Below are 40,467 nucleotides of genomic sequence, written 5' to 3' on the forward strand. Positions count from 1 at the left end.
TAGAACGGTTTCGTTTACGTGTATTTCTGGAGTGTACAGGGAACACTACAGGTAGTCAGGCTGCTTAAGCGCTCCCTTCTTCCGCTATCGGTATGATAGTTGGTAGAATGGAACCCGTCAAGGAAAGCACTTGACTGTTTCCATTCTACCAACTTCGTGGTCTGTATGCGGAAGAAGGATCCTGACTGATGAACCTATTTCATCCAGCTAACATGTATCTAGGATTGAGTAGAAATCACAGAAAATGGTGAAGACCCTTTTTTTTTTTGCATTTAAGTAAAACTTTGAAGCGGGCGAAGAACATTTGCCCATTGCTGTTGGGTGATCTCAGCTCCGCTTTTCCTAAAGTCTGCCATTTCGTGTCGATATTCCGCCAAAAATGGCGGTGTTCCGACATAAGTTGGCGATGAAAGAACAAGGGATCATAAATAGATTTTTATTTTAAATTTCGATTAGTTTGAAGAAGGAATTTCACGAATTTTGTTGTAATTTATCTATTGTGTAATCAACGGTGATAAAATCCCCAATAACAGCGGTTTAAAATTCCCCGAAAATAACAGATAATCGTTTCAAAACAACATCTTAGATGGAGTGGAGAAACGATGCTGAAGATAGGGGAGTTTTTTATGATTCGAGAGTTATATCAGAAAGGCTGGACTCAAACAGCGATTGCCAAAGAAACAGGATTTGATCGGAAAACCATTCGTAAGTATCTAAAGGGGGACAAGCTTCCAGAACGTAAAGCCAATGGGAAAAAGAAAGCTAGTAAGCTAGATCCTTATAAAAACTATCTACTTCAACGAATACAAGAAGGTACAACGAATTGTGTTGTTCTCTTTGAGGAGATTCAAGCGATGGGATACACCGGCAAGATGACGATATTAAGAGATTTTGTTCGGCCGTATCGAGAACAGCCAAAGAAACAAGCCACCTTACGGTATGAAACACCACCGGGCAAACAAGCACAAATGGACTGGGCCTATGTTGGGAAGTATTTGGTGGATGGTCAATATCAAGATATTTATGCTTTCGTTATGGTACTTGGTTATTCTCGGATGAAATATGTGGAGTTTACGACCAATATGAATGTAGAAACATTAATGAAATGTCATATGAACGCATTTGCTTACTTTAACGGCATTCCCGAACAGATACTCTATGACAATATGAAAACCGTTGTTCTGAAACATAGTCCAATCGAAATTCGATTTAATCGGGTGTTTGAGGATTTTCTAGCATATTACGGTATTGTTCCAAAAGCATGTCGGCCGAAACGTCCACAAACAAAGGGAAAAGTAGAAAGAGTGGTAAAGTATTTGAAAGATAATTTCTTTCAGCGAAAACATGAACCTACTCTCTATGCATTAAATGAAGACGTTCGTACGTGGCTGGATCAAGTCGCCAATCAAAAACCGAATCAAACAACGAATGAACCACCAATTCAACGTTTTGAACAGGAACAGAAGTTCCTTCAAGCATGGGGAATCAAACCATTATTCCCTACATGTCGCTGGGAGACACGAGAGGTAAGTCGAGATTGTTTTGTTTCATACAGAGGAAAAAAATATTCCGTTCCGTATCGCTATGCAGGACAGGTTGTAAAAGTGAAAGAAACTCTTGACCATCATATCGAGATTTATGATGAACATGAGTGTATTGCCAAACATCCGATTTTGACAGGAAAAGCAACTGCCCATATTCAAATGGAACATTATGAGGGCTTACATACAAAAGAAAAAGGACAGAGAATAAAAGACGTTCAAGTTTTGGCGACCAACGATCTTTATTCTTCTGCCCCATCTCCTAAAGTAGAACAACGCCCTCTCGCTGCTTACGCAGCATTGGAAGAAGGTGAGACTGTATGATGAACGAGCTGTTAATCGAACGTTTAAAAAAGCTTGGTTGGCACCACACAGCCCACCAACTAGATAGTTTATTAGAAGACGCTTCTAGAGATAATGTATCATATTCTGCATTTTTAAACACTATTGTTTTACAAGAAATTGAATATCAAGAGTCCCAGCAACTAGCCAAACGAATGAAAAGAGCGAAATTGCCTTATATCAAAACGATCCATGACTTTGACTTTTCCTTTCAACCAAGCATCAGTGAAAGAAGAGTGAAAGAAACACTTACCTGTCGATTTATTGCCAACGGGGAAAATCGAATCTTACTAGGCCCTCCGGGCGTTGGGAAAACTCATTTAGCGATTTCTTTTGCGGTAGAAGCCATTACCCAAGGATATACAGCTTTATTTTTAACGGCAGACGATTTAGTAGTCGAATGCCGAAAGGCAAACGAAAAAGGGACGCTCCAGCGATTAGTGAATCGTTGGAGTCGTCCAGATGTACTCATTATTGATGAAGTAGGTTATTTTCCTTTTGATGAGCTAACTGCCAATGTCTTTTTTCAAGTCGTATCGAAACGGTATGAACATGGCTCTATGATTCTCACATCGAATAAATCCTATCTCGAATGGGGAAAAGTATTCGGCGACGATGTATTAGCAACAGCGATTTTAGATCGTTTATTACATCACGCCATTACCTTTAATATCAAAGGCGATTCTTACCGACTACGGGAAAAGAAAAAAGCAGGGGTTTATCCTGCCCAGCTATCGAATTAACCGTTCATAATGGGGAATTTCATTTCGTTGAAATTGGGGAATTTTAAATCGTTGTTGACAGTGTGAGATGTTGGTGAAATGACGGAAAAAGAGATAAGGTGAATTTTAAATGACTACTTTATTTGTAAACGAAGTCAAAAATCAAAGTATCGATATAGGGGATATGGACCGCTATCATTTTGAGTTTCTTCAGCCGATTTTGGAACATAAACGCTTTGTCTTCCTTGGGGAGAGCAGCCATTGCGTCAAAGAATACAGTCTAGCAAAAGTAAGCCTGATTAAATATCTTCATGAAGAATTGGGATTTCATGTACTCGCCTTTGAAAGCGAATTGGGGCCATGTATGATCGGCGATTATCTGTCTGATCAACTTGATTCTAAACGTTTTATGGCGGGTACCATTGGGCGTGTGTGGCAAAATGAATTTGTCCTTGGATTATTTGACTATATGAAAAAAATGAAGCAGGAGCGGCCGCTGTATTTTACTGGTGTGGATGTTTATCAAGGAAAAAAGGAGAATTTGTTTTCGGAATTCCTCGAGTCTTATTTAACGGGTCCGACCAAACAGAAGTTTGTCGATTTTGAAAAGCGGGCGATCGAGGTTTTGATTGCAGCCGATAAACGGAAAATCAAGCGTTCGATGCGCCAAAATATAAGGGAAGAGATGGAAAGTAAGGGCATGGAATTGATTGAGGAACTCAAACAGCATTGTTTTCCGGACAGCAAGATTTATAAAATTGTCCTCCGTACGATGGAAAATAGAGTAAATTATTTGAAAGCAACTTTAGAAAAAAGTTTCTCGAAACTTTTTGAGTATCGGGATGCATTAATGGCAAAAAACCTAGAATTTTTAGTACGGGAAATATACCCAAATGAAAAATTTATCATTTGGGCACATAACATGCATATTAGCAAAAATACTTCCGCCAAGCGCCTGTCTGCCTATAAATCGTTTGTGGAAAACCTCTCCCAAACGATTAAGGAGAAAAGTTTTGTATTGGGGTTGTATGCAAAGGAAGGCAAAATGTTGGATTATACAGGTAAGGAATATCCAATAAAAAAAACGAATAAAAAACATTTGGAAAGCCTTCTTGACCATTCCCCTTATCAAAATAGTTTTATTCAGTGCAATGGAAACTGGGCACAGAAAAAGTGGCGGGCCTATGAGGGCGGAGGAATGCCTACTTCCTTTGTACCTGCACAACAATATGATGGGATTTTATTTTTTAAATATGTTTCCCCGGCTTACTTTGATGTTTCGGAGAGGAACAGAGAAGAGTAATTTAACATTTTTCCCGAGAAGTCTCCCTTCCTCTAAACAGAATGAAGGTGGGAGAGGTTCATTTTTTCCGTTAGATATTTTTATTTCTATAACGGGTCTTTACAGCATATATCAATATAATAAAAATAATCCAGCGTGGATGAACTATGCTTTGATTTCCCTTGTTTTGACTTTTTGTTCCGGATTGCAAGCCATTGCATTTTGGGTTTTCCGCAAAGATTTTGACATCACTTGGTGGGCTGCCAATTTGTATTTGATGATTTACCCGTTGTTTTTTATTAAAGATTTTATTGCCGAAAAGAATAAGGACCGTCTGTGAAGGTATGATGGATCAAAATCGTTGGTGAAATGCGGTTATGACTTATTTAAGAAAAAGGTGAAAGAAAATGTTTTTTCCTTCAAAAAAGGATTTATGGATGACTATAATCATTTGGTCAGTCATATTGGCGTGTATCATACCTCCTATCTTATCTATCGAACCTATAGGAGTCATCATGCTACCATCAATTTTGGATACTAAACCGGTTACAACAGTCATAATGGTTGTTCCTGCTATATTATTAGCATGGATATGGTTTGGAACTGGTTATAAAATTGAAAACTCAAAACTAGAGATTCAAAGCGGTCCCTATAAAAAAACTATTAATATAGATGAAATCAATAAAGTACGTAACACCAAAAATCCCTTTACAGCACCTGCTTTATCTATGGACAGGATTGAGATTAGTTACGGAAAATATGAATTTATCACCATATCTCCGAAAAACAAAGAAGAATTTATTCGTCAGCTTCTAAAGGTAAACCCTCGAATACAATTGGATAATCAAGATGGTGTTGCAAAACTAGAGTAAAAGCTCAAAATTATGTATAAGAACCCGTGGTGCTAGTTGAGTCTTAACGCTCAACTAGCCCAAGAACAACAAGCGAGTAAGCCAGTAAAATACCATCCAGCGCCGTTTCAAATCCAGAAACCGAGTTCGCTCGAATCTCGGTGATCCGATACGAATCGACTAAAATCGAAAATTTAATTGCACTTTCATTTTAAGGAGATCCTCATGCAAGGGCTATTTTTATGCTTGTCTGATTTTATCTAGCACCACGGGTATATATGACTTATTAAAAAGGAGATGAACGCATGTTTTACCGTAAAAGTAATATTTCTTCTGAAATCGATTGGCTAAAAGATCATACATACAGTATACAATTGCATGAATTAGATGATCATTCCGATTTGTATTTTTTAAAACCTTTATTGCAAAATAAGCGGATCGTTTTTTTGGGAGAGAATGGCCACGGCGTGGCAGAGCATAGCCTGATTAAAACAAAGATGATTAAGTACTTGCATAAAGAATTGGGGTTTCGAGTTTTAGCATTCGAAAGCAGTTTTAGTGACTGCAGCATATGCTTTTATCAACAAGATCAACTGGATATAAGGCAATGGATGAAACATTCTTTGTTTAAAGTCTGGCATACGGAGGAAGTCGAGACTCTCTTTCATTATGTGAAGGAAACACAATTATCCAATCAGCCTCTCATCTTAACAGGATTGGATATTCAGCCTGCCTCAAACGATCATATTACTGGCAAATTTCTCTCAAAAATGTTTTCAAATATGGATAAGTCCTATGGTGAGAAAATAGTAGAGTTGGAACAAGAAATGCTTTACCAATATGTCAATTCCCGTAGTCCGTCCATTTCCAAAAAGGAACGTAAGCGAAAATGCAAAGAATGGATGGCTCTTTATCAAGAATTCCTCTTTTTATTAGATAAAAACAGTCTTGAGTTACAAAATAAGTTTGGAAAAGACGCTTTTTTGCTTGTGAACCGAATTTTGCAAAACCGAATTTTCCTTATGCAGATGATCTCTTCCCATTTCATGAAAGCGATAAAAATCCGAAATAAGGCAATGGCTGACAATATTTCGTGGCTGGCACAAGAGATGTTTCCTAATGAAAAGATAATAATATGGGCGCACAATGGGCATATAATGAAGCAATCTAGGAGATTGCTAGGGTTTCCATCGACATTTTCTTATTTACCTCCCAAAATCAAGGAATCCTCCTATACCATTGGGTTTTTTATGTATAGTGGACAAGCAGCGGAAAATAATCGCAGTGTATATGAAGTACAGCAGCCTGATCAAGATAGCATCGAGTTTCGAATCAAGCAAGTAGGACATGAAATTGGCTTTTTAGATATCTCGCGGCAAAGAAAAGTGCCTCAAAATCGTTGGCTTTTCAAGCATACTTACACGATGCATGAAGGGAAGCAATTAAATCTTATCAAGCCTATTGCTTGTTACGATGGGCTTGTCGTTTGTGCGAAAACATCTCCTCCAAAGTACATCAATCTAAATTAAAGCAGGAAGATTTTTCGCATTACATGTTATTCATTTCTTTTGTCATTTTGTCAGCAAGGTTAAAATTCCGACATGAGCAAGCTTTTTTGCCATTTCCTTGAATGAAAACGCCATCGGACAATAAATTTGTTCGCCATGCGTTTCACGGTTCAGGATCGACATGTCCAGGTCCTCAAGAAAAATATTGCTGCCTATGACAGAAAAGAGGTCTTTACTATGATCACCGATGTCGGCGTTAACTTAGTGATGTTTTCTTTTCCATCATGTTAATTCCCAGCCTCGCCAATGCAATCCAAATTCCTTCCCTTTTAGCTTGTTAATTCATTACTTTGCTAACTTGTTAAAATATGGTAAAAAATAATTGACAATAAAAGAATGGAGCCGTTACAATAATAGTAAGTTATTAGTTTGTTTAGAAAATTTTAAAAATAGGTGCTGATTTGCGTGTTGAAGCAGGCAAAAGGAAGAATTGGCCGCAATGCGGTGCTCTTAGCGCTTTTTGAAGAGGAAGAAGAAGGAAAAATCACCGCTCATTTAGACAACTTGCAATGGCGTTATTGCAAAGGTAAAGTCGGTTCAATGGAACTGCAAAAAATTGTTGCTTCCGTTGAAACGGCAGCGAAGCGAAACAATGTTGTAAACGGCGAGCTATATCGAGAAATGCACGCGCTGTATCATGCGGTAGTTGAGGCGGTGCAAGGCGTAACGAGAGGACAGGTCGAGCTAGGAGATTTAATGAGAACCGTCGGTCTTCGTTTCGCTGTTGTCCGAGGAAACCCGTATGAAAACAGCAAAGAAGGAGAATGGATCGCCGTTGCCTTATATGGTACAATTGGCGCCCCGATTCGCGGGCTCGAACATGAAACGATTGGATTAGGAATCAACCATATTTAAAATAGGAAGCCTATAGTTTTTTAGTTATGAGGAGGCTGCATTCGCAATGTGTGTATTGCGGATATAGCCTCCTTCTTTATTTCGCTAAAGCGCGATGGAGAGGGTGGGAAAACATGGTCGTTTTAACCGGTCATACGTTAACGCTAGAAGAAGTAAAACGGGTATTGTATCGTGATGAATTGGTCATCGCTTCCAAAGAGAGTATGAAGGCGGTGGAGCGAAGCAGAAAAGCGGTGGAAGAGATTGTGGCGAATAAAAATGTGGTGTATGGCATTAATACAGGATTCGGAAAGTTCAGCGACGTCTTGATTGCCGCTGGCGACGTCGAAGAGCTACAATGGAATTTAATTCATTCGCACGCATGCGGCGTGGGGGAGCCGTTTCCGGAAGAAGTGTCTCGCGCCATGCTCCTTCTTCGTGCTAATGCCCTTTTAAAAGGGTATTCCGGTGTGCGTCCAATCGTTATTGAACGGCTGTTGGATTTATTGAACGCCAAAATCCATCCGGTCATTCCACAACAAGGCTCGCTTGGGGCAAGCGGCGATCTCGCTCCGCTTTCTCATCTGGCGCTTGCCCTTTTAGGAGAAGGAGAAGTGTTTTATCGAGGCAAGCGAGTTCCCGCTATAGAAGCATTATCCGCAGAAGGCATTGCGCCGATTACGTTAAAGGCGAAAGAAGGATTGGCGCTTATTAACGGCACTCAGGCGATGACGGCGATGGGAGTGGTGGTTTATTTAGAAGCGGAACAGCTGGCGTATGAAAGCGAAGCGATTGCCGCTATGACGATCGAAGGCTTGCGCGGCATTATTGATGCATTTGATGAACATGTGCACCTCGTCCGCGGTTACAGACAACAGGTGGAAGTGGCAGCAAGAATTCGCGATTATTTAGCAGGCAGCAAATTGACGACAAGACAAGGCGAGTTGCGTGTGCAAGACGCTTACTCGCTTCGCTGTATCCCGCAAGTGCATGGAGCTTCTTGGCAAGTGCTTGATTATGTAAAAGAAAAGCTGGAAATTGAAATCAACGCAGCAACGGACAATCCGCTCATTTTTGAAGGAGGAGCGAAGGTGATTTCCGGCGGGAATTTTCATGGTCAGCCGATTGTTCATAGTGCCAGGCACCTAAGAAGTCGCCGCATCATTCGGAACCAAAACAAAAAAGCTTCCTTCTTGTCGAGAGGAAGCAACTTAAACGGTAAACTGATATACCCCGTTTTTTATATGGACGGTTTTGTTTTCCGGCATCCCCGTGATTCCGCATAAAAACGGACGGTTGATAAGAGCATAGTCGATTGGAGCGGTGAGGCTTTTTGCTTCATATAAGCGGATCGCTATGTTTCCGATAGCGAGTTCGAAATAGGCACCAAATTCATCGTTGCTTTCCATTACGGACTGGCTGGGTACATCAAATAAGTGGCAATATTTTTGCAACGACTCGTCAAGGCGGCTTACATTTATTCCAATATACGAAAGAGACGGGGTTCCGATGCTGTGCTGCATAAGCGGTGCCATTTCCGTCGCGCGGGCTTCTTCCGGTTCGCCCCACTGAATAAAAAACGGATAGCGGCATGTGTCATCTTGTTTGTCCTCGATAAACAGCATCGACCAGCTTAATACTTTACCATCTTCACGTTTTCGGCTTCCGGAAAACGGACCAATCGGCTTTAGCCCTTTTGCCTGAATGTGGGCAATGACAGAATAGATATCGTCTGTGCGGAATGCCAATTGTGAAAAGCCTTCTCCTTTATAGGAATCCGCAACGATTTGCTGGATCAATACATTGTCGGAAGTTTTTGCTTTATCAAAGTCCATAAAGCCGATCCATTCAATGTAGCGCAGTTCGGTAAAGTAGTTCAGGCAGTTATACGTCCCCCAAGAAGGATGCTTTCCACCGTTTATAGCGTGAAATCCGATAAGCTGAAATGCGGTTTTTGCTTCTTCCGGATTTTCTGTATAGTGAACGATATGATCAAATGTGACATTCATGTTTTCTTCTCCTTTTTAGCAAAAATTTTAAAACAGCCTGCTTTTTATTTTATATAGCTCTCGCTCGTTCGCAGTTGTTTTATGAACGGCAAAATCGATATCAAGCTGAATATTGTCTAGCCGTTCGTTCAGCTGTTGGTAGTGGGAATCTACTTTTTCCTCAAGTTTGTGAAGGCCTTGTTTGAGAGAAGTGATTTCACCGTGGATGTTGTGTACGTCCATTGTGAGGGCTTCAAGTTTGGCATCTGTTTCATCTTGACGGTGAAGAAGCGCTGTCATTAGTTCGTTCAGTTCCTTTAGTCCGGATTGCAAATAAGCTTGTTCTTCTTCTAATCGTTTTTGCCCTTGGAGCAGTATTTGTTGTTCCCGGCGGATCGTTTGTTGTTCTTTTCGGATAGTCAGCTGTTCTTCCTCTAACCGTTTTTGCCCTTCGACAAGATTATGCAATGTACCTTCGATATTGCCAAGCTTGTCAAGCACTTGCTGGAGAACTGTTTCGTCCATAAAAATCCCCCATTCACGCTGCTTTGGTTATTTAAAAATATTATAGCACATATGTTCGTTTCTATCAAGAATATGGTGGAAAGCCGTTTTTGTATTCTTGCACAGAACGCGCGGCAAATGTTGCTTCATTCAATGAAAGTTTGGTATCATCATAGTATTGTGGTAGGTCGAACTCATTGGAGGTGAAAAAGATGTCAAGAATTTCTATCGAACAAGTAAAACATGTGGCGCATTTGGCGCGTTTGGCGATTACGGATGAAGAAGCAGAAATGTTTACAAAGCAGTTGGACGCGATTATTACATTCGCCGAACAATTAAACGAACTCGATACTGAAAATGTTCCGCCAACATCACACGTGCTTGATATGAAAAATGTCATGCGCGAAGATGTGCCGACACCGGGGCTTCCGCTTGAAGAAGTGTTGAAAAACGCGCCGGACCACCAAGACGGTCAATTCCGCGTACCAGCCATTTTAGAGTAAGGAGGGGGAAGCAATGTCATTATTTGACTATAAAATTTCCGAATTACATACCCTTTTACAAAAAAAAGAAATTTCTGTTTCCGATTTAGTGGATGAATCATTCCGCCGCATTGGCGAAGTGGAAGAACAAGTGCAAGCGTTTTTAACACTAAATGAAGAAAACGCGCGCGCGAAAGCGAAAGAGTTAGATGACAAGCTAGCGAAAGAAGGAAACGATTTTGGCGTGCTTTTTGGCATGCCGATTGGCATTAAAGATAATATTGTAACAAAAGGGCTTCGCACGACATGTGCAAGCAAAATTTTATATAACTTTGACCCAATTTATGACGCAACGGTTATGGAGCGCTTAAACGAAGCCGGTGCGATTACGATTGGAAAATTAAACATGGACGAGTTTGCCATGGGGTCTTCCACGGAAAACTCCGGTTTTCAGCTCACGCGCAACCCGTGGGATTTAGAGCGCGTACCGGGCGGCTCTAGCGGCGGTTCCGCTGCGGCAGTAGCGGCAGGCGAAGTACCGTTTGCTTTAGGTTCTGATACGGGCGGTTCGATTCGCCAGCCGGCGGCATTTTGTGGAGTTGTCGGGCTGAAACCTACATACGGCCGTGTATCGCGCTTCGGGCTTGTCGCGTTTGCCTCTTCACTTGACCAAATCGGCCCGATTACGCGTACGGTAGAGGATAACGCCTACTTATTGCAAGTCATCGCTGGTTTAGATCCAATGGATTCGACATCGGCAAACGTAGAAGTGCCAAATTACGTAGAGGCGCTTACCGGCGACATTAAAGGCTTAAAAATCGCCGTGCCGAAAGAATATTTAGGCGAAGGTGTTGCGGAAGAGGTTCGCCAATCCGTCCTTGATGCATTAAAAGTATTGGAAAAATTAGGAGCGACATGGGAAGAAGTATCACTTCCGCACTCGAAGTATGCGCTGGCGACTTACTATTTGCTTGCTTCTTCGGAAGCATCCGCGAACCTTGCCCGCTTTGACGGTGTGCGTTACGGATACCGCACGGATAATGCGAAAAACTTGATCGATATGTACAAACAAACGCGCAGCGAAGGCTTCGGCAACGAAGTGAAACGCCGCATCATGCTTGGGACGTTCGCGTTAAGCGCCGGATATTATGACGCGTATTATAAAAAGGCGCAACAAGTGCGGACATTAATCAAACAAGATTTCGAAAAAGTATTTGAGAAATACGACGTCATTATCGGACCAACGACGCCGACACCAGCATTTAAAATCGGTGAAAAAACGCACGACCCGCTAACGATGTACGCGAACGACATTTTAACGATTCCGGTAAACCTTGCCGGCGTTCCTGGAATCTCCGTACCGTGCGGATTTGTGAACGGCTTGCCGGTCGGCTTGCAAATTATCGGCAAACATTTTGATGAAAGCACAATTTACCGCATCGCTCATGCGTTCGAGCAAGCGACCGACTATCATAAACAAAAACCAGCGTTATAAGGGGGGAAACATGATGAATTTTGAAACGGTCATTGGTCTTGAAGTTCACGTTGAGCTAAAGACAAAATCGAAAATTTTCTCCAGTAGTCCAAATGCGTTCGGAGCGCCCCCAAACACGCAAACGAACGTGATCGATTTAGGCTATCCAGGGGTTCTTCCGGTATTGAATAGACAAGCGGTAGAATTTGCGATGAAGGCAGCGATGGCGCTAAACTGCGAAATCGCGACCGAAACGAAATTTGACCGTAAAAACTATTTTTATCCGGATAACCCAAAAGCGTACCAAATTTCGCAATATGACCAGCCGCTTGGCAAAAACGGCTGGATTGAAATCGAAGTGAACGGCAAAAAGAAAAAAATCGGCATCACCCGCATTCATTTAGAAGAAGACGCAGGGAAACTGACGCATACCGGAGATGGATATTCACTTGTCGATTTCAACCGCCAAGGCACTCCATTAATTGAGATTGTGTCAGAACCGGACATTCGTTCGCCAGAAGAAGCGTATGCGTATTTGGAAAAATTAAAATCGATCATCCAATATACAGGCGTTTCCGATTGTAAAATGGAAGAAGGTTCGCTTCGCTGCGACGCGAACATTTCCCTTCGTCCAATTGGTTCAGACAAATTCGGCACGAAAACAGAGTTGAAAAACTTAAACTCATTTAACTTTGTGCGCATGGGGCTCGAATACGAAGCAAAGCGGCAAGAGAAAATTTTGCTTTCCGGCGGCGTCATCCAGCAAGAAACGCGTCGCTTTGACGAAGCAACAAAAACAACGGTGCTCATGCGCGTCAAAGAAGGTTCGGAAGACTACCGCTACTTCCCAGAACCAGACCTTGTTATGCTATATATCGACGACGAGTGGAAAGAACGCGTTCGCGCTTCGATTCCAGAGCTTCCAGACGCGCGCAAAAAACGCTATATCGAAGAGCTTGGCTTGCCGGAATACGATGCGAAAGTATTAACGCTGACGAAAGAAATGGCCGATTTCTTCGAAGCGACGGTCGCAAACGGAGCAGATCCGAAATTGGCGTCCAACTGGCTCATGGTTGAAGTATCTGGCTATTTAAACGCAGAACAAAAAGAACTGCATGAGATCGCGCTGACGCCAGAAAGCTTAGCGGGCATGATTAAGCTCATTCAAAACGGCACGATTTCGTCGAAAATCGCGAAAAAAGTGTTTAAAGAACTCGTCGAAAAAGGCGGAGACCCAGAGAAGATTGTCAAAGAAAAAGGGCTTGTGCAAATTTCCGATGAGGCGACATTGCGCAAAATCGTCATCGAAGTATTGGATGCTAATCCGCAATCCGTTGAAGACTATAAAAACGGAAAAGACCGCGCGCTTGGTTTCTTAGTCGGCCAAGTGATGAAAGCGACAAAAGGACAAGCCAACCCGCCGCTTGTCAATAAGTTGTTAGTAGAAGAAATTAACAAACGATAAACAAGTTAAAGCTGGCTGCATCAAGCCAGCTTTTATTTATGAGAAAGTGTGGAAGACATGCTATATCATGACAACAATCCAATCAAGCTAAAGATTGATGCACATTTATGTAAAATCAAGCGGTTGGCGCCTAAAAGCGTCATGCCGCTTACAATGTTTACGGGCTAACTAACCGTTGCAGCGTGCTTTCGACTTTAAAAACGCGGTTGTTGAGAACTTGCATGCCGGATTCATGGTCATGGAGGAGAGGCAGGACTTTGTCTTCGAGCACGTTGGTGAGGTGAGTGACTTTTCCTTTCAATTCGTGGACGTCAAGTGAGAGTGCGTCATATTTTGCAGTGAGGACTTCTTGGCCATGGCGGACGGCTTCGCTGATCGCTTTTGTTTCGGTGATTTTTTCATCAAGAACAATAACGGTGCTTTCGACGTTTGCTAAACGCTCCTTCACACTGGCCATGTCTTTTTCCAAGGTAGCCACTCTCTCTTCGACACGGCTCATCCGCTTTTCCAATTTGTCGACACGATTGCTTAACGTTTGGATATCGTTGCGCGTGAGTTTGACCTCTTGGAGAATTTCTTGCAGCAGCGCCTCTACCATGTACTCACCTCCTTTATATCCTTCATTATACATTAAACATTCCGACAAACGCCATGTCGAATGGAATAGATTTTTAGTGGAGTAATTGTTCGACATTTATTACAATGGAAATAGATGATCTGAAGAACGATAAGGAGAATGGACATGGATGCTTCCTGGCTAAAGCCGATTTCGGAGGTAAAGTATTTAGCGGTGGATAATGCGTATCGCTATCGCGCGATTTTGCGCTATTTTTACACACAGCACGAACGGATGCGGCAATATTTGTTTCCAGAAGAAGTGTATGCGTTTTTAAAACAGCACGATGAATTTCGGGATTATACAGAAGATGATTTGCAGCAAGATTTAGATCAACTCGTCAAATGGAAAAACTTGATTGCGAGACAAGAAACAACGCACATTCGCACGATTGAAGAGTTTAAAAAGAAACGGTTTCGCTATCAATGCAGCCCGTACACGGTCGAAATCGAGCGTATGATCCGCGCGCTCGAGCAGCTTGGCGATTCGTTTGGCGGGTCATTGGAAAAAACACGATTTGACCGCCTGTATACTTCGCTTGTCCGCATCGAAACAATTATCAAAAATGGATTTGCGGAAAAACGAGATGAGATGAACCAAGTATGGGAAGAAACATTTGACTATTTCAAAAAAATCATTCAAAATTCCGCCGACTATATCGCTTACTTGAACAGCGAAAACATGGAAGAGCAAATGATGTCAGAGGCGTTTCTCGTATATAAGGAAAAGTTCACAGCGTATTTGCGAGATTTTATCCTCGCGTTGCAAAAAACATCGATGCAAATTGAAAAACTGCTCGAAGACTTGCAGGAAGAAGAAGTACGTCAGTTTGTTCATCATGTCGTAGACTATCAAATGACGATTCCGCGTTGGGAAGATCTTTCGCTTACAAGAGAGCAGATGGTGGAAGAACGGATGGAAACATGGCGCAGCTTAAAAGAATGGTTTTTAGGCCGGAACGGGCATGACAGTGAATTGGCGTTTTTGCAGAAACAAACGAACGAGGCGATCCGCCGTATTACAAGGGTTGTGCAGCGGCTTGGCGAGCGGCACCATCATTTTCGCAGCCGAAAAAAAGATTATTTGTATCTAGCACAATGGTTTTCTAAACTCGATTCGCTAGAAGATGCGCATAAATTGTCATCAGTTGTGTTTGGCTGTTTTCACACAAAACATTTGGTGACGGACAATGATGCGACCGAAGATATGTATCGCGACATTTGGGAGGAAGCACCGAGTGAATGGACGGTGAAGCCGCGCGTCCGCCATTACCAGGAAAAGAAAAAGCCGCAGGCAATCGTAGACAATGAAAATAAAAAGAAACAAACAATGGTGGAGTTTTTACAGCAAAAACAGCGTGAAGAAGAAGAGCTCAAACAGTTGGTTCAAGACGGCAAAATTATTTTACGCGAGTTGCCGGTTGTCGCTCCCCATGTTCGCAAAACGTTATTAAGCTGGATTGCGAAAGCGATGACGCGCGAAGATCGAGTCGTGAAAACGGAAATTGGCTGGAAGGTGAAAATTGTCAAAAAAGACGATTCATTTATTGAATTACACGCGGAAGACGGAACGATGATCATGCCGAATTACGAAATTCATTTTCTTGAGAGTAGGGAGGAGCTAGTGAGTGGAGCGTGATTTTGATGAAAAGGCGAAAATAGCACTAAAAGTGTTACTGGAAAACTTTTGGATTACCCGCGAGCGTGACCCGGAATTGTTTCAGCTGATTCGCGAACGAGAAAATATCGTAAAACGTTATGTGCAAGAAAAATTCGGTTATCGCCTCATTGTTCACCGTTATTTTGCTAAACTTGAAAAAATACCGGCGGAACCTGAGGCATGGATGGGAATTGAATCATTTCAAGAACCGCTCGATTATGCGCTGTTTTGTTGTTTGATGGCATATTTAGAAGGAAAGGAAGTGGAAGAAAAATTTTTGCTGTCGGATGTCTGTGAGGAAATAAAAGCGATGTATCCAGGGGACGTTCCGCTTGATTGGACAAACTACCAGCAGCGGCGCGCGCTGGTCCGTGTATTAAAAACCGCTGAAGAACTTGGGGTCGTGAAGCGGGTGGACGGCGAAATCGAAGGATTCGCCCAGCGGGAAGACCATGAAGCGCTATATGAAGTCCCCGTGCTTTCTCGTTATTTTATGCGTTCCTATCCGAAAGATTTGACGCAGTACAAAACGATGGAAGAATTGTTAGAAGAAGAGTGGAAAACCGCTCCGCAAGATTATCGGCGCCACCGCATTTATCGGCAACTGTTTTTATCTCCAGTTGTTTATCGACAACAAAAAGACGATCCTGACTTTTATTACTTGCGCAACTTTCGCCATCGATTGCGCGAAGATATTGAAGCGCATAGCGATTTTCGCTACGAACTGTATAAAAACGCCGCTTTGCTCACCCTTCCGGAACGGGAAAACGTATATACGCTGTTTCCCAACCAAAAAGGAACGTCAGATATTATTCTTCATTTCGCTTCTATTGTCCGTGAACATCTTCTAGATTATCCACCAGACGAATACGGGAAAATCAGAATGACACAAGCGGATTTTCAGCGGCTGCTTACAATATGCAAGGAGCGCTATGGAGAAGGATGGGGAAAAACGTATCGCGACATGACTCCAGCGCAGCTAACATCGGTGCTGTTGGAGGAATTAAAACAGTGGAAAATGGCGGATGTGGAAAAAGAAACGGGAATGATCATGCTATATCCACTGCTCGGACGGATAGTTGGCCATTATCCTCCCGATTTTATGAAGAAAGGAATGGATGATGATGACGAATAAATGGGTGCTCCATCGCGCGGGACTATTAAATTTTTGGTATTACGATGAAGAATATTTCCATTTTGCGGACGGCAGGCTGTTTCTCCGCGGCAGCAACGGTTCGGGAAAATCAGTGACGATGCAAAGCTTGATTCCTGTTTTGCTTGACGGAAAGAAAACCCCTGACCGCCTTGATCCGTTTGGGTCACGGGCGCGCCGCATGGAAGATTATTTGCTTGGGGAAAAGGAATTAGTTGATCGTGATGAACGGACAGGCTATTTATTTTTGGAATATAAACGAAAACATAGCGACCATTATATCACAACCGGAATCGGTTTAAGGGCGAAACGCCAGAAAGGCATGGATTTTTGGGGATTTGTCATTTTTGACAACCGCCGCATCGGTAAAGATATTACATTGTACAAAAAGGAAAAAACGGGCGAAAAAATCCCGCTGACAAAACGAGAATTAATCACGGTGCTTGGCGACGGCGGAACGGTTGTCGATACGCAAAAAGAGTATATGGAGCTTGTCAATAAATATATTTTCCGTTTCGAATCGCTCGAAGCGTTTCAAGAATTGATCGAGCTTTTGATTCAGCTTCGCAGTCCGAAATTATCGAAAGATTTCAAGCCGACAGTCATTTACGAAATTCTCGAAAGCTCGCTGCCGGCGTTGACGGATGACGAATTGCGCCATTTATCGGAAACGATTGAAAACATGGACCAAGCAAAGCAGCAGCTGGAACAGTTGGAACGGGATGAAGCGTCGCTGCGTCGACTCTGCCAGCACTATCAGCAATATAACGAATATATGATATGGGAAAAAGCGAACGAATGGCTCAAAGCAGCAAAACAAGAGGAAAAATTAACGGAAGAGCGCGAGCAGTGCCTCCGCGATCAAGAGCGGTATGCAGCACGAAAAGAAGAGCTGGCAACGGAAATTCAGGGCTTACAAAATGAGCAAGCGGTGCTTCGCAAACGGGAGCTGGATTTAGCGAGCCACGAAGTGTTTCGGGCCGAAGAAAAATATCGGGAAACGAAACAGCGCCTTGCGAACGTGCAAGATCAAATAATGAAAAAAGAACGTTATCTTGATGATAAACAACAACAAGAGCGCAAGTTGAAACAAGAGATTGCCAAAAGCGAAGACGTTCTTCACCAGTCTGCGCAAACGATCGACGAACAACTGGAAGAATTGCGCTATGCCGCGCTTGAAAGCGCCTTTGCCTCACATGAACTAAATGAAGAAGACTTTCAGCGGCATCGAAACGAGCCGTTTGACTTTACGCTTTGGCGAAAAGAAGCGGAAGCGTATGAAAAACGGTTAGAGGAAATATTGTCGCTTTGGACGCGCCATGATGACCTCAAGCGCCGATACGAAGACGCATACCACGAGCTTGGAGAACAGCAGCGTTTACTAGACAATCTCCATAATGACGCGAAAAAATGGCATGAGCTATTGGAAATGGAAAAATCGCGCCTGCAGGAAGCGGTGTTTGCCTGGAAAGAAGCACATCCTGATATTCCGATCGATGAAGAAACAATCCAATCGTTTTTGCGTTATTTAAACGAGCTATATGAACGCTATCATTTTGAAGATGTAAAGAAACCGTTTGCCGACCGATATTATGAGGCGTTGGACCAGAAAAAAGCGGAAAAAGTGAGATGGGAACACGAAATCGAGCTAGTAAAACGAGAAATCGCAGAAACAGAAGAAGAACTGCGCCGCTGGAAAGAACAAAAAGACCCTGAATTAGAGCATGACGAACAAACCGCACAAGCCCGCGCGGCTTTACAAGCACGAGGGGTTGCGTACGTGCCATTTTACGCAAGCGTTGAGTTTTACGACCACGTGCCAGAATCGTTGCGCGAACGAATCGAGTCATCGTTATACCACGCAGGGCTATTGGACGCGTTAGTGACCGAAACAGACGTTTCCATCGTGCATGACCGTATTCTCAAACCAAATCCTGTGGAAATGGCGCATACGCTTGCCGAATATTTACGTCCTGATGTGGATGAAGATCTCGGTGTTTCCGCCGAGCGCATTGAGTCTGTTCTTCGCAGCATTCTTATTTCTGATGAGGCGCAAGAAGGGCGATTTACGATGAACGAATCGGGTCATTATTCGTTTGGACTCCTTCAAGGCCATGCGCCGAAACGAGAACAAGCGATCTTTATCGGCCGCAACGCCCGCAAGCGGTGGCGCCTTTCCCAAATCGCGCAAATCGAGGAAAAGCTTCAACAACTAGATGAACTTCTTCAGCAAAAAAAGGAACAGCTTGCGCATGTGGAAGCAACAATTGCCTCCATCCATGAAGCGTTTCAAACGTTCCCGTCTGACCGCGATGTTCGCGCGGCCTTTGACGAATGGGACCGTACAAAACGCGCCATCACAAGCAAACAACAAGAAGTGGAACGAAAAAGCGAAAAATTGAATAGCATCGCCCGCGACTGGCAACAAGTAAAACAAACGCTTCGCGAAAAAGCGGAAGGACTCGATCTTGAATTTACAAAAGAGCGGTACGAAGAGGCGCGGCGATGGATGAAATTGTATACGGGTCATTTAACGGAATTGGTTCTGGAACACCGTTCGTTTCTCCATCAATTGCAAGTCAGCCGCTATCATCAAGACCAGCTTGAAACCGTCCAAGCGGAAATCGATGAAGCAAAAGGTGAAATCAATATATTAGCCAGCGAGCAACAACGCCTCCTTTTAGAAATACAACATATGGAACAAATGTTAAAACAGATGGGAGCGGATGACATTCGCGCGGAAATCTCCCGCGTTCGCGATCGCCTTGAATGGGTAAACAAGGCGTTGCCGGAAAAGATAAACGAACAAGCTCACATCGAACAAACGATCAAATCCACTCACCGTCAACTAGAAGAGTTAGAGCGAAAACTTCAATTTGCTAGCACGCTTGCAGCAGTATGGAAGCGATCGTTTATCGCAGAAGCGGAACACGGTCTTGTCGAAGTAGCGGAGAATGTAGATCCGCATGAACAAGCAAAAGATGTTGTTCGCCGCTACGGATCAATCGGAAAAGAACAAACGCGTTCATCCGTGATTGCTAAATTGAATAGCGTATTCTTCCAAGAAAGCGCGAATTTAGTGGAATACCGCCTATCTCAAGAACCTGTCGCATTAGAAGAGGAAAATCCGTTTGCTGGTATCGATTTGGACGAAGAAATGGAGTTAAAGGTGAGCGATTGGAAAGAAAAACGGGATCGGATCATTCTTTTGCTTGATTACAAAGGACAGCGCGTCACTCCGTTCTATTTATTAAAGGAAATGGAAAAAGACATTCTCCTTCAGCGGGAATACATTAATGAACAAGACCGCGAGTTGTACGAAGATATTATTTTAAAAACGGTCGGACGTATTTTGCGCAGCCGCATTCAGCGTGCCGAACGCTGGGTGAAAGATATGAACGCGCTCATGCAACAGCGAGATGCTTCTTCCGGATTATTGTTGTCCATTCAATGGAAACCGAAAACAGCGGAAACAGAAGAAGAAATGGATACGAAAGAGCTTGTTGAATTGTTGCGGATGAATTCGCGATTGTTAAAAGAAGAAGATTTGCAGCGGGTCACGATGCACTTCCGGTCCAAAATTAACCGCGCCCGTGAAATGTTAGAGGAGAAAGGGCAAGGAAACACGCTCCATCAAGTCATTAAAGAAGTGCTCGATTACCGGAAATGGTTTACGTTTACGCTCTATTATCAAAAAACAAATGAGCCAAAACGGGAATTAACGAACCAGCGATTTTATCAGTTTAGCGGCGGAGAAAAAGCGATGGCGATGTACATTCCGCTCTTTGCGGCCGCGTATGCCCGCTATCAAGAAGCAAGTGAGGAGGCGCCATACATCATTTCCCTTGATGAAGCGTTCGCCGGTGTGGATGAAAATAATATTCGCGATATGTTCGATCTTGTTGAATCGCTCGGCTTTAATTACATCATGAACTCGCAGGCGCTGTGGGGAGATTACGACACCGTGCCGGCTCTTTCGATTTGCGAGCTTGTGCGCCCGAAAAACGCTTCGCACGTCACCGTGATCCGCTATTATTGGAACGGAACGATGAAGCGGCTTGTGACAGATTGGGACGAACAAGAAATGGTGGTGAAACAATGAAATCATTGCCGGAACTAGCGGCGGAAGCGGCGCAATTTTTTCGCGGTGAAGCTGGATTTCACCGCCTTTTTTGCGAAATGAAAAAGAAGTACGAATCGCTCGGCCGCATTGGCGGCACCATTTCCCTTGCGAATTTTACGAAAGAAGAAAAAGAAGCAATCGCGGCGTTTTTTGGGAAGGAAATGACGCGCGTTTCGCTGCAGGCGTTTGCCAAACAACTGGATAAGACAAGATTTGCAGGTGTTTCACTGGAAGAGCTGTTAGTCCATTATTTTGGAGAACCGCTCGTCGCAAACAAAGAAAGGCGTGAAGCGGAACAACAAGAAAAAGCGGCGTTTTTCCAGCGTCTGATCGCCGCTTGTCCTAGTGGAGCGGAATGGCTTACGGCAGCGCTGGAGCACCCGAACGAATACCGCCTGCTTCATCAGGCGTACGCCCAGCAGCGCGAGGAGCTGTATGCGTCCCTTTGCATGGTTTGTGAAGCGATTCGCCAGCTGCCTGAAAAAGGAACATACGAACGCCTGCCGCTATTCGCGCAAAAAGTAACCGGAGACCCGCACGCGTTTGATTTGCACACGTTTCAAGGAAAACTGCTGCTATCCGCATTGGAATTTTACTCTCGAAAAAAATATCAGCTTTCGTCTGTAGAAGAAGTCAATGAACTATTGCAATCGTTCGGCATATTGCGCGAAGACATCCTCAATTTCGTGACGTGCGCGGGAATTTTGGCAGAAACGAAAGAGGGCATTCATCCCGTATTTTCCGCCGCTTGTGAAACGAATATGGCGCTGAATGTGCCGCTGAGGGAGATAGTGTCACTAACCCGCGCGTATCCAGCGAAAGGAAATGCCGTCTTTGTCGTAGAAAACGCCGGCGTTTTTTCTGAACTGCTAGACGAAGCGATGCCGCTTGTCAGCACAAACGGCCAACTCAATTTGGCGACGCTATTGCTTCTTGACTTGCTTGTGGAGTCGGGCGCTCATCTTTATTATTCGGGCGACTTTGATCCAGAAGGTCTGAAAATGGCCGATCGGCTTGCCGGGCGATACGGCGAGAATCTTTCCCTTTGGCATTTCACGCGTGAGGACTACTTTGCCTCGATGCCGAGTGTGTCGCTTTCTGAGGAGCGGCTGGCTAAGCTCCAATCGGTTTCCTCTCCCAAACTGCAGCCAGTAAAGCAGGAGATCGAGCGGTGCAAGAAAGCGGGGTATCAGGAGGCGATTTTATTGATGCTTCGAGAAGATATAGAGAAGGAAAAGGCGGAGTTAAGTTAATCACTCCGTCTTTCTTTGCAAAGAAAGTTTACAGGCATCAAAAATGGGATATAGCTTTTAGGATGTTTAGTAACCTATAATACAGACGGATAACGATATGCGATCGTATATATAAACTATCATTCGTGGTGAAAAATGTCGTCGACCTCCAATCGTGCAAAAAGTGCGGGGGATCGACGACAGTTTCTTTTTCTCCCTCTTGCTTACATCCATCAATATTTTCTTATAAAGAATAGTTGCACGCAAGGGTTTCAGCTGACCTCGACGAAAACAGATATCAGGGGTATTATGGAAAATGAAATGGATACTGGTTGTTCCTTGAAACCAACAGGAGGAATAAAAGGATGAGAAAAAAGATTCGGGAATTAGGCATTGAAATTGGATCGCTGGAAACGGGAAAGCATAATCAGATCACTGATGTTCCTGGAGTTAAGGTAGGACATGTAACATTAAAGAAAGAGTTGGATGAAAAGACGGTCATTCGAACAGGAGTTACGGCTATTCTTCCTCATGGAGGCAATATTTTTTTGCAAAAGGTGCCTGCTTCGTGTTTTGTTTTAAATGGATTTGGGAAAACAGCGGGATTAGTGCAAGTGGAAGAGCTAGGGGTTATGGAATCACCGATTATGCTTACGAATACGTTCAGTGTGGGCACAGTCTGGCAAGGAACATTGGAATATTTAATGGAACAAAATCAAGAAATAGGGGATACGACTAGTTCAGTGAATATCGTAGTAGGTGAATGCAATGACAGCTATCTAAACACGGTTCATTTTCCTGTCATCGAAAAAGAACATGCAAAACTAGCGATAGAGCAGGCTGTTTTTGATGTCGAAGAGGGTGCGGTGGGCGCAGGCACTGGTACGATGTGTTTCGGCTATAAAGGGGGAATTGGCAGTTCTTCGCGAATCATCCATGGAGGGATTTACACCGTTGGCGCATTGGTTCTTAGCAATTTTGGCAAAAGGGAAGAGTTGTGCATTGCACAGTATCGAAAACCATCATTTGATGAAACAGAAATTCCGAATGGTTCTATTATGATTATTGTCGCAACCAACGCTCCTTTGAGCTCTCGTCAATTGAAGCGGCTGGCAAAACGTGCAGCCTTCGGGCTCGCTCGAACAGGAAGCCATATTCACCATGGAAGCGGAGATATCATCATCGCATTTTCGAACGGATACACTATCCCCCACTTTTCTGAGTCATCTTATTATCAACTTCCGCCGCTCATTCGCGATGATGATCCATTGATGAATGAGCTGTTTCAAGCAGCCATCGAGTCAACGGAGGAAGCCATCTTAAATTCGTTGACAATGGCAGAGACGACAACCGGACGGAACGGGCGAATTGGCGAGGCTATTCCGTATGACCTTTTTCAATGACAACAAAGGGTATGTCTAGATGAATCGGCAACATCGGCATGTTGGCCGGTGAACAAATCGAAATTAGTCTTTATTAGTTTAGTTAATCACCACGTCTGTTTTTGTTGCCGTCGACCTCCAATCATGCAAAAAGTGCGGGGGATCGACGACACTTTATTTTTCGCCCTCCTGCTTACAGGCATCAAGGATCAACTCTATTGACGCAATTTTATAAATGTTTTATACTGGACTTAACCTATTTTGAAAAATGTTGATTTATCAATGATTTTTTGGGGTTTTTATCTTACCTATGAGGAATTGAAACATGAAGAAGGGCGAAAATTATTCGTCAGTGAACTTGAGGTTTTTATCTTACCTATAAGGAATTGAAATCGCGGTATACAACGCCAAAATCTTTCTCATTCATCCCTGTTTTTATCTTACCTATGAGAAATGAAAACCAAGCTAAAAGAGGTTCTATTATTGTTTTTATCGTAATTATGAAATTGAACCAGCGTTCCAACGTGATATAATGAATTGGTAACTATTTATTTTTATCGCACCTACGAGTAATTGCGTAGTGTTCCGGCAGCTTTCCCTGCACCATGTCAATGTCACATTCTGACCTATATGCGCATTCTCGTTTCTCTCTAGCATAATTCTAGTGGAGAAACGAGTTTTTTTATTGCACTTTTATTGTGTGCATGTTCTAATAGTGATTGATGGGAATTAGGAATAGATTGATTTCATTGGCAGAGGATATATTCGAAGCAAGGAGTGGGGGCTGATGGAGAAAGAGGCGATCATCCGCTTTGAGCGGGTGACGAAGGAATACGATGGGTTAGTCGTGCTCGATGATGTCAGTTTTGAGATTGAGCGCGGGAAGTTTTATACCTTGCTCGGGCCGTCGGGATGCGGGAAGACGACGATTCTGCGTTTGATCGCGGGGTTTACGGAGCCGACGAAAGGAACGATTTATTTTCACGGAAAGCCGGTAAATCATGTACCTGCGAATAAGCGGCAAGTGAATACGGTGTTTCAGGATTATGCTTTGTTTCCGCATTTGAACGTGTTTGAAAACGTGGCGTTTGGGCTGCGGATTAAAAAGAAAAAGCGCTCGGAAATTGAGGAAAAAGTAAAACAGGCGCTTCGGTTTGTGAATTTAGAAGGATACGAGAATCGCAGTATTCAAGAAATGTCCGGAGGCCAGCGGCAGCGAGTGGCGATTGCGCGCGCGATTGTCAACGAACCAGAAGTGCTCCTGCTTGATGAGCCGCTGTCGGCGCTTGATTTAAAGCTGCGCACGGAAATGCAATATGAGCTTCGCGAACTGCAGCGAAGCTTAGGGATTACGTTTATTTTTGTCACCCATGACCAAGAAGAGGCGCTGGCGATGTCGGACCAAATTTTTGTGCTCAATAAGGGGAAAATCCAGCAAAGCGGCACACCGAAAGACATTTACGATGAGCCGATTAATCGGTTTGTCGCTGATTTTATCGGTGAATCGAACATCTTGCGAGGCACGATGATTGAAGATTACCTTGTCGAATTCGCTGGGAAGCGGTTTACGTGCGTGGACAAAGGATTTCGCCCGAACGAGCCAGTCGATATTGTCATCCGTCCGGAAGATTTGGACATTACGACAAAAGATCAAGGAAAGCTCCAAGTGCGCGTTGATTCGCTATTGTTCCGAGGTGTACATTACGAGTTGTGCTGCTATGACGAAGATGGGAATGAATGGCTCGTCCATTCGACGAAAAAAGCGGAAGTAGGGGAAGAAATCGGGCTTTATTTTGACCCAGAGGACATTCATGTCATGCGCATTAGCGATGATGAAGATGATGGTGAGAGATCCGATGAAAAATAGTGTACGCAATGTTTACTTATTTCCATATGTAATATGGATTGGGCTATTTGTCGTTGCGCCGATTTTATTGATTTTGTATTATTCGTTTTTTGACATTGACGGGAATTGGTCGCTTTCCAATTATAAAACGTTTTTTACGCCGATTTATTTAAAGATGGCGGTCAGTTCCGTTTGGTACGCGTTTTTGATCACGCTTTTTTCGCTGCTTGTCGCGTATCCGACCGCGTATTTTCTGACGAAAACGAAACATAAACAACTTTGGCTTTTGCTTATTATTTTGCCGACGTGGGTGAATTTGCTTTTAAAAGTGTACGCGTTTCTCGGCATTTTTGGCACGTACGGATTGGCGAATGCGATTTTGGAAACGATCGGCATCGGCACAAAGCAAATTTTATTCACCGATTTTAGTTTCGTATTTGTGTCGGTATACATTTTTATCCCGTTTATGATCCTGCCGATTTTCAACTCGCTGGAGGAGCTGAACCCAACGCTCATTGACGCAGCGCGTGATCTTGGCGCTTCGGCTTGGACGACGTTTCGTCGCGTCGTTTTTCCGCTTACGTTAGATGGGGTGAAAGCGGGATGTCAAGCGGTGTTTATTCCGTCGTTATCGCTGTTTATGATTACGCGTTTAATCGCAGGGAACCGCGTCATTACGCTCGGTACGGCGATTGAACAACATTTTCTTGTCACACAAAACTGGGGCATGGGCTCGACGATTGCGGTGTTTTTAATTATCGCGATGGCTATTGTCGTCATTGCGACAGGAAATCGGAAGTGAGGGTGAGGCGATGCGAGGCAATAAAAAGTGGGCGAACGCGTATTTAGTGTTCGTGTTTCTCATTTTGTACACCCCGATTATTTATTTAATTTACTATTCGTTTAATAGCGGCGGAACGATGCATGATTTCGAAGGGTTTACGCTGGAATGGTATAAAGAGGTGATCGGTGATACCCGTTTATGGATTATCGTGTTAAATACACTGACGATTGCCCTTTTGTCTGCGGCGATTTCCACTATTCTCGGCGTGATGGGAGCGCTTGCGATTTATTATGTGAAAAAGCGGCAAATGAAACAGCTGCTTTTAACGTTGAATAACGTCTTGATCGTCAGCCCCGATGTCATTATCGGCGCCTCATTTCTCATTTTGTTTACGATTATCGGCATTCAGCTCGGTTTTACGTCGGTGCTGCTGTCGCATATCGCCTTTAGTGTTCCGATCGTCGTGTTGATGGTGCTTCCGAAATTGCAGGAAATGAGTCCGACACTGATTGATGCGGCTCGCGATTTAGGGGCGAATCAATGGGATGTGCTGACGAAAGTGATATTGCCGTTTATTGCTCCTGGTATTTTCGCTGGTTTTTTCATGGCATTGACGTATTCGCTGGATGATTTTGCGGTGACGTTTTTTGTGACAGGCAACGGTTTTTCCACGTTATCGGTCGAAATTTATTCGCGGGCGCGTCAAGGCATTTCGCTGTCGATTAACGCATTATCGACATTGTTATTTTTGTTTACGGTTGTGCTGGTGATTGGCTACTACTTTATTAGCCAGAAAAGCAGCTCCTTATACGGAATGAGGGGGCGACGAAAATGAGAAAGCTTATATCATTTTTTGCGGCGGTGTTTCTCGCCTCGTTTGTACTGCTTTACGTGTCTTCCCAGCTGAATAAAGCGGAGGGATATTCTGGAAAGAATACATTGACAGTGTATAACTGGGGCGATTACATCGATCCTGAGCTTATTAAAAAGTTCGAAAAGCAGACGGGCATAAAAGTCATCTACCAAACGTTTGATTCCAATGAAGCGATGATGGCGAAAATTGCCCAAGGCGGCACGACGTTTGATGTTGCCGTTCCTTCTGAATATGCGATCAGTAAAATGAAAGAAGATGGGTTGCTTATTCCGCTCGACCATTCGAAACTGCCGAATTTAAAATATATCAATCCGCGCTTTTTGAATTTATCATTTGATCCAGGCAACAAGTATTCCGTCCCGTATTTTTGGGGGACGGTCGGCATCGTCTATAATCCGGAAATGCTTGGCGGAAAGAAAATCACGAGCTGGAACGATTTATGGGATAAAGATTTGCGCAATCAAATTTTGTTGGTTGACGGCGCGCGTGAAGTGATTGGCATGGGGCTCAACAGTCTGCATTATTCGCTAAATGACACGAATAAGAAACACTTGCAGGAAGCGAAGGAAAAGCTGGACCGCCTCACCCCGAACGTCAAAGCGATTGTCGGCGATGAGATTAAAATGCTTTTGGTCAATGAAGAAGCGGCGATCGGCGTCGTTTGGTCAGGTGATGCGGCGGAGATCATTGCGGAAAATGACAAGCTCGATTATGTCGTGCCGAAAGAAGGATCAAACTTGTGGTTCGATAATATGGTGATTCCGAAAACGGCGAAAAACATTGACGGGGCGCACCAATTTATTAATTTTATGCTTGATCCGAAAAACGCCGCGCAAAACGCGGAGTATGTCGGCTATTCGACGCCGAATGAGAAGGCGCTGGACTATTTGCCGAAAGAAGTAACTGAGGATAAACGGTTTTATCCAGATTTTGAGTCGGTCGGAAACTTAGAAGTGTACGAGAATTCAGGAAAACGAATGCTTGCTTATTACAACGAGCTGTTTTTGCAGTTTAAAATGCATCGGAAATAAGGAAAGGGAGACTGAGAGAATTGAAGCAGTTTAAAAAGTCGTGGCTTGCGTTTTTGACTGTTGTTTTGTTTCTAGCAGGAAAATTAAAGTGGGTGCTGGCGATTTTTAAGTTTTTAAAATTCAGTTCTCTCATTTCCTTATTTATTTCGATCGGCGCATATGCGCTTGTATACGGATGGAAGTTTGCGGTGGCGCTCGTGTATTTGCTTTATTTTAAAAAAAAGAGGAAATATGCAAGATAATGTAAGAAAAATTAATATTAATCTGAAAAGTTATGAAACAGAAACGCATGGCATTTCGTATAATTAAATAGACGATGGCGGAAAGAGGGTGCGGGGATTGTTCGGATATCCACTAGAAACAGTGTATTTGGGTGTGCTTATTGTAAGCGGCAGTTTGACGTTATTATATATTTTGCTAAGCGATATGATCGACGGCATCTTTGAGATGCCAGACCATCCATGGTTCAGCCCACAGCTTATTTTATCATTTTTTACCGTCGGAAGTGCGTCCGGTTTTTTGTTCGAACGATATACGGGGATGTCTAGCGCGCTCATCGCTTTGATTAGCGCAGGAATTGCTGTCATTGTCGTCTTGCTTTTGCACTTTTTCGTATTTATTCCGCTCCGCTCTGCGGAAACATCACTGAATTATTCGGAAACGGACTTGGAAGGGTCGCTTGCGAAAGTGATTGTAACTGTGCCGTCCGATGGGTTTGGAGAGATTTTGTTGCAGCGGAAGAGCGGAGCGATTTCGAAACCAGCAAAAAGCATGGACAACGAAGAAATCGCCTCAGGGACGGAAGTGATTATCGTGAAAATGGAAAACGGCGTCGCTGTTGTGGCGAAGCACGATCCATATTATATTTCATCATTACATAAAGGGGGATATGCTTAATGACGCCAATGTTAATTGTTATCGGCGTTGTCGTACTGCTTCTTATCGGATTAGTAGCTATTTTTATGCTTCGTTATCGCACTGTCGGACCAGATGAAGCACTCATTGTGACAGGAAGTTATTTAGGAAGCAAAAATGTGCATGTCGATGAATCAGGAAATAAAATTAAAATTGTCCGCGGCGGCGGGACGTTTGTACTGCCGATTTTCCAGCAGGCGGAGCCGCTTAGCCTTCTTTCTATTAAACTAGATGTACAGACGCCGGAAGTTTATACGGAACAAGGCGTTCCCGTCATGGCGGATGGCGTGGCGATCATTAAAGTAGGCAGTTCCATTGGCGAGATTGCTACAGCGGCGGAGCAATTTTTAGGAAAAACACGCCAAGATATGGAAAATGAAGCGCGTGAAGTATTGGAAGGCCATCTTCGCTCCATTCTCGGTTCGATGACGGTCGAGGAAATTTATAAAAACCGCGACAAGTTTTCACAAGAAGTGCAGCGTGTCGCCTCGCAAGACTTGGCGAAAATGGGGCTTGTCATCGTATCGTTTACCATTAAAGATGTGCGCGATAAAAATGGTTATTTAGATGCATTAGGAAAACCTCGCATTGCCCAAGTGAAACGCGACGCCGACATCGCGACAGCTGAAGCGGAAAAAGAAACGCGTATTAAACGCGCGGAAGCGGATAAAGAAGCGCGCAAAGCGGAGCTAGAGCGCTTGACGGAAATCGCGGAAGCAGAAAAAATTAATCAGTTGAAATTAGCGGAATTCCGTCGTGAACAAGATATCGCGAAAGCGCGAGCCGATCAGGCTTATCATTTAGAAGAAGCGAAAGCAAAACAAGAAGTTACGGAACAACAAATGCAAATTAAAATTATCGAGCGGCAAAAGCAAATCGAGCTCGAGGAAAAAGAAATTTTGCGGCGTGAGCGTCAATACGATTCCGAAGTGAAGAAAAAAGCCGACGCCGAACGTTATGCGATCGAGCAGGCGGCTGCGGCGGAAAAAACAAAATTAATGGCAGAAGCAGAAGCGCAAAAATACCGGATCGAAGCGATGGCAAAAGCGGAGGCAGAACGAATCCGGCTTGACGGGCTTGCTAAGGCAGAAGCGGAAAAAGCAAAAGGGGAAGCAGAAGCAGAAATTATCCGCTTGAAAGGATTGGCCGAAGCGGAAGCAAAACAAAAAATTGCCGAAGCGTTCGAACGGTATGGTCAAGCGGCGATTCTCGACATGATCATCAAAATGCTTCCTGAATACGCGAAACAAGTGGCAAGTCCGCTTGCGAATATCGATAAAATTACGATTGTCGATACGGGTTCTAATAGCACAAACGGCGGGGCGAACCGCATTACCGGCTATGCGACCAATTTAATGGCCAGCCTGCAGGAAACATTGAAAGCTTCCACGGGGATCGATGTGAAACAATTGCTAGAAAACTTTGCGGCGAAAGGAAATGTGGAACCGCCAAGTATCCAAGAGAGTGAAGACGCGGTGGAGCAACGGAAAACAGCAGGGCAATAATGAAAAGGGCTGAGAGATCAGCCCTTTCTTGATGGAAAGACGTCATCGTTGCAACTGCTGGGCAATTCCGCTATTATGTTAAATAGTGGAATTGACATTAATAAAGTAGGATGATGAAACGATGAAGCGTGCAAGGATCATTTACAATCCAACGTCAGGTCGAGAAATATTTAAAAAACATTTGCCAGATGTGTTAATACATTTAGAAAAAGCAGGCTATGAAACATCTTGCCATGCGACGACAGGAGCGGGAGATGCGACGGAAGCGGCGCGGAAAGCGGTCGAACGCGAATTTGATTTAGTCGTCGCCGCCGGCGGGGATGGAACGATTAATGAAGTGGTCAACGGTCTTGCCGATCAAGACTATCGACCAAAGCTTGGCATTATTCCTGTCGGCACGACGAACGATTTCGCCCGTGCGATCGGGGTGCCGCGTACTATCGAAGGAGCTTGCAACATTATTACCAACGGGGAAGCGGTTCCGATTGATATCGGCTCTGTCACCAATGAAGGAAAAACGCGCTATTTTATTAACATTGCGGGAGGCGGCCGTTTAACAGAACTAACCTATGAGGTGCCAAGCAAATTGAAAACGGTGCTTGGCCAGCTTGCCTACTACTTAAAAGGTATTGAGATGCTGCCATCGATTAAAGCGACAGAGGCGCGCATTGAATATGACGGAAAAGTGTTTGAAGGAGAAATTATGCTCTTTTTAGTATCGCTCACCAACTCTGTCGGCGGCTTTGAAAAGTTAGCGCCTGATTCTTCACTGAATGATGGCATGTTTGATTTAATTATTTTAAAGAAAACGAATTTGGCGGAATTTATCCGATTAGTGACGCTCGCGGCGCGCGGCGAACATATTAATGACCCGAATCTGATTTACACGAAGGCAAACCGCATTAAAGTAACTTCGCCAAACAATATGCAGCTAAATTTAGACGGCGAGTACGGCGGCATGCTTCCGGGCGAATTTGTTAACTTATATCGCCATATGAACGTATTTGTTCCGAAAGAAAAAGCTGAGCAAATGAGAACAGGGGAGTGAACCTGTTCTTTTTTGTTCGACTATGCTACAATCTTGACAGCATTTCGCGGAAGGGGAAAGACAAATGGAAACACCAGTAGCAAAAAACGAATATTATGACGTCGTATTTGAAGATTTAACGCACGACGGGGCAGGGGTGGCGAAAATCGATGGTTTTCCAATTTTCGTTCCAAACGGTTTGCCCGGTGAAAAAGCGAAAGTGAAAGTTATCAAAGTAAATCGATGTAGCGATTAACCTGGGAAACAGTGGCGGAGCATTGATTAATAGCGCTGGACAAGTTGTTGGAATTAATAGTCTCAAAATTTCAGAAGATGGTGTAGAGGGATTAGGTTTTGCGATTCCGAGTGAAGATGTGAAGCCTATTGTGGAAGATTTATTGCAATACGGAGAAGTGAAACGGACCTATCTTGGGGTAGGATTGCGGAATGTAAGCGATTTTTCAGCAGCGATTCTCGACTATTGGTGAATCATGTTTTTCTCTTAAAACAAGAAGGATTTTCTATGACAACATTAGAATTAAGTTTACAAACATGAATTCCATAAAATAGATGATTGTTTTCATAAATCCTTACGACGATTACATGTTTTTGTGAGGAGGGCTTCTAACTCTTATCTAAATTTGTTTATTGGAGGGATTAAATGACGGAGAATCAGTTAAAATGGACCGGTTTTTTTGTAACCGTAATAGGAGTTGTTGGATTGGTTCTCATTTTTTTTAGTGTTGATTTTGGAACGTCCTTGGCAGACTCATGGGTAGCAAAGCAAGGCGGAGCGAGTACGGAGCGTTATCATATCATATTAGAAAGTTATATTCATAGCTTTCTCATTGCTGGAAACATACTATTTGGATTCAGTCTCTTATTCGCTATTTTTACTTATTTTGCGTTTATGTTGTTACCCAAAAGGTAGAAATTTACTGAACGAACGATTGGTTTGGTTTTAAGGAGAAAAAGATGGGGCGCCTGTTTCCTAGGCGTTTTTTTATTTCACAAAAATTGACACAAAAAAAATTACAAAAAAGTGTAGGGCAAACGGCTAATGATTTCGTCTATATAAGTGAAGACAGATAGAAAGGGGGAGAGTGAGATTCAGGACGAAGCATTAATCGCGAAAGCAAGGAAAGGAGACGAGCATGCATTTCGCCTGTTAATCGAGAAATACCGCAATTATTTATTTAAAACGGTGTACTCGATTATTCGCAACGAAAAAGATGCCGAGGATGTTACGCAGGAAGTATTTGTGCGGATTTATTTTTCACTCCCCCGATATCAGTCACAAGGCTTTAAAACATGGATGACGCGCATTGCTGTGAACTACGCGATTGATGTCAAGCGGAAAATGCAGCGGCAGCGTGAAGAAGTAATGGAGTCCATTGAGGCCGAAGCCGATGAAAGGGTTGAAGTTTCGGTTATGAAAAAAGAGGAGCGAGAGCGAATCCGCCAACGTCTTGAGGAAATTCCGCTTAACTATCGAGATGTTATTTACGCTTATTACATAGATGAAAAATCGTATCAACAAATTGCGAAAGAACAAAATGTCGAAGTGAAAACGGTCGAGACAAAGCTTTACAGAGCACGCAGCTGGCTAAGAAAGCATTGGAGGGAGGAGGATTTTCAATGAGTCATTACACGAACGAAGAATGGCGGCAGTTCATTTGTGATGTACTGCCAGAGGAAAAAAGAGAGGAAATGGAGAGCCACCTTTATAGTTGTGATCAATGCTTAGCGGTATATATGGAGCTCATTGAAGAAAATGCTTCCGACTTGCCGAATCCTTCCGATGAAGCTGTTTCAGCCGATGTCATCCTTGCACAAGTTGAACAATATAAAAAGCCAAAGCGTACGAAGCAGACACAGACGAAGCAAAAATTGCTTCATTACGGAATTGCCGCTGCGATTACGATTGGGTTTATGTCTTCGGGAATTTTTCAATTAGTCACAAATGCCGGCGTTGTTGGAACAGATTTATCAGGAAACAGGCCGGCCTATACGGAACAATGGATGGATAAAACATTATCATTTCTCGATTGGCTAAAGGTAAATCAAAAGGAGGAAGTGAATAATCGATGAACAAAAATTCGTTAGTTGCGTTCTTTTTATCATTTATCCCTGGTGCTGGGCATTTTTATTTAAATAAAAAAGCAAGGGGAGTGTTTTATAGCTTTTCCTTTTTTGCGCCGATTGTGCTCGCGGTCGGTCTTGTCTTTTTGACATATAATAGTGGACCGCTGGCGATCGTCCTCTTTTCTTTATTGATTTGGTTGATCAGTATTTTAGATATGATTCTTACACTCATCAAAAGACAGCCGGAGCATACACTTGTCCAAGGAGAGGTTTTACAGGCAAATCAGGACAACGAGAAGTTTTACACGATTCTTCTTTCCTTCATTCCCGGGCTCGGGCATTTCCAGCTCGGCTTGATGAACCGAGGGTTAACGTTATTAATCAGCTTCTTTGGGCTTATGATCATGATATTTTTTGTAACGGTATTGCTGCATGAAGGCAGCTTCTTAGTTTTTTTAGGAATTTTGCCGATCGTTTGGATTTACAACATGTTTGATGTTGTTCAACAGCTCAATCGAAAACAAAACGGCGAGTCACTGGTCGATCGAACGATTTTCGAAGATTTTGAAGCGAAACGAGAGGATGGAAGGAAAAGCAAAACACTTGCGACTCTTCTTTCGATTTTTCCGGGTGCGGGTCATATGTACTTAGGATTACAGCGCAGAGGCTTGCAGTTAATGGCCGCCTTTTTGCTGGCGATTTATGTGATGGATGTGTTAAGACTGTCTGCCTTTTTCTTCCTTATTCCGCTCATTTGGTTTTACAGCTTTTTTGACGCATTGCAGAAGGCGTCGAAGTATGGCGAAGAAGAGCTTGAGGATCAGCCGATCGTTTCCTACTTTATCAATCATCAAAGATGGGTTGGATTCGGATTATTGTTGTTAGGTCTTTATTATTTGCTTGACAGCATCCTGCTTCCAGCATTTGCTTCGCATCTATCAAAGCTATTACAAATCGATATTTATTACTGGTACAATCAATTTTTCCAAACAACGATCGTTTGCATTTTGTTAATTGGCGGCGGCTTCAAGCTGCTTTTAGGCAGTAAAGAGAAGAAGGAGGGGACGAAATGAGAAAATGGCGCGTTGGGACGGTGTCAATGGGAGCCTCTCTTATTTTGCTTGGCATCGTGTTGTTTATTTCTCAATGGGAAGGAATGGGAGCTGCAGACATTTTTGCGAGCTGGTGGCCGTTTCTCTTAGTGTTGCTTGGCGTTGAAATTCTTGTGTATCTTTATTTTTCGAAGCAGGAAAATACATTGATCAAATATGATTTTTTGAGCATCATCTTTATCGGGGTGCTCGGTTCGGTAGCCGTTTTATTTGTATTGCTTTCATCAACAGGAATATGGCAAGAAATTCGCACGGTCGTTAGTGCAGAAACGAAAGTCTTTCACCTGCCGAATGTCCGGCAGTCTGTTTCGCCTGAGATGAAGAGAACTGTCTTACAAACAGGGAGCCAACCGATTGTGATTGAAGGAGGCAGCAACGGTGAAATTCAAATCTTTGGAACATACCAATCTCTTTCAGCCAACGACATCAAAAAGCAGGAAGATTATGTTGCGATGAATATTGTCGGGGATACGATGTATATTACTATAAAAGAAATGCCGCGGAAGGAAGGACTGTTTCATACGGTGAACGCGATGACCCCGACTGTCGTTATTCCGCAGCATCTTTCGCTCGAAGTACGCGGGAACTATAATTCAGTGCTTCTTTATCCGCGGAAGCTTGCCGCCAATTGGACTGTTTCAAAAGCGGAGGATGTTCAGATTAGCCTTGATAAAAATACAGATATTCTCGTAACAGCTGTGACGCGTGAGAGTTTAGAAGACGGAAATATCGCGTGGCAAAGAGAAAGCGGAGAGACAGAAAAAACGTTGCCGGAGCAAACGTTTAAAGGCAAGGTTCAATTAGGGGACGGAACTCATCATATTTATGTTTTTGATTCACAGCATGCAGCGGTGCATGTGTCAAATTAAGTAACTAAGAACCACCGAGGTGTCAGCGTATTTTTAATGAAAACTTTTGTCCGTTTTTGATATAATATTTCAGCTATAACATCTTTCCTTTTTAAAGACGAAAAAATTGCAACAGCCTTTTTTATAATGGTAAATAGTGGAAAATATGTATTTATTTAATCTTTGGGCAAATAGGATGATGGGGATATGAAAAGAGCGAAGAATTATTTACAATCCAACATCAGGACGTGAGTTGTTTAAAAAGCATTAGCCCGATGTATTAATTCAGCTGGAACAAGCCGGTTATGAAACGTCTTGTCATGCGACAACGGGAGCGGGGGATGCGACAAAGGCGGAACGGGCAGTGGTCGAGCGCAAATTTGACCTTGTTATCGCTGCCGGCGGAGATGGGACGATTAACGAAGTAGTGAATGGAATTGCCAATCAAACATATCGTCCGAAGCTTGGCATTATCCCGGTTGGCATGACGAACGATTTTGCCCGGGCGGTTGGTGTTCTGCGCACAATTGAAGGAGCATGCGATATCATTATTAACGGTGAAGCGGTGCCGATTGATATCGGCTGTGTGACGAATGAAGGAAAGACGCGTTACTTTATTAACATTGCCGGAGGCGGCCGTTTAACCGAGTTAACGTATGAAGTGCCGAGCAAATTAAAAACGATGCTCGGTCAGCTGGCGTATTATTTAAAAGGAATTGAAATGCTGCCGTCGATTAAAGCGACTGAGGTGCGCATTGAGTATGACGGCAAGGTGTATGAAGGCGAAATTATGCTGTTTTTAGCTTCGCTGACGAATTCTGTCGGCGGTTTTGAAAAGTTGGCGCCAGACTCCTCGTTGAATGACGGCATGTTTGATTTAATTATTTTAAAGAAAACAAATCTTGCGGAATTTATCCGTATTGCCACGCTTGCTGCAAGAGGTGCGCACATTAACGATCCGCATTTAATTTGTACGAAGGCGAACCGCATTAAAGTCACCTCGCCAAACAAAATCCAGCTTAATTTAGATGGCGAGTACGGCGGACTGTTGCCTGGCGAGTTCGTCAACTTGTATCAACATCTTGAAGTATTTGTACCAAAGGAAAAAGCAGAACAAATGAGAGCAGGATATTAGCGCGGAGCACATAGTGGTGCTGGAGCTGCCTGATAAGTGTCTGACCTCACATCCATTTCACGATATATGATGTTGCGGGGTCTGACACTTTGCTTTTGGTCAGCCTTGGGCACCCTATATGGTAACAGTGCTGTGACCTGTTCTCTTTTTGTGTCCGAAGCGATTGTATGATACAATCAGTGCAGCATTTTCACGAAAAGGAAGTAGGAACGATGACAAAAGTAGAAGCTCCAGTTGCGAAAAATGAATACTATGACGTCACTTTTGAAGATTTGACGCATGACGGGTTAGGCGTTGCGAAAATCGATGGATTCCCGATTTTTGTCAAAAACGGCCTTCCGGGGGAAAAAGCGAAAATAAAAGTCATTAAAGTGAAAAAAGGATATGGATACGGACGCCTCATCGAGTTGTATGAGCAAAGCCCGGACCGCGTCGCGCCTCTGTGTCCGATTTACAAGCAATGCGGCGGCTGCCAGCTGCAGCACTTAAGCTACGAAGGGCAGCTTCGGGCAAAACAGAAACATGTCAAAGAAGTGATGGCACGCATCGGGAAATTGGAAAATGTCATCGTTCATCCTGTCATCGGCATGAAAGACCCGTGGCGCTATCGCAATAAGGCACAAGTGCCTGTCGGCGAGCGCGAAGGCGGGCTTGTCGCTGGCTTTTACCAAGAGCGCAGCCATGAAATTATCGATATGGATGCCTGTCTCATCCAGCAAGAGATGAATGATGTCGTCGTGCAGACAGTGAAAAAGATTTGTGAAAAATATAAGGTGCCTGCCTATAATGAGGTGGCGCATAAAGGCGTTCTCCGCCATATTATGGCGCGTTACGGGGCAGTGACAAAAGAAGTGATGGTCGTCCTTATTACCCGCACGGAAGAGTTGCCGCACAAAAAGAAAATTGTGCAGGAAATTATTGACTCCGTGCCAAATGTAAAATCGATTATTCAAAACATTAACCCGAAAAAGACGAATGTCATTATGGGTGACGAGACGAAAGTATTGTGGGGTGCCGAATACATTTACGATTACATCGGTGACATTAAATTCGCGATCTCGGCACGTTCTTTCTATCAAGTCAATCCCGAACAGACGAAAGTGCTGTATGAAAAAGCGTTGGAATACGCGCAATTAACGGGAAAAGAAACGGTCATTGACGCCTACTGCGGCATCGGCACGATTTCGTTGTTTTTAGCAAAAAAAGCGAAAAAAGTGTACGGTGTCGAAGTGGTGCCGGAAGCGATTGAAGACGCAAAGCGCAACGCTGAATTAAACGGCATCACCAACGTTGAATTTGCCGTCGGCGAGGCGGAAGCAGTCATTCCGAAATGGTACGAACAAGGCATCCGCGCGGACTGTATCGTTGTCGACCCGCCGCGCAAAGGCTGTGATGAAACACTTTTGCAAACGATCATCGCCATGAAACCAAAGCGCGTTGTGTATGTGTCCTGCAACCCGGCGACATTGGCAAGGGATTTACGAATCCTCGAAGACGGCGGGTATAAAACATTAGAAGTGCAGCCGGTTGATATGTTTCCGCATACTGCGCATGTGGAGTGTGTCTCGCAGATCGTTTTGAGAGAAAATTAAGCAGGAAACGCTTTTGTTTCCTGCTTTTATTCATTCGGAGCGGAGAATCGATAAAAGATTTTTGGAGTTCTATCCGCTTTAATTTCAATAATGGATTTAATAAGTTCAGAAAAGGTTACTTTAGGGTCACTATAAATGCGTTCTATAGAATTTAATTGGTTCTTCATGATAGTTGGCTCCTTTCATTTAAAGGTAAGTCTAAAAATAAAAACCGCAGAGTACCCAGCCACATCCACATACATTAAGTGGCTTAGTAACCTCTGCGGTTTTCGCTTTTTGTCGGGTTACGGAGTCAGTATTTAATTTTTTGTTTGGAGATCTTTCTAAGGATTAATTTTGAATACATTATATCTTTGTTTTTTTATATTTTAAGGGTTTTTCTAAAAAAATTGGTGGTTTCATTTTTCAGTTTTTTACCCATCGAGCAAATTCATTATTCGGTTAATTGCCTGTCTAGGTATCATTATTTTCCTTTTTTGATAGTTAATTGAATCCAGCGAAATCAAAGTTTCTAACGCCGATAAAACTATGTATAATTAAGTTTGGAAATAATAAGGAGGCAGCTATATGATTACTGGAGAATTAAAGAACAAAGTCGATAAAATATGGGAAACGTTTTGGACGGGCGGAATTACGAACCCGCTGACGGTCATTGAACAATTTACATACCTCTTATTTATTAAAGGCCTTGATGAAGCTGAAACCCAAAGAGAGAAAGAGGCTGCTTTATTAGGAATTGAGTTTGAACGAATCTTTCCTGAAGATAAACAACACTTGCGTTGGAGCAAATTTAAAAATCTAGAAGCTTCCCAAATGTATGAAATTGTATCTAAGGAAGTATTTCCTTTTATTAAAAGCTTGCATGGCAATAAAAATTCCGCATATGCCAAGTATATGAGCGATGCGATTTTTATGATTCCTACGCCGCAAATGCTTTCCAAAATTGTGGACGGTATTGATAAACTCCCAATGAAGGACCGCGATTTACAAGGGGATTTATATGAATATTTGTTATCCAAAATCGCGACCGCAGGCACGAACGGGCAATTCCGTACACCGCGTCATATTATCAATATGATGGTAGAGTTAGTCAAACCAACACCGGAAGATATTATTGTTGATCCGGCCGCCGGTTCCGCAGGTTTCTTAGTAGCGGCAGGAGAGTATTTGCGCAAACATCGCAGCGACTTATTTTTAGTGCAAAGTTTAAAAGAACATTTTAATAACCATATGTTCTACGGTTTTGACATGGACCGCACGATGCTGCGGATTGGCGCGATGAACATGATGCTCCATGGCATTGAAAATCCAAATATCGAATATCGCGACTCCTTGTCGGAACAAAACAAAGATAAGGACAAATACACTCTTGTCCTTGCCAATCCGCCTTTTAAAGGTTCATTAGATTATGATGCAGTTTCAAATGATTTGTTAAAAGTTGTAAAGACAAAGAAAACCGAACTTTTATTTTTGGCATTATTCTTACGCATTTTAAAAACGGGCGGACGTTGCGCGTGCATTGTGCCGGACGGGGTATTGTTCGGCAGCTCGAAGGCGCATAAAGATATCCGCAAAGAAATTGTGGAAAATCATAAGTTAGAAGCGATTATTTCCATGCCAAGCGGCGTATTTAAACCATATGCCGGGGTTTCTACGGCGATCATGATTTTTACAAAAACAGGCGTCGGCGGAACAGATCACGTCTGGTTTTACGACATGAAAGCCGATGGCTACTCTTTAGACGACAAGCGCACCCCGATTGAAGACAACGACATTCCGGATATCATTGCGCGCTTCCATAACCGTGAAGCGGAAAAAGACCGGAAACGTACGGAGCAGTCGTTCTTTGTGTCGGTGGAAGAAATTCGTGAAAATGACTATGACCTTTCGATTAACAAGTATAAAGAAATTGAGTATGAAGAAGTGCAGTATGAAGCGCCGAGTGTGATACTTGAGAGAGTACTGGATTTAGAGAAACAAATTGTAAATGGATTGAAAGAACTGGAGGATATGTTAAAGTGAGTAACAACTTATATCGATTATCAGATATATGTTCTCCAAAACAATGGAAAACAATTAGTATGAATCAATTGACAGATGAAGGATATCCGGTTTATGGAGCAAATGGGATTATTGGTTACTACTCTGAATATACACATACTGAAGAAACTATCCTAATAACTTGTAGAGGGGCTACATGTGGCGAGATTAATATATGTCAGCCATATTCGTATGTAACTGGAAACGCAATGGCACTTGATTCCCTTGATAAAGAAAAAGTTGATCTAAAATATCTATATTATTATTTAAAATACAGAGGTTTTAAGGATGTTATTTCGGGAAGTGCGCAACCACAGATAACAAGAAATAATATTTCAAAAATAAAAATTTATTTACCAGATAAGAATAGACAAATGCTAATCTCCAGCTCTGAGGAGTAAAAATTCTTCGAGATAAATTGAACTTCTAGCCCCCAAATTTTGATAAATATGCGA

Annotated in this window: 33 protein-coding genes and 7 pseudogenes; 35 read left to right on the top strand and 5 right to left on the bottom strand. The window is 43.2% G+C overall.

The genetic code is table 11. The annotated features are described in order from the left end of the window. Positions 1-602 precede the first annotated feature (602 nt). The 5 genes and pseudogenes from istA to DCC82_RS04020 all read left to right on the top strand — a co-directional run bounded on the left by istA (position 603) and on the right by DCC82_RS04020 (position 4,759). Positions 603-1,865 (top strand): IS21 family transposase, encoded by a 1,263-nt coding sequence (gene istA / locus DCC82_RS04000; protein WP_233252922.1) that lies wholly within the window; start codon positions 603-605, stop codon positions 1,863-1,865. Beyond that, positions 1,862-2,626 carry an IS21-like element helper ATPase IstB gene (gene istB / locus DCC82_RS04005; protein ID WP_089096775.1) on the top strand — a complete coding sequence of 255 codons (765 nt, stop codon included), beginning with the start codon at positions 1,862-1,864 and terminating at the stop codon, positions 2,624-2,626. Before istA ends, istB begins: the two co-directional genes overlap by 4 nt. Before the next feature lie 199 nt (positions 2,627-2,825). Then, positions 2,826-3,908, top strand: a complete 1,083-nt coding sequence (locus tag DCC82_RS04010) for an erythromycin esterase family protein (RefSeq protein WP_233252923.1) — start codon at positions 2,826-2,828, stop codon at positions 3,906-3,908. Positions 3,909-3,966: 58 nt separating this feature from the next. Continuing rightward, positions 3,967-4,227 (top strand): annotated as a pseudogene (locus DCC82_RS04015) (DUF5360 family protein); the annotation flags it as partial. Positions 4,228-4,294: 67 nt separating this feature from the next. Next, positions 4,295-4,759, top strand: a complete 465-nt coding sequence (locus DCC82_RS04020; RefSeq protein ID WP_044895066.1) for a PH domain-containing protein — start codon at positions 4,295-4,297, stop codon at positions 4,757-4,759. A gap of 43 nt (positions 4,760-4,802) precedes the next feature. On the opposite strand, the pseudogene DCC82_RS04025 reads toward DCC82_RS04020, so the two are convergent. Beyond that, positions 4,803-4,931, bottom strand: a pseudogene (locus tag DCC82_RS04025) (IS982 family transposase); the annotation flags it as partial. A gap of 112 nt (positions 4,932-5,043) precedes the next feature. Between DCC82_RS04025 and DCC82_RS04030 the strand changes: the two are divergent. The 3 genes and pseudogenes from DCC82_RS04030 to DCC82_RS04040 all read left to right on the top strand — a co-directional run. Next, complete coding sequence (locus DCC82_RS04030) at positions 5,044-6,267, top strand: erythromycin esterase family protein (protein ID WP_097354069.1); 1,224 nt, start codon at positions 5,044-5,046, stop codon at positions 6,265-6,267. A gap of 444 nt (positions 6,268-6,711) precedes the next feature. Next, on the top strand, positions 6,712-7,161 hold the full coding sequence (gene hutP / locus DCC82_RS04035) for a histidine utilization transcription antiterminator HutP (RefSeq protein ID WP_012749025.1): 450 nt from the start codon (positions 6,712-6,714) through the stop codon (positions 7,159-7,161). Between the two features lie 113 nt (positions 7,162-7,274). Then, positions 7,275-8,330, top strand: a pseudogene (locus tag DCC82_RS04040) (aromatic amino acid lyase); the annotation flags it as partial. 21 nt (positions 8,331-8,351) lie between these two features. Here DCC82_RS04040 and DCC82_RS04045 read toward each other — a convergent pair. After that, a complete protein-coding gene (locus DCC82_RS04045; RefSeq protein ID WP_081189832.1) occupies positions 8,352-9,149 on the bottom strand; it encodes a VOC family protein in 798 nt (265 codons plus the stop codon). 27 nt (positions 9,150-9,176) lie between these two features. Continuing rightward, complete coding sequence (locus DCC82_RS04050) at positions 9,177-9,653, bottom strand: hypothetical protein (protein ID WP_081189831.1); 477 nt, start codon at positions 9,651-9,653, stop codon at positions 9,177-9,179. A 191-nt stretch (positions 9,654-9,844) separates the two neighbouring features. On the opposite strand from DCC82_RS04050, the gene gatC reads away from it, so the two are divergent. Genes gatC through gatB form a run of 3 tightly spaced genes read left to right on the top strand, consistent with a single transcriptional unit; the run spans position 9,845 to position 13,053 of the window. Beyond that, positions 9,845-10,135 carry an Asp-tRNA(Asn)/Glu-tRNA(Gln) amidotransferase subunit GatC gene (gene gatC / locus DCC82_RS04055; protein ID WP_012749030.1) on the top strand — a complete coding sequence of 97 codons (291 nt, stop codon included), beginning with the start codon at positions 9,845-9,847 and terminating at the stop codon, positions 10,133-10,135. Between the two features lie 13 nt (positions 10,136-10,148). After that, positions 10,149-11,609 carry an Asp-tRNA(Asn)/Glu-tRNA(Gln) amidotransferase subunit GatA gene (gatA, locus tag DCC82_RS04060; protein WP_097354070.1) on the top strand — a complete coding sequence of 487 codons (1,461 nt, stop codon included), beginning with the start codon at positions 10,149-10,151 and terminating at the stop codon, positions 11,607-11,609. A gap of 13 nt (positions 11,610-11,622) precedes the next feature. Further along, positions 11,623-13,053, top strand: coding sequence for an Asp-tRNA(Asn)/Glu-tRNA(Gln) amidotransferase subunit GatB (gene gatB / locus DCC82_RS04065; protein ID WP_062755908.1), 1,431 nt, complete (start codon positions 11,623-11,625; stop codon positions 13,051-13,053). A 157-nt stretch (positions 13,054-13,210) separates the two neighbouring features. Here gatB and DCC82_RS04070 read toward each other — a convergent pair whose 3' ends face one another. Next, complete coding sequence (locus DCC82_RS04070) at positions 13,211-13,651, bottom strand: hypothetical protein (protein WP_012749043.1); 441 nt, start codon at positions 13,649-13,651, stop codon at positions 13,211-13,213. 144 nt (positions 13,652-13,795) lie between these two features. Here DCC82_RS04070 and DCC82_RS04075 point away from each other — a divergent pair, with 144 nt between their 5' ends. The 22 genes and pseudogenes from DCC82_RS04075 to rlmD all read left to right on the top strand — a co-directional run bounded on the left by DCC82_RS04075 (position 13,796) and on the right by rlmD (position 37,972). Then, positions 13,796-15,307, top strand: a complete 1,512-nt coding sequence (locus tag DCC82_RS04075; protein ID WP_097354071.1) for a TIGR02677 family protein — start codon at positions 13,796-13,798, stop codon at positions 15,305-15,307. Beyond that, complete coding sequence (locus DCC82_RS04080; protein WP_097354072.1) at positions 15,297-16,463, top strand: TIGR02678 family protein; 1,167 nt, start codon at positions 15,297-15,299, stop codon at positions 16,461-16,463. Before DCC82_RS04075 ends, DCC82_RS04080 begins: the two co-directional genes overlap by 11 nt. Next, positions 16,453-20,583, top strand: a complete 4,131-nt coding sequence (locus DCC82_RS04085; protein ID WP_097354073.1) for a TIGR02680 family protein — start codon at positions 16,453-16,455, stop codon at positions 20,581-20,583. Before DCC82_RS04080 ends, DCC82_RS04085 begins: the two co-directional genes overlap by 11 nt. Further along, a complete protein-coding gene (locus DCC82_RS04090) occupies positions 20,580-21,857 on the top strand; it encodes a TIGR02679 family protein (RefSeq protein ID WP_097354074.1) in 1,278 nt (425 codons plus the stop codon). Before DCC82_RS04085 ends, DCC82_RS04090 begins: the two co-directional genes overlap by 4 nt. A 344-nt stretch (positions 21,858-22,201) precedes the next feature. Next, positions 22,202-23,239 (top strand): DmpA family aminopeptidase, encoded by a 1,038-nt coding sequence (locus DCC82_RS04095; RefSeq protein WP_012749048.1) that lies wholly within the window; start codon positions 22,202-22,204, stop codon positions 23,237-23,239. A gap of 766 nt (positions 23,240-24,005) precedes the next feature. Further along, positions 24,006-25,085 carry an ABC transporter ATP-binding protein gene (locus DCC82_RS04100; RefSeq protein ID WP_097354075.1) on the top strand — a complete coding sequence of 360 codons (1,080 nt, stop codon included), beginning with the start codon at positions 24,006-24,008 and terminating at the stop codon, positions 25,083-25,085. Next, positions 25,075-25,866 carry an ABC transporter permease gene (locus DCC82_RS04105; protein ID WP_089096797.1) on the top strand — a complete coding sequence of 264 codons (792 nt, stop codon included), beginning with the start codon at positions 25,075-25,077 and terminating at the stop codon, positions 25,864-25,866. The genes DCC82_RS04100 and DCC82_RS04105 overlap by 11 nt, the downstream gene beginning before the upstream one ends. Before the next feature lie 10 nt (positions 25,867-25,876). Then, entirely contained in the window at positions 25,877-26,683 is an 807-nt protein-coding gene (locus tag DCC82_RS04110; protein WP_097354076.1) for an ABC transporter permease, read from the top strand. Further along, on the top strand, positions 26,680-27,753 hold the full coding sequence (locus tag DCC82_RS04115) for an ABC transporter substrate-binding protein (protein WP_097354077.1): 1,074 nt from the start codon (positions 26,680-26,682) through the stop codon (positions 27,751-27,753). The genes DCC82_RS04110 and DCC82_RS04115 overlap by 4 nt, the downstream gene beginning before the upstream one ends. 20 nt (positions 27,754-27,773) lie before the next feature. Beyond that, positions 27,774-27,965 (top strand): annotated as a pseudogene (locus tag DCC82_RS04120) (hypothetical protein); the annotation flags it as partial. A gap of 127 nt (positions 27,966-28,092) precedes the next feature. Next, positions 28,093-28,650 (top strand): NfeD family membrane protein, encoded by a 558-nt coding sequence (locus DCC82_RS04125; RefSeq protein ID WP_062755885.1) that lies wholly within the window; start codon positions 28,093-28,095, stop codon positions 28,648-28,650. Continuing rightward, complete coding sequence (locus DCC82_RS04130; protein ID WP_097354079.1) at positions 28,650-30,173, top strand: flotillin lipid rafts scaffold protein FloT; 1,524 nt, start codon at positions 28,650-28,652, stop codon at positions 30,171-30,173. Before DCC82_RS04125 ends, DCC82_RS04130 begins: the two co-directional genes overlap by 1 nt. A gap of 121 nt (positions 30,174-30,294) precedes the next feature. Then, positions 30,295-31,221 (top strand): diacylglycerol kinase, encoded by a 927-nt coding sequence (locus DCC82_RS04135; RefSeq protein ID WP_097354080.1) that lies wholly within the window; start codon positions 30,295-30,297, stop codon positions 31,219-31,221. A gap of 64 nt (positions 31,222-31,285) precedes the next feature. Continuing rightward, positions 31,286-31,444, top strand: a pseudogene (locus tag DCC82_RS04140) (TRAM domain-containing protein); the annotation flags it as partial. Further along, positions 31,443-31,664 (top strand): annotated as a pseudogene (locus tag DCC82_RS04145) (S1C family serine protease); the annotation flags it as partial. The pseudogenes DCC82_RS04140 and DCC82_RS04145, both read left to right, overlap by 2 nt. Positions 31,665-31,861: 197 nt before the next feature. Next, the gene (locus tag DCC82_RS04150; protein WP_097354081.1) at positions 31,862-32,131 is read left to right on the top strand and encodes a hypothetical protein; all 270 of its coding nucleotides are present in this window, start codon (positions 31,862-31,864) and stop codon (positions 32,129-32,131) included. Positions 32,132-32,278: 147 nt separating this feature from the next. Next, positions 32,279-32,842: a sigma-70 family RNA polymerase sigma factor gene (locus tag DCC82_RS04155; RefSeq protein WP_062679306.1), complete on the top strand. Its 564-nt coding sequence runs from the start codon at positions 32,279-32,281 to the stop codon at positions 32,840-32,842. Then, positions 32,839-33,291 (top strand): anti-sigma factor, encoded by a 453-nt coding sequence (locus tag DCC82_RS04160; RefSeq protein WP_062679307.1) that lies wholly within the window; start codon positions 32,839-32,841, stop codon positions 33,289-33,291. Before DCC82_RS04155 ends, DCC82_RS04160 begins: the two co-directional genes overlap by 4 nt. Next, positions 33,288-34,358, top strand: coding sequence for a hypothetical protein (locus tag DCC82_RS04165; protein ID WP_062679308.1), 1,071 nt, complete (start codon positions 33,288-33,290; stop codon positions 34,356-34,358). Before DCC82_RS04160 ends, DCC82_RS04165 begins: the two co-directional genes overlap by 4 nt. Then, on the top strand, positions 34,355-35,266 hold the full coding sequence (locus tag DCC82_RS04170) for a hypothetical protein (protein ID WP_062679309.1): 912 nt from the start codon (positions 34,355-34,357) through the stop codon (positions 35,264-35,266). The genes DCC82_RS04165 and DCC82_RS04170 overlap by 4 nt, the downstream gene beginning before the upstream one ends. Positions 35,267-35,468: 202 nt before the next feature. Then, positions 35,469-36,380: pseudogene (locus tag DCC82_RS04175) on the top strand (diacylglycerol kinase). Positions 36,381-36,592: 212 nt separating this feature from the next. Next, positions 36,593-37,972, top strand: coding sequence for a 23S rRNA (uracil(1939)-C(5))-methyltransferase RlmD (rlmD, locus tag DCC82_RS04180; protein WP_097354082.1), 1,380 nt, complete (start codon positions 36,593-36,595; stop codon positions 37,970-37,972). 26 nt (positions 37,973-37,998) lie between these two features. Here rlmD and DCC82_RS17595 read toward each other — a convergent pair whose 3' ends face one another. Next, positions 37,999-38,139 carry a hypothetical protein gene (locus DCC82_RS17595; RefSeq protein WP_187252134.1) on the bottom strand — a complete coding sequence of 47 codons (141 nt, stop codon included), beginning with the start codon at positions 38,137-38,139 and terminating at the stop codon, positions 37,999-38,001. Positions 38,140-38,539: 400 nt separating this feature from the next. Here DCC82_RS17595 and DCC82_RS04185 point away from each other — a divergent pair, with 400 nt between their 5' ends. Then, positions 38,540-39,994 (top strand): type I restriction-modification system subunit M, encoded by a 1,455-nt coding sequence (locus tag DCC82_RS04185; RefSeq protein WP_097354083.1) that lies wholly within the window; start codon positions 38,540-38,542, stop codon positions 39,992-39,994. Beyond that, positions 39,991-40,413: a restriction endonuclease subunit S gene (locus tag DCC82_RS04190; protein ID WP_097354084.1), complete on the top strand. Its 423-nt coding sequence runs from the start codon at positions 39,991-39,993 to the stop codon at positions 40,411-40,413. The genes DCC82_RS04185 and DCC82_RS04190 overlap by 4 nt, the downstream gene beginning before the upstream one ends. Positions 40,414-40,467 lie beyond the last annotated feature (54 nt).

The organism is Geobacillus sp. LYN3 (genome assembly GCF_003064505.1).
GTDB classification, from domain to species: Bacteria; Bacillota; Bacilli; order Bacillales; family Anoxybacillaceae; genus Parageobacillus_B; species Parageobacillus_B toebii.

Bases quoted from the DNA above. Each gene is read 5' to 3' on its own strand.
- istA (WP_233252922.1), top strand. From the start codon at position 603: ATGCTGAAGATAGGGGAGTTTTTTATGATTCGAGAGTTATATCAGAAA.
- istB (WP_089096775.1), top strand. From the start codon at position 1,862: ATGATGAACGAGCTGTTAATCGAACGTTTAAAAAAGCTTGGTTGGCAC.
- DCC82_RS04020 (WP_044895066.1), top strand. From the start codon at position 4,295: ATGTTTTTTCCTTCAAAAAAGGATTTATGGATGACTATAATCATTTGG.
- DCC82_RS04030 (WP_097354069.1), top strand. From the start codon at position 5,044: ATGTTTTACCGTAAAAGTAATATTTCTTCTGAAATCGATTGGCTAAAA.
- DCC82_RS04045 (WP_081189832.1), bottom strand. From the start codon at position 9,149: ATGAATGTCACATTTGATCATATCGTTCACTATACAGAAAATCCGGAA.
- DCC82_RS04050 (WP_081189831.1), bottom strand. From the start codon at position 9,653: ATGGACGAAACAGTTCTCCAGCAAGTGCTTGACAAGCTTGGCAATATC.
- gatC (WP_012749030.1), top strand. From the start codon at position 9,845: ATGTCAAGAATTTCTATCGAACAAGTAAAACATGTGGCGCATTTGGCG.
- gatA (WP_097354070.1), top strand. From the start codon at position 10,149: ATGTCATTATTTGACTATAAAATTTCCGAATTACATACCCTTTTACAA.
- gatB (WP_062755908.1), top strand. From the start codon at position 11,623: ATGAATTTTGAAACGGTCATTGGTCTTGAAGTTCACGTTGAGCTAAAG.
- DCC82_RS04070 (WP_012749043.1), bottom strand. From the start codon at position 13,651: ATGGTAGAGGCGCTGCTGCAAGAAATTCTCCAAGAGGTCAAACTCACG.
- DCC82_RS04075 (WP_097354071.1), top strand. From the start codon at position 13,796: ATGGATGCTTCCTGGCTAAAGCCGATTTCGGAGGTAAAGTATTTAGCG.
- DCC82_RS04085 (WP_097354073.1), top strand. From the start codon at position 16,453: ATGACGAATAAATGGGTGCTCCATCGCGCGGGACTATTAAATTTTTGG.
- DCC82_RS04090 (WP_097354074.1), top strand. From the start codon at position 20,580: ATGAAATCATTGCCGGAACTAGCGGCGGAAGCGGCGCAATTTTTTCGC.
- DCC82_RS04095 (WP_012749048.1), top strand. From the start codon at position 22,202: ATGAGAAAAAAGATTCGGGAATTAGGCATTGAAATTGGATCGCTGGAA.
- DCC82_RS04100 (WP_097354075.1), top strand. From the start codon at position 24,006: ATGGAGAAAGAGGCGATCATCCGCTTTGAGCGGGTGACGAAGGAATAC.
- DCC82_RS04105 (WP_089096797.1), top strand. From the start codon at position 25,075: ATGAAAAATAGTGTACGCAATGTTTACTTATTTCCATATGTAATATGG.
- DCC82_RS04110 (WP_097354076.1), top strand. From the start codon at position 25,877: ATGCGAGGCAATAAAAAGTGGGCGAACGCGTATTTAGTGTTCGTGTTT.
- DCC82_RS04115 (WP_097354077.1), top strand. From the start codon at position 26,680: ATGAGAAAGCTTATATCATTTTTTGCGGCGGTGTTTCTCGCCTCGTTT.
- DCC82_RS04130 (WP_097354079.1), top strand. From the start codon at position 28,650: ATGACGCCAATGTTAATTGTTATCGGCGTTGTCGTACTGCTTCTTATC.
- DCC82_RS04135 (WP_097354080.1), top strand. From the start codon at position 30,295: ATGAAGCGTGCAAGGATCATTTACAATCCAACGTCAGGTCGAGAAATA.
- DCC82_RS04150 (WP_097354081.1), top strand. From the start codon at position 31,862: ATGACGGAGAATCAGTTAAAATGGACCGGTTTTTTTGTAACCGTAATA.
- DCC82_RS04160 (WP_062679307.1), top strand. From the start codon at position 32,839: ATGAGTCATTACACGAACGAAGAATGGCGGCAGTTCATTTGTGATGTA.
- DCC82_RS04165 (WP_062679308.1), top strand. From the start codon at position 33,288: ATGAACAAAAATTCGTTAGTTGCGTTCTTTTTATCATTTATCCCTGGT.
- DCC82_RS04170 (WP_062679309.1), top strand. From the start codon at position 34,355: ATGAGAAAATGGCGCGTTGGGACGGTGTCAATGGGAGCCTCTCTTATT.
- rlmD (WP_097354082.1), top strand. From the start codon at position 36,593: ATGACAAAAGTAGAAGCTCCAGTTGCGAAAAATGAATACTATGACGTC.
- DCC82_RS17595 (WP_187252134.1), bottom strand. From the start codon at position 38,139: ATGAAGAACCAATTAAATTCTATAGAACGCATTTATAGTGACCCTAAA.
- DCC82_RS04185 (WP_097354083.1), top strand. From the start codon at position 38,540: ATGATTACTGGAGAATTAAAGAACAAAGTCGATAAAATATGGGAAACG.